Annotated in this window: 48 protein-coding genes and 2 tRNA genes (2 of these 50 only partly in view); 26 read left to right on the top strand and 24 right to left on the bottom strand. The window is 66.5% G+C overall.

Annotated features, from left to right (window positions below; translation table 11 throughout):
* On the bottom strand, window positions 1–740 hold the 5' portion of the coding sequence (gene ypfJ, locus NX773_RS12575) for a KPN_02809 family neutral zinc metallopeptidase (protein WP_258856647.1). 130 nt of this gene lie to the left of the window's left edge; the window shows 740 of its 870 coding nt (coding positions 1–740); it begins with the start codon at window positions 738–740; its stop codon lies off the left edge, out of view.
* A gap of 18 nt (window positions 741–758) precedes the next feature.
* The gene (locus NX773_RS12570) at window positions 759–938 is read right to left on the bottom strand and encodes a hypothetical protein (protein WP_258856646.1); all 180 of its coding nucleotides are present in this window, start codon (window positions 936–938) and stop codon (window positions 759–761) included.
* Between the two features lie 151 nt (window positions 939–1,089).
* Between NX773_RS12570 and NX773_RS12565 the strand changes: the two genes are divergently transcribed.
* Window positions 1,090–2,031, top strand: a complete 942-nt coding sequence (locus tag NX773_RS12565; RefSeq protein ID WP_258856645.1) for a methyltransferase — start codon at window positions 1,090–1,092, stop codon at window positions 2,029–2,031.
* 70 nt (window positions 2,032–2,101) lie between these two features.
* Window positions 2,102–2,722 (top strand): pyridoxamine 5'-phosphate oxidase family protein, encoded by a 621-nt coding sequence (locus NX773_RS12560; RefSeq protein WP_258856644.1) that lies wholly within the window; start codon window positions 2,102–2,104, stop codon window positions 2,720–2,722.
* Between the two features lie 9 nt (window positions 2,723–2,731).
* Here NX773_RS12560 and NX773_RS12555 read toward each other — a convergent pair whose 3' ends face one another.
* From NX773_RS12555 to NX773_RS12540, 4 genes are all read right to left on the bottom strand, one after another.
* A complete protein-coding gene (locus tag NX773_RS12555) occupies window positions 2,732–5,023 on the bottom strand; it encodes a putative bifunctional diguanylate cyclase/phosphodiesterase (protein ID WP_258856643.1) in 2,292 nt (763 codons plus the stop codon).
* 2 nt (window positions 5,024–5,025) lie between these two features.
* Window positions 5,026–5,658: a methylamine utilization protein gene (locus tag NX773_RS12550; protein ID WP_258856642.1), complete on the bottom strand. Its 633-nt coding sequence runs from the start codon at window positions 5,656–5,658 to the stop codon at window positions 5,026–5,028.
* Window positions 5,655–6,083: a nuclear transport factor 2 family protein gene (locus NX773_RS12545; protein WP_258856641.1), complete on the bottom strand. Its 429-nt coding sequence runs from the start codon at window positions 6,081–6,083 to the stop codon at window positions 5,655–5,657. Before NX773_RS12545 ends, NX773_RS12550 begins: the two co-directional genes overlap by 4 nt.
* A gap of 128 nt (window positions 6,084–6,211) precedes the next feature.
* Window positions 6,212–8,347, bottom strand: coding sequence for a TonB-dependent receptor (locus tag NX773_RS12540; RefSeq protein WP_258856640.1), 2,136 nt, complete (start codon window positions 8,345–8,347; stop codon window positions 6,212–6,214).
* Window positions 8,348–8,457: 110 nt separating this feature from the next.
* On the opposite strand from NX773_RS12540, the gene NX773_RS12535 reads away from it, so the two are divergent.
* Window positions 8,458–9,603, top strand: a complete 1,146-nt coding sequence (locus tag NX773_RS12535; RefSeq protein ID WP_258856639.1) for a PepSY-associated TM helix domain-containing protein — start codon at window positions 8,458–8,460, stop codon at window positions 9,601–9,603.
* Window positions 9,604–9,636: 33 nt separating this feature from the next.
* Here NX773_RS12535 and NX773_RS12530 read toward each other — a convergent pair.
* A tRNA-Ser gene (locus NX773_RS12530) sits at window positions 9,637–9,726 on the bottom strand.
* Between the two features lie 120 nt (window positions 9,727–9,846).
* Between NX773_RS12530 and NX773_RS12525 the strand changes: the two genes are divergently transcribed.
* Window positions 9,847–10,524 (top strand): CatA-like O-acetyltransferase, encoded by a 678-nt coding sequence (locus tag NX773_RS12525; RefSeq protein WP_258856638.1) that lies wholly within the window; start codon window positions 9,847–9,849, stop codon window positions 10,522–10,524.
* A gap of 61 nt (window positions 10,525–10,585) precedes the next feature.
* Here the strand turns inward: NX773_RS12525 and NX773_RS12520 are convergent.
* The 5 genes from NX773_RS12520 to NX773_RS12500 all read right to left on the bottom strand — a co-directional run bounded on the left by NX773_RS12520 (window position 10,586) and on the right by NX773_RS12500 (window position 17,649).
* Window positions 10,586–10,675, bottom strand: a tRNA-Ser gene (locus tag NX773_RS12520).
* A gap of 89 nt (window positions 10,676–10,764) precedes the next feature.
* Window positions 10,765–12,060: a serine--tRNA ligase gene (serS, locus tag NX773_RS12515; RefSeq protein ID WP_258856637.1), complete on the bottom strand. Its 1,296-nt coding sequence runs from the start codon at window positions 12,058–12,060 to the stop codon at window positions 10,765–10,767.
* Window positions 12,061–12,167: 107 nt separating this feature from the next.
* Window positions 12,168–12,371, bottom strand: a complete 204-nt coding sequence (locus tag NX773_RS12510; RefSeq protein WP_258856636.1) for a hypothetical protein — start codon at window positions 12,369–12,371, stop codon at window positions 12,168–12,170.
* A 121-nt stretch (window positions 12,372–12,492) separates the two neighbouring features.
* Window positions 12,493–16,206, bottom strand: coding sequence for an ATP-binding protein (locus tag NX773_RS12505; RefSeq protein ID WP_258856635.1), 3,714 nt, complete (start codon window positions 16,204–16,206; stop codon window positions 12,493–12,495).
* A gap of 138 nt (window positions 16,207–16,344) precedes the next feature.
* Entirely contained in the window at window positions 16,345–17,649 is a 1,305-nt protein-coding gene (locus NX773_RS12500; RefSeq protein ID WP_258856634.1) for a replication-associated recombination protein A, read from the bottom strand.
* Window positions 17,650–17,763: 114 nt separating this feature from the next.
* On the opposite strand from NX773_RS12500, the gene NX773_RS12495 reads away from it, so the two are divergent.
* Window positions 17,764–18,120 carry a CCDC90 family protein gene (locus tag NX773_RS12495; protein ID WP_258856633.1) on the top strand — a complete coding sequence of 119 codons (357 nt, stop codon included), beginning with the start codon at window positions 17,764–17,766 and terminating at the stop codon, window positions 18,118–18,120.
* A gap of 6 nt (window positions 18,121–18,126) precedes the next feature.
* Here the strand turns inward: NX773_RS12495 and lolA are convergent, their stop codons facing one another.
* Together lolA and NX773_RS23540 are read right to left on the bottom strand one after the other, a co-directional pair.
* Window positions 18,127–18,765: an outer membrane lipoprotein chaperone LolA gene (lolA, locus tag NX773_RS12490; protein ID WP_258856632.1), complete on the bottom strand. Its 639-nt coding sequence runs from the start codon at window positions 18,763–18,765 to the stop codon at window positions 18,127–18,129.
* A 14-nt stretch (window positions 18,766–18,779) separates the two neighbouring features.
* Entirely contained in the window at window positions 18,780–21,203 is a 2,424-nt protein-coding gene (locus tag NX773_RS23540; protein WP_307728530.1) for a DNA translocase FtsK, read from the bottom strand.
* Between the two features lie 174 nt (window positions 21,204–21,377).
* Here NX773_RS23540 and trxB point away from each other — a divergent pair, with 174 nt between their 5' ends.
* Together trxB and NX773_RS12470 are read left to right on the top strand one after the other, a co-directional pair.
* Window positions 21,378–22,334, top strand: a complete 957-nt coding sequence (trxB, locus tag NX773_RS12475) for a thioredoxin-disulfide reductase (protein ID WP_258856631.1) — start codon at window positions 21,378–21,380, stop codon at window positions 22,332–22,334.
* Window positions 22,335–22,343: 9 nt separating this feature from the next.
* Window positions 22,344–23,018, top strand: coding sequence for a Smr/MutS family protein (locus tag NX773_RS12470; protein ID WP_258856630.1), 675 nt, complete (start codon window positions 22,344–22,346; stop codon window positions 23,016–23,018).
* Between the two features lie 169 nt (window positions 23,019–23,187).
* Here the strand turns inward: NX773_RS12470 and NX773_RS12465 are convergent, their stop codons facing one another.
* Window positions 23,188–24,735, bottom strand: a complete 1,548-nt coding sequence (locus tag NX773_RS12465; protein WP_258856629.1) for a class I adenylate-forming enzyme family protein — start codon at window positions 24,733–24,735, stop codon at window positions 23,188–23,190.
* 66 nt (window positions 24,736–24,801) lie between these two features.
* Here NX773_RS12465 and NX773_RS12460 point away from each other — a divergent pair, with 66 nt between their 5' ends.
* Together NX773_RS12460 and NX773_RS12455 are read left to right on the top strand one after the other, a co-directional pair.
* Window positions 24,802–25,539: a TetR/AcrR family transcriptional regulator gene (locus tag NX773_RS12460; protein ID WP_258856628.1), complete on the top strand. Its 738-nt coding sequence runs from the start codon at window positions 24,802–24,804 to the stop codon at window positions 25,537–25,539.
* Window positions 25,540–25,706: 167 nt separating this feature from the next.
* Window positions 25,707–26,312: a trimeric intracellular cation channel family protein gene (locus NX773_RS12455; RefSeq protein ID WP_258856627.1), complete on the top strand. Its 606-nt coding sequence runs from the start codon at window positions 25,707–25,709 to the stop codon at window positions 26,310–26,312.
* Between the two features lie 136 nt (window positions 26,313–26,448).
* Here NX773_RS12455 and NX773_RS12450 read toward each other — a convergent pair whose 3' ends face one another.
* Both NX773_RS12450 and NX773_RS12445 read right to left on the bottom strand, forming a co-directional pair.
* A complete protein-coding gene (locus tag NX773_RS12450; protein ID WP_258856626.1) occupies window positions 26,449–26,787 on the bottom strand; it encodes a P-II family nitrogen regulator in 339 nt (112 codons plus the stop codon).
* A 100-nt stretch (window positions 26,788–26,887) separates the two neighbouring features.
* Entirely contained in the window at window positions 26,888–28,939 is a 2,052-nt protein-coding gene (locus tag NX773_RS12445; protein ID WP_258856625.1) for an NAD(+) synthase, read from the bottom strand.
* A gap of 64 nt (window positions 28,940–29,003) precedes the next feature.
* Between NX773_RS12445 and NX773_RS12440 the strand changes: the two genes are divergently transcribed.
* On the top strand, window positions 29,004–30,143 hold the full coding sequence (locus NX773_RS12440) for a GNAT family N-acetyltransferase (RefSeq protein WP_258856624.1): 1,140 nt from the start codon (window positions 29,004–29,006) through the stop codon (window positions 30,141–30,143).
* Here the strand turns inward: NX773_RS12440 and NX773_RS12435 are convergent, their stop codons facing one another.
* On the bottom strand, window positions 30,144–31,067 hold the full coding sequence (locus NX773_RS12435; RefSeq protein ID WP_258856623.1) for a LysR family transcriptional regulator: 924 nt from the start codon (window positions 31,065–31,067) through the stop codon (window positions 30,144–30,146).
* Between the two features lie 271 nt (window positions 31,068–31,338).
* Here NX773_RS12435 and NX773_RS12430 point away from each other — a divergent pair, with 271 nt between their 5' ends.
* From NX773_RS12430 to NX773_RS12385, 10 genes are all read left to right on the top strand, one after another.
* The gene (locus tag NX773_RS12430; protein WP_258856622.1) at window positions 31,339–33,621 is read left to right on the top strand and encodes a TonB-dependent receptor; all 2,283 of its coding nucleotides are present in this window, start codon (window positions 31,339–31,341) and stop codon (window positions 33,619–33,621) included.
* A gap of 114 nt (window positions 33,622–33,735) precedes the next feature.
* Window positions 33,736–34,608 (top strand): alpha/beta fold hydrolase, encoded by an 873-nt coding sequence (locus NX773_RS12425; RefSeq protein ID WP_258856621.1) that lies wholly within the window; start codon window positions 33,736–33,738, stop codon window positions 34,606–34,608.
* A 23-nt stretch (window positions 34,609–34,631) separates the two neighbouring features.
* A complete protein-coding gene (locus NX773_RS12420) occupies window positions 34,632–35,837 on the top strand; it encodes a substrate-binding domain-containing protein (RefSeq protein ID WP_258856620.1) in 1,206 nt (401 codons plus the stop codon).
* 4 nt (window positions 35,838–35,841) lie between these two features.
* Window positions 35,842–36,618 (top strand): ABC transporter ATP-binding protein, encoded by a 777-nt coding sequence (locus tag NX773_RS12415; RefSeq protein WP_258856619.1) that lies wholly within the window; start codon window positions 35,842–35,844, stop codon window positions 36,616–36,618.
* Window positions 36,596–37,336 carry an ABC transporter ATP-binding protein gene (locus NX773_RS12410; RefSeq protein WP_307728528.1) on the top strand — a complete coding sequence of 247 codons (741 nt, stop codon included), beginning with the start codon at window positions 36,596–36,598 and terminating at the stop codon, window positions 37,334–37,336. Before NX773_RS12415 ends, NX773_RS12410 begins: the two co-directional genes overlap by 23 nt.
* Before the next feature lie 10 nt (window positions 37,337–37,346).
* Entirely contained in the window at window positions 37,347–38,363 is a 1,017-nt protein-coding gene (locus NX773_RS12405; protein WP_258856618.1) for a branched-chain amino acid ABC transporter permease, read from the top strand.
* 5 nt (window positions 38,364–38,368) lie between these two features.
* A complete protein-coding gene (locus tag NX773_RS12400) occupies window positions 38,369–39,436 on the top strand; it encodes a branched-chain amino acid ABC transporter permease (protein ID WP_258856617.1) in 1,068 nt (355 codons plus the stop codon).
* A 164-nt stretch (window positions 39,437–39,600) separates the two neighbouring features.
* Window positions 39,601–40,254, top strand: coding sequence for a choice-of-anchor J family PEP-CTERM protein (locus NX773_RS12395; protein ID WP_258856616.1), 654 nt, complete (start codon window positions 39,601–39,603; stop codon window positions 40,252–40,254).
* 17 nt (window positions 40,255–40,271) lie between these two features.
* Window positions 40,272–40,667 (top strand): post-PEP-CTERM-1 domain-containing protein, encoded by a 396-nt coding sequence (locus NX773_RS12390; protein ID WP_258856615.1) that lies wholly within the window; start codon window positions 40,272–40,274, stop codon window positions 40,665–40,667.
* Complete coding sequence (locus NX773_RS12385; RefSeq protein ID WP_258856614.1) at window positions 40,654–42,087, top strand: PA domain-containing protein; 1,434 nt, start codon at window positions 40,654–40,656, stop codon at window positions 42,085–42,087. Before NX773_RS12390 ends, NX773_RS12385 begins: the two co-directional genes overlap by 14 nt.
* Window positions 42,088–42,168: 81 nt before the next feature.
* Here NX773_RS12385 and ppa read toward each other — a convergent pair whose 3' ends face one another.
* The 5 genes from ppa to hemC all read right to left on the bottom strand — a co-directional run bounded on the left by ppa (window position 42,169) and on the right by hemC (window position 46,924).
* Window positions 42,169–42,705, bottom strand: coding sequence for an inorganic diphosphatase (ppa, locus tag NX773_RS12380; RefSeq protein WP_258856613.1), 537 nt, complete (start codon window positions 42,703–42,705; stop codon window positions 42,169–42,171).
* A gap of 169 nt (window positions 42,706–42,874) precedes the next feature.
* A complete protein-coding gene (locus tag NX773_RS12375) occupies window positions 42,875–44,071 on the bottom strand; it encodes a heme biosynthesis protein HemY (RefSeq protein WP_258856612.1) in 1,197 nt (398 codons plus the stop codon).
* A 3-nt stretch (window positions 44,072–44,074) separates the two neighbouring features.
* The gene (locus NX773_RS12370; protein ID WP_258856611.1) at window positions 44,075–45,199 is read right to left on the bottom strand and encodes a uroporphyrinogen-III C-methyltransferase; all 1,125 of its coding nucleotides are present in this window, start codon (window positions 45,197–45,199) and stop codon (window positions 44,075–44,077) included.
* Window positions 45,196–45,966, bottom strand: a complete 771-nt coding sequence (locus NX773_RS12365) for a uroporphyrinogen-III synthase (protein ID WP_258856610.1) — start codon at window positions 45,964–45,966, stop codon at window positions 45,196–45,198. The genes NX773_RS12370 and NX773_RS12365 overlap by 4 nt, the downstream gene beginning before the upstream one ends.
* Window positions 45,959–46,924 carry a hydroxymethylbilane synthase gene (hemC, locus tag NX773_RS12360; RefSeq protein ID WP_258856609.1) on the bottom strand — a complete coding sequence of 322 codons (966 nt, stop codon included), beginning with the start codon at window positions 46,922–46,924 and terminating at the stop codon, window positions 45,959–45,961. The genes NX773_RS12365 and hemC overlap by 8 nt, the downstream gene beginning before the upstream one ends.
* A 153-nt stretch (window positions 46,925–47,077) precedes the next feature.
* Between hemC and ppc the strand changes: the two genes are divergently transcribed.
* Together ppc and NX773_RS12350 are read left to right on the top strand one after the other, a co-directional pair.
* Window positions 47,078–49,885, top strand: coding sequence for a phosphoenolpyruvate carboxylase (gene ppc, locus NX773_RS12355; protein ID WP_258856608.1), 2,808 nt, complete (start codon window positions 47,078–47,080; stop codon window positions 49,883–49,885).
* Window positions 49,886–50,001: 116 nt separating this feature from the next.
* On the top strand, window positions 50,002–52,053 hold the full coding sequence (locus NX773_RS12350) for an NHL repeat-containing protein (RefSeq protein ID WP_258856607.1): 2,052 nt from the start codon (window positions 50,002–50,004) through the stop codon (window positions 52,051–52,053).
* A 150-nt stretch (window positions 52,054–52,203) separates the two neighbouring features.
* On the opposite strand, the gene rpoD is transcribed toward NX773_RS12350, so the two are convergent.
* Complete coding sequence (rpoD, locus tag NX773_RS12345; RefSeq protein ID WP_258856606.1) at window positions 52,204–54,759, bottom strand: RNA polymerase sigma factor RpoD; 2,556 nt, start codon at window positions 54,757–54,759, stop codon at window positions 52,204–52,206.
* A 586-nt stretch (window positions 54,760–55,345) separates the two neighbouring features.
* On the opposite strand from rpoD, the gene NX773_RS12340 reads away from it, so the two are divergent.
* The 4 genes from NX773_RS12340 to NX773_RS12325 all read left to right on the top strand — a co-directional run.
* Complete coding sequence (locus NX773_RS12340; RefSeq protein ID WP_258856605.1) at window positions 55,346–55,843, top strand: ProQ/FINO family protein; 498 nt, start codon at window positions 55,346–55,348, stop codon at window positions 55,841–55,843.
* Between the two features lie 7 nt (window positions 55,844–55,850).
* Window positions 55,851–56,438, top strand: coding sequence for a 3'-5' exonuclease (locus NX773_RS12335; protein WP_258856604.1), 588 nt, complete (start codon window positions 55,851–55,853; stop codon window positions 56,436–56,438).
* 198 nt (window positions 56,439–56,636) lie between these two features.
* Entirely contained in the window at window positions 56,637–57,350 is a 714-nt protein-coding gene (locus NX773_RS12330; protein ID WP_258856603.1) for a c-type cytochrome, read from the top strand.
* Window positions 57,351–57,354: 4 nt separating this feature from the next.
* On the top strand, window positions 57,355–57,671 hold the 5' end (the start) of the coding sequence (locus tag NX773_RS12325) for a c-type cytochrome (protein WP_258856602.1). The gene runs 961 nt beyond the window's last position; the window shows 317 of its 1,278 coding nt (coding positions 1–317); it begins with the start codon at window positions 57,355–57,357; its stop codon lies off the right edge, out of view.

Below are 57,671 nucleotides of genomic sequence, written 5' to 3'. Positions count from 1 at the left end.
TGGCGCTGCAGCGTGTCGTCGCCGATGGCGGTGGCCGCGTGCAGGGCCGAGTCCACGTCGCCCTGCTCCAGGATATTCTTCGCCTGGTTGGTGCGGTTGCCCCACACGCCGGCGAAGCAGTCGGCCTGCAGCTCGACCCGCACCGACAGCGCGTTGGCCTGCGCTTCATCCATGGCCTGGCGCTTGCGATCCACCTTGTCCATGATGCCCATGAGGTTCTGCACATGGTGGCCCACCTCGTGCGCGATCACGTAGGCCTGCGCGAACTCGCCCGATTCGTGGAAGCGCTGGCGCATCAGGTTGTAGAAGGCCAGGTCGATATACACGTGCTGGTCGGCCGGGCAGTAGAACGGCCCGGCGGCGGTGCGGCCAAGGCCGCAGCCGGTGCGGGTGGCGTTCTCGAAAATGGTCAGCGTGGGCGGCTTGTAGGTGCCGCCGTGTTCGCGGAAGATCTCGGTCCAGGTGTCCTCGGTATAGGCCAGCACCGTGCGCACGAAGCGGGTCTGCTCGTCCTCGGGGCCGGTGCGCTGCTGCGGGGCCTGCTGGACCGTGGGGGCGCCACCGCCGGTCAGCAGGTTCAGGATGGTGCCGGGCGAGACGCCGAAGAACCACGAACCGATCAGCGCAATGACGATCGTGCCGATGCCGACCGAGCGTCCGCCGAAGCCGAATCCGCCTCCCCCGCCCTGCCCGCGCAGGTCCTCGACGTTGCTGCTTTCGCGATCACCTTCCCAGCGCATCGATGCCTCCCGCCCGGCCTAGCGGCCGGTTGATCGCTTCAGGTGGCTGGCGTCCAGGTTCTCGCGCGCATCCTTGGTGCGCAGCTCCTCCTGCTCGGCAAGGCCGGTACGCTCCTCGTCGTGCCGCTGGCGCTCGTGGCGCTCGCGCTCGAGCTCGATGTCGATGCGGCCGCTGGGCGTATGCGCAATCGTGTTCATCTCCGATCCTCCCGGGTGAGTAAGCCTTTCAGGCAGTATGGCCAAGTCCATCGTCGCGGTATGTTCGAATGTTCACACAATCGCCGATTTGGGCGCGATTCGGTACGACGCCGTACAGATAGTCCACCGACTGGCGCGCATGCTGGCCGGCATGCCACTCGACATCCACGACCCCGACGCGCTGGTCCAGCTCGGCCGCGCACTGTGCGCCCACGGCTACCGCTTCACCACGGTGACGCCGGCCACGCACCGCCGCGTCAACGCCCGCGCCGGGAACGCGACGGCCAGCGACCTGCGCGGCGTATTTGGCTGGAGCCGGCCGTTCGCCGACACGCTGCTGCCGCCCGACGTACGCACGCTCATGCAGCGCGCCAACGTGCTGGTGCAGGCGACCGACGGCTGGCGCTCCGCGGTGCGCGCCGCCACCCTGGGCGAACAGCTGTACTTTCACTCGGCCTATCCCGCGGCCGAGCGCGATGCGGTGTTCTTCGGGCCCGACACGGTGCGCTTCGTCGCAGCGGTGTTGCGCGGCCTTGCCAGCTTAAAGACCGCGCCACGGCGCATCATCGACATCGGCTGCGGTGCCGCGCCGTGCGCGATCGGGCTGGCGCTGCGCTATCCGCATGCCGAAGTGATCGCCGCCGACGTGAACCCGTCCGCCCTGGCGCTTGCGGCCATCAACGCCCGGCTGGCCGGCGTGCCGCACGTGCAGCCCTGCCGCAGCAGCCTGCTGGACGACGTGAGCGGCGACTTCGACCTGGTGGTGGCAAACCCGCCCTACGTGCTCGACAGCCAGGGCCGCACCTACCGCGACGGCGGCGGCCTGCACGGCGCGCAGCTGTCGGTGGACCTGGTCCGCGCCGCGCTTGCGCGCCTGCGCGCGGGCGGCACGCTGATGGTCTACACCGGCGTGGCGATGACCAGCGCGGACGATCCGTTCCTGCAGGCGATCACGCCCGCGCTGGAGCGCCATGCGGCCAGCTGGACTTACGGCGAGCTCGACCCGGACGTGTTCGGCGAACTGCTCGCACAGCAGGGCTACGAGGACGTGGAGCGCATCGCGGCAGTGTGGCTGGTGGCGTCCAGGGCCTGAACTGGTCCTGTGACCGACGCGCCGACTTGCTGTACAGTTGCGCGTGAGACGACAACCACGGGAACCTCACGTGAGCAGCACCCACCAGATCACCACCCTGCAGGCGCTCGAAAGCCTCTACGGCACGCCGGCCGCGCCCTCGATCCGCAAAGAGGTCGATTACATCCACCCGCACTACCGCGCCTTCATCGAGGCCGCGCCGTTCGTGGCGCTGGCCACCAGCGGCGCCGATGGCCTTGACGTATCGCCACGCGGCGACCCGGCCGGCTTCGTGCACATGCAGGACGCGCACACGCTGCTGCTGCCCGACCGGCGCGGCAACAACCGCATCGACAGCCTGCGCAACATCGTGGCCGATCCGCGCGTGGCGCTGCTGTTCCTCATTCCCGGCATTGGCGAGACACTGCGCGTGAACGGGCGCGCCGAGATCCTCGCCGACCCGGCGCTGCTGGCGCGCTTTGCGTTCGAGGGAAAGGAACCGCGCACGGTGCTGCGCATCCACGTGGAGAAGGTGTTCTTTCAATGTTCGCGTGCGATCCTGCGTTCGCGCCTGTGGGACCCGGCCGCGCAACTGGCGCGCTCGGCCCTGCCCAGCACCGGCACCATCCTCAAGGACCTGAGCGGCGGCGAAGTGGGCGGCGAGCAGTACGACGCCGAGCTGCCGGCGCGCACGCGCGCCACCTTGTACTGAGCTGCAATATCAGGCGCCGGCCGGCGCGTTCGCGCTGAACGACGCGATCCACTCCGGCAGCCTCTCGGCCGGCATCGGCCGTGCGATGCCGTAGCCCTGGCCGACGTCGCAGCCATGGTCGAGCAGCCAGCGCATCTCGGCGTCGGTCTCGATGCCTTCCGCAACCACGGACAAGCCCAGCGCATGGCCAAGCATGATGGTGGACTGCACGATGGCCGAGTTCTTCGGCGACTGGTCGATGGCGGTAACGAAGCTGCGGTCGAGCTTGAGCTCATTGACCGGCAGGAGCTTGAGGTATGCAAGCGAGGCCTGGCCCACGCCGTAGTCGTCGATCGACAGCTTGATCCCGAGCGCCGCGAAGTCCGCCAGGTGCGCCATCGCCAGCGCCGGGTCGCCCATCAGCGCGCTCTCGGTGATTTCCAGGCACAGGCGCTCGGCCGGCACGCCGTAGCGCTGCAGCATCTGGCGCACGCGCACCGACAGGCCCGCGTCGAGCAGGTCGAGCGCGGACAGGTTGGCCGAGACCATGATGTCGATGCCCGTCTCCTGCCACAGCGCCAGCTGCCGGATCACCGCGTCCAGCACCCACGGCGTGATCTCGCGAATGAAGCCGGTCTGCTCGGCGAACGGAATGAAGCGCCCCGGCGGGATCATGCCGCGCTGCGGATCGAGCCAGCGCAGCAGCGCTTCGGCCGCGACAATGCGCCCGCTCTTCAGTTCAAGCTTGGGCTGGTAGAACACGGCGAACTCGCCGCTGGCCATCGCGCGGCGCATGTCGCCGATCAGGGACAGCTGCTCCGGTTCCGGCTCCACGCCGCTGTCCTTGGCAAACGCGATCGCGCGGTGGCCGCGCTTGGCCTCGGCCATCGCCAGCTCCGCCCGCCGCAGCAAGGTGCTCGCATCCACGCCATCTTCCGGGTGCAGCGCAATGCCGAAGCGGCCCGAGATATCCAGCCGCTGGCCGTCGAGGGTGATCGGGTCGGACAAGGTCGCCAGCACCGCGCCGGCGAACGCCCTGGCCGCCTCGCGGTCGGCGCCGCGCAGCAGGAATGCGAACTGGTCGCCCCACAGGCGCGCCACCATGCCCTCTTCCGGCACCAGCTGGACAAGGCGAGCGCCGATCGCGCGCAGCAGGCGGTCCCCGACCGGATGTCCAAGCGCGTTGTTAATGAGGGCAAAACGGTCGATGTTCAGCACCGCCACCGCCCCCCGGCTGCCGGCCGGGATCCGGGCGAAAGTCTCGAGGAACCGGGTCCGGTTGGGCAGGTCGGTCAGCACATCGACATACGCTAGCCGCTTGATGCGCTCTTCGCGGCTGGCGATCCCGTCGCGCATGTGCGCAAAGCTCGTTGCGAGCTGGCCGATCTCGTCACCGGGGAGCTCGGGCAGCTGCTGGCCGTAGTCGCCCTGTGCGATGCGGCGCGCGGCGTCGGACAGGTCGCCCAGCGGTTGTACGATGCGCCGCGCCAGCATTGTGCTGCCGGCCGCAAAGACCACGCAGCCGGCGCCCACCACGGTCAGGAGCTTGGCCAGCAGCACGCTGAACGGCGCCTGCACCTGCGCCACCGGCAGCTGCAGCACCGCCTCGATGTCGCCATCCAGCGGCATGTGCATCGTCTGGTACAGGCCACCGCCCGTGAACGATTTATCGAAGGCCGCCCGTTGCGCCGGCTCGGCCGAGCTGGCCAGCAGCTGCTGTGCGCCATCCTGCATCCGCACGATATGGACCTGGACGCCCGAGATCTCGGCCACGTCGCGTGCCCAGCGGTCGTCCACCCGAAAGCCCATCGCCACCCACGCGATGCGCGCCGGCGCCATGATCGGCACCAGCACCACCTGGTATAGCTGGCCGTTGCGCATCTGGCGAAAGCCCGCGCTCTTGCCGGAGGTCTCGGCAGCCGACAGCAGCAGCGGGAACGGGAAGCTGTCGCCGGGCGCCGTCTGGCGCTGGGTCGAGGCGATCATCCTGCCATCGGTGCCGGCCACCATCATCACCTGCGCGTCGATACGCCGCGCGTGGTTGCCGATTACCGAACGCACGGTCGGCTGGTCCTGGGTCGCGATCGCCTCGCGAAACGCGAAATCGCCGGACAGCACGGTGGCCGCCGTTTCGAGCTGGTGCTGGTTCTGGTCCAGCAGCCGCTTGAACACTTTGGCGCCCAGCGCCAGTTCGCGCCGCGCCTCGCTGGCGACGATGGCCTCGCTGCTGGTGTGAACCAGCGCCAGCACCAGCCCCATGACCAGCACCAGCAAGCCCACGAAGACAATGACGATGCGGCGCCGAAGCGAAGTCGATGCCATGGCTAGTAGCTATCCGCGTCCTCGGTGCGCGGCTTGCGCTCGCGCGCTTTCACGTCCATGACGAGCTTGAGCGGCGCGGGCGTGACGGCAATCTCGATGTCGCGCGCGGCCTGCTGCGCCTTTTGCAGCGGATGCCACAGCTGCAGGCGGTAGCGCCCGGCCGGCACGTTCGCGATCAGCGCCTTGCCATCGGCCGTGGTCCTGGCAAAGTATGGCGACTCTACCACCAGCACGTAGGCCTCCATCCAGTCATGGATATTGCAGCCGATGACGACCTCTCCCGGTTTGTCGAACACCACCGGCTGGCCGGGTCTGCCGGCATAGAGCTTGATCTCGAAGCGCTTGGGCGCGGAGAACGAATAGACGTGGTGCCTGATCGTGTCGTTGTTCGGGAACTCCACCGCCGTGCCGGTCTGGACGACCGTGACGTAAGGGATGAACTCCTTGCCGCGCTGCTCGATGGTCGCCCTGGCGCCCGGCCGCAGGCGCGACGGCGACAGCGGCTCGAGCACCACGGCCGCATCGGCAACCGGTTGGCCGCCGGGACTGCTCACGTGTGCCTCCACCGTGCCCGCGCGCGCCTGCCCCGCCAGCGCCAGCAGCAACGCCAGCGACAGCGCCCGGGCGCGCATCATGGCTCGATCTGCAGCGCGGGGGCGATCTGCCACACCTCGGTGGTCAGTTCGCCTTCGCGATAAGTCAGCACATGCAGGACCTTGAGCGGCAGCTTGCCGCCGTACTCGGCCTTCGATTCAACCGAGCTGCCCTTGGGGTTGGCGTAGGCGGCGGCCTTGCCGAATCTGGCGGGACGCGGCTTGCCGTCGTTGGCGGCGATGAACTTCTGCCAGACGGCGCGGATCGCCTCCTTGCCGTGGTAGCGGCCGTCGAGCGGGCCGCCGACCCACTCCATGTAGGCGTCGTCGGGATAGTCGCGCATCAGCCCATCGAGGTCGCCAGCCGCCACGGCATCGAGGTGGGCGCGCGCCTTGGCTTCGTCCAGCGGTCCGGCCACCGCGGCGGCGCCGGCGCACAGCGACAGCATCGCCATGGCCAGGTTCAAGCAACACTTCTTGGGATTCCAGGTCATCGCACAGTCTCCTTTGTGTTGTTAGTGCATCCGATAATACACGGAAACAAAAAGGAGGTCTGGTGCGATCGAACCCGACCCGCCGACGGTTCAAGCCGGGATCAGAATACGCGGCTGAAGCTCACCGACAAGGTGCGCCCGCGCCCCGCGTAGGTGTTTCCTGCATCGGTGGCCGCGGCGGACTGCGAGTAGTAGCCGACATACTGTCTGTCGAACAAGTTCTCGACCGCCACGCCGATCTTGCCGTATGCCGTCTCCCAGTTCGACGCCAGATCGACCAGGGTGTAGCCCTTGAAGTGCTCTTCCAGGTTGCTGGTTCCTACCTTGCGGCCAATGTTGATGTCGCGGTCGAACAGGTGGCTTGCCTGCACGCGCAACTGCGCTTTCGGTTGCCATGCCCAGTTGGCGCCGAGCACGGCCTTGTCCGGCCCCTGGGAACGGGCGCCCAGGTCCAGGTCAAGCGGTGCGCCCTGGGTGGCGGCGGTCTTGCCGTCGGTCAGGGCGTAGCTGCCGAACAGCGACACGCCGCCCTGCGGGCGCCACTCGCCGCTCAGTTCCCAGCCCTTGACGACGGTCGGCACCCGCTCGACCAGTCCCACGCCGGCCGAATTGATGCGTATGACGCTACCAAGTTCGGAGCGCGAGTCGTAGCGTGAGAGGCCAACCTGGCCGGAACGAGCGCGCCAGTTCACGCCGATCTCGTGGTTGCGTGTCACGATGGGCTGCAGGCTGATGAGATTCGAGACCGACTGGCCCGGGGTATTCACACCGCGCAGCACCAGGCCCGCATCCGGCAAGCCGAAGCCCTCCGAGCGCGATACGAAGGCCGACCATGACGGCGCCAGGCGCCACACCGCGCCGATGTTCTTCACCGATTTGGAGAACTCGGCCGAGCCGCCCTGCACCGGCTGGTCGCCGTACGCGGCCAGCGTCCGGTAGCTGTCCACGTGTAGCGCAGCGTTCTCGTGGCGCACCCCGCCGCGCAGCGTCACCGCGCCGAGCTCGTATTCGAGCTGGGCGAACGGCGCATGCGAGTCGAACTTCAGCTCGGGCACCCAGGTCCGGTCGGTCATCGCCAGCCGCTGCAGCGTGTGGTCGCGCAGGTAGTCCACGCCGACGGTCAACTCCAGCCCCTGCACCAGCGTGTCGGGCCGCACGTAGGTCACGCGCGATCCCCATTTGTTGGCCACGATGTGCGACTGGTCCCACAGCGTGCCTTTCGGCGCGATGCGCACGTCCTGGAACGTGGCGACGTTGGTCGCCCCGTAGAGCGACTCGAAGTGGTGGCGGAACAGCTGCACGGTGAGCGCGCCGCCCGCCAACTCGGCGTGGCGATAATCGACACTGGCGCTGCGCACCTTGTTGCGCGGGGTCGCACCCGGCGGCGTCCCGCGTACCGAGCTGGTCGGGACTCCCTCGGCCAACACCCCCGGCTCGTTCTTGTAGTCGCCGTCGCCGGCCATGTCGAAGCGGTTCAGCTCCACCTGCAGGCGCTGGGCGCCGAAGCTCTTGCCGACCTTGAGGAACAGGTCGTTGGCATGACTGTCGAGCGAATCGCCCTGCACGTTGTCGATGCCAAGGCGGCGGCCGTCGCCATCGTAGCCCATGCCGCGCTGCTGCACGCTCGCGTAGCCCAACAGGTCGAGCAAGTCGGACTTGTGGCTGACCGAGTAGCCGGTCTTCCAGTCCAGGTTATCGGAACGCAGCTGGCTTGCCATGCGCACGTTCACGCCGGAGCTGGTGCCGTTTGCGCGCGGCGTTTTGGTGATGTAGTTGATGATGCCGCCGGTCGCGCCCATGCCCTGCATGGCCGAAGCGCCGTTGATGACCTCGATGCGCTCGATGATCGCGCTGTCGGCAAAGTAGCCTTCACGCATTCCGGCACGCAAAGGGTTGGACTGCGGGATCCCATCGAGCAGGATCAGCGGCTGGCGGCCGCGCAGCGACTCGCCGGTGGACGTCATCTTCTGGCGGCTCGGCGCGTAGCCCGGGATATAGGTGGCCAGCGCCTGCGACGGGTCGTCCGCGATCTGGTACTGGGCCGCCAGCTCCTGCTGGCTTATCACCGATACCGCGCCCGGGATCTTGTCGACAGCCTTGGCGGCACGCGTTGCGGTGACGACCACCGACGCAACGGGTTCCTGGGCGGCATCGGCCTGCGCCTGGCTCCACGCCGGCCCGACAAGCATGTTGCATGCGGCAGCGACAGCGATACAGATGGGTTTCTTGTTTTTCATGGGGATAGTAGTTTTCCGAAAGCAAGCTATAATGCGAATGATAACGATTCCCAATTACCAAAGCAACATAATTGAGAAACATTCTCATTTACACAACGAACCTCCCTTCGATGAAAAGCTATGCCCGCCTCGTTCACCTCTGGACCGGCCTGATCTTTGGCACCATCCTCGCGCTGCAAGGGCTCACCGGCACCGTGCTGAGCTGGCGCCACGAGCTTGATCGCGTGCTCAATCCCGGCCTGCTGCATGTGGCGCCCCCCGCCGGGATGCAGGATGGCGAATCGCTGCGGGTGTCACCGGCAACGGCCCAGGCCGCACTCGATCGGCTGGCCGCTGACGCGCGTTACGGACGGCCAAACATGCTGATGTTCCCCGAAACTGCCGGCGACGTCTTCATCGCCTGGTACCGCCCTGCCCCGGCGCCCACCTGGACGCAGGGCGTGACCCGGCAAGTCATGGTCGATCCCGCGACGCTCGCGGTCACCGGCGAACGCAACTGGGGCGAGCCCGGCCTGACGCGGGCGTTGCTGATGCCGACCTTATTCCACCTGCACCGCTACCTGATGGCGGGCGAAGGGGGCAAGGTGGTGGTGGCGATCGAAGGAGTGGCCCTGATGCTGGCCGCGCTGAGCGGGGTGATCGTCTGGTGGCCCAGGATGGCGGCGGCCGCGATCCGCCACGCGTTCACCGTGCGTTATGGCGGGTCCTGGCCGCGCCTGAGTTTCCAGCTTCATCGGGCCGCCGGCTTCTTCATCGCGCCGCTGTTCGTGCTGTCCGGCTTTTCAGGCGTGCAGTTCAACAAGCCGGACTGGGTGGCGCCGGCGATCCGGCTGGCAGGACCGGCCGCGCCAGCCGGCAAAGTGCTCAACCGCAGCGCGCCCGCACAGCCCGGCGTTACCCCCGCCGCCGCGTTGGAACGCGCACAGGCGCAATTTCCGCTGGCCCGGATCTCGCGCCTGACGCTGCCCGCAAGCGCAAAACAGCCCTACGAAATTCGGGTGCGGCAGGACGGCGAGCTGCGGCAGGGCGACGGCGCGACCCGCATCAGCGTGGACGCCGGCGACGGCACCGTACTGCGGGTATCGGATCCCTTGCGCGCCACGGGCGCGGAGAGTCTCGTCAGCACGCTCTTCCCGCTGCACACGGGCGAAGCATTTGGCCTGGCGGGACGGGCGTTCATCAGCTTCTATGGACTGATGCCCTTGGCGTTCTTCATCACCGGATTGGTGGTGTGGATAAAGTTCCGGCGCAAATGAAAAAAGCTCCCGGTGGGAGCTTTTTTCGAATATTGGCGGAGAGGGTGGGATTCGAACCCACGGTACGGTCACCCGTACGCCTGATTTCGAGTCAGGTACATTCGACCACTCTGCCACCTCTCCTGCTTGGTCGTTTCTCGACGGGGTAACGTCGAGAGCCACGCATTATAGCAGCCCCCGCCGAAATTACCAGTATCTTTTGAGAAAATGTTAGGGCGAAGACAGGCTGGACACTGGGGCGGTGTGAGACAATCTTCCGCTTTGTCACCAGAAGAAAAACAGATGCACAAGTTTGAACAGCGCCGCGACCGTTTCGAATTATTCGACCGTATGGACAGCCCGGCCCTGAACATCACATTCACGCTGGAGCTGCCGGATTTCCGGCCGTGGTGCAAGGCGCCGGGACTGCCGCCATTTCACGTGATGCTGCGCTCGGTGCTGCGCTCGGCGCTCGCGATCGAGAACTTCCGCTACCGCATTTTCGAAGGCGAAGTGATTTGCATCGACCGCCTGATCCCGTCGTTCACCGTCACGAACCAGAACCATGACCTGAATTTCGCCCTGTTCGATTGGGCAGATGACTTGTGCGAATTCGTGGCGCGCAGCCAAGCGGCACGCGACGAAGCCGCAACCATGCTGGGCATGAACCAGAAATACCGCCAGATGACGCCGCGCGAGGCCAAGAACCAGGTGTTCGTCACCTGCATTCCGTGGCTCGATTTCACGTCGATCCAGCACCCAACCGCCTCGCTCGCTTCACCCGATATTCCATCGCTGGCGTGGGGACGCTTCAGGGATGCGCCGAACGGCATGCTGCATCTGCCGTTCTCCGTGCAGGCGCATCATGGCTTCGTGGATGGGTATCACATTCACCTGCTGGGGCAGCAGATTGCGACGGAGTTGGCGCAGGTAATCGGCTGACATAAGCCATCCCTGCGGTCGAAATGAAAAAAGCTCCCGGTGGGAGCTTTTTCCTTAAAACTGGCGGAGAGGGTGGGATTCGAACCCACGGTACGGTCACCCGTACGCCTGATTTCGAGTCAGGTACATTCGACCACTCTGCCACCTCTCCAGGTATTCAATTCGGTCGTTTTCACGAGGAAGCGAGATTATAGCAGGCTCTCGCAAAAACGGAAGAGCCTGCGCGCCCTCAGCTGATCATCAAGCCGCCGGAACGAGCCGTTCCAGCCCGCCCATGTACGGGCGCAGCACTTCCGGGATCACCACGCTGCCGTCGGCCTGCTGGTAGTTCTCCAGCACCGCCACCAGCGTGCGGCCCACGGCCAGGCCCGAGCCGTTGAGCGTGTGCACCAGCTCCGGCTTGCCGGCCGCGTTGCGGAAGCGTGCTTGCATGCGGCGTGCCTGGAATGCTTCGGTGTTCGACAACGACGAGATTTCGCGGTAGGTGTTCTGCGCCGGCAGCCACACTTCCAGGTCATAGGTCTTGGCGGCCGAAAAGCCCATGTCGCCGGTGCACAGCGCCACCACGCGGTACGGCAGGCCCAGGTTCTTCAGGATCGTCTCGGCCTGGCCCACCATCTCTTCCAGCGTCTCGTACGATTTTTCCGGATGCGCGACCTGCACCAGTTCGACCTTGTCGAACTGGTGCTGGCGTATCATGCCGCGCGTGTCGCGACCGTAGCTGCCGGCCTCGGACCGGAAGCACGGCGTATGCGCGGTGATCTTGATCGGCAGCGCGTCGAGCGCCACGATCTCTTCGCGCACCATGTTGGTCAGCGACACCTCGGAAGTCGGGATCAGGTAGAAGTTCTCGCCCTCGCCTTCAACGCCGCCCTTTTTCACCGAGAACAGGTCGGCCTCGAACTTTGGCAGCTGGCTGGTGCCATACAGCGACTCGGCATTGACCATGTAAGGCGTATAGCATTCGGTGTAGCCGTGCTGTCCGGTATGGGTGTCGAGCATGTACTGGGCCAGCGCGCGGTGCAGGCGGGCGATGCCGCCTTTCATGACGGAGAAGCGCGAGCCGGTCATCTTGGCCGCGGTGTCGAAGTCCAGGCCCAGCTTTTCGCCGATATCGACGTGGTCCTTGATCTCGAAATCGAAGCTGCGCGGCGTGCCGACCTTGCGCACCTCGACGTTCTGCGTTTCATCGACGCCAACCGGCACCGACTCGTGCGGCAGGTTCGGGATCGTCGACATGAACCTGGCCATGTCGTCCTGGACCTTGGCCAGCTTGACTTCGTTGGCCTTGAGCTCGTCGCCCAGGCCGGCTACTTCCGCCATCACGGCCGAGGTGTCCTCGCCTTTGCCCTTGAGCATGCCGATCTGCTTCGACAGCGCGTTGCGCTTGCTCTGCAGCTCCTCGGTGCGCGTCTGGATGGCCTTGCGTTCGCTTTCCAGCGCGTTGAAACCTGCGACGTCCAGCTGGAACTTGCGGGTGGCAAGACGGGCCGCGACGTTATCGATGTCCTTGCGGAGAAGTTGAATGTCTATCATTGTCGGTTGGACTGGGCGTATGTCGAAAGCGCAATTGTACCAAGCCGACAGAAAATCCTAGCGAGATTCGACAAGGGGCCCCTTGCCACACGCTGGATACGCCTGCATCAGTTCAGCTGGGCCTTCTCGGCTGCGGACAGGCGGTGGCCCTTAACCACGACCACGTTCATCTTGGCGTCGGCGGCGACCGGTGCGGCCTGCGCGGTCCTGGCGGCGTGCAGCTCCTGCACGCGGTCGGCTGCAAAGCTGGCCGGCACGGTGACGATGGCGGCGACGAGGAAGACGGCTTCGAGGTTTTTACGGATTTTCATGATGTGCTCCTTGCTTCAGAAGTGGTTCGGTATGGTTGCACTGTACCGATCCGCTCCCCGTGCCGCCATCGGCTTGCGACGAAGCGCGCAAAACACGGGGCAGAATGCAAAAAGCCCGCCGTCAGCTGGGCGCAAGACTGGTCGTGAGCCGGACCAGTTCGCGCATGTCCACCGGCTTGGTCAGGTGGTGGTCGAAGCCCGCCTGCCGGGCGCTCTCGCGGTCGCTCTCCTGTCCATAACCGGTCAGGGCCACCAGGCACACCTGGCGCGCCCCCGCCATCTGGCGGACGCGTGCCGCCAGCTCGTAGCCGTCCATGCCGGGCAGCCCGATGTCGAGGATGGCCAGCTGGGGCCAGTGCCGCTCCAGCCGCGCCAGCGCGGACGGCCCGTCGGACGCCAGCTCGACCGTGTAGCCGAAGGTGCGCAGCAGCTCGCCCAGCGTTTCGGCGGCGTCGCGGTTGTCGTCCACTACCAGGATGCGCAGCGGATGCCTGCCCGCTTCTTCCACAATCGCGGCCGCGGGCCCGTGCGGCAGCGCGGCGCCGCTCGGAGCGGCCGGCACGCGCACGGTGAAGATGGAGCCCTTGCCCGGCCCCTCGCTGAACGCGCTCACGGAGCCGCCGTGCAGTTCGGTCAGGCTGCGCACGATGGTCAGTCCCAGGCCCAGGCCGCCGCGGGAGCGCGCCAGGTTCTGCGCGTCCTGGTAGAACATGTCGAATACGCGCGGCAGCAGCTCGGGCGCGATGCCCTGCCCGCTGTCCGCCACCTCCAGCACGATGTCCTGCCCGTCGCGCCAGCCGGCGATGCGGATGGTGCTGCCGCGATCGCTGTACTTGGCGGCATTGGTGAGCAGGTTCGCGAACACCTGGCTCATGCGCTGGCGATCCACCAGGAAGGGCAAGCCGGTGCGCGGCACGTCGATCCGGACGACGTCGTGGCGTTCCTCCAGCAGCGGCGCGGCGGTCTCCAGCGCTTGCGCCAGCACTTCCGCCAGTTCGGCCGGCTCGCGCTGCAGCTCGACCTTGCCTTCGGAGACGCGCGCCACGTCCAGCAGGTCGTCCACCAGCCCGACCAGGTGCTGCGCCTGGCGCTCGATGATGCCGTGCTCCTTGCGCACGTTGTCGATGCCGCGCAGCTTCATCACTTCGAGCGCGCTGACGATCGGCGCCAGCGGGTTGCGCAGCTCGTGCCCGAGCATGGCCATGAATTCGTCCTTGGCGCGGCTGGCCATCTCGGCCGCGCGGCGGGCGCGGATCGTCTCGCTGACCTCGAACGCGACCACCGCGATGCCGTCGACCTCTCCCTCGGCATCGCGCAGCGGCTGGTAGACGAAGTCGAAGTAGCTCTCCTGCAGCGCGGGCCCGTCGCCGCGCACCAGGTCCACGTGCAGGCCGTGGCCCACGTAGGGCTCGCCGGACCGGTACACCTCGTCGAGCAGTTCGAACACGCCCTGCCCGGCCAGCTCCGGCAAGGCCTTGCGGATCGGCTTGCCCAGCAAGTCGCGCCCGAAGACCAGGCGACGGTACAGCGGGTTGGCCAGTTCGTACACGTGCTCGGAACCGCGCAGCAGGGCAATCGCGGCCGGCACCTGCTCGAACACTGCCCGCATGCGCTGAATCTGCTCGGACTCGATCCGGTGCAACTGCCAGCGCAGCAGCAGCGCGTCGATCTTGGCCAGCAACTCGCGTCGCGAAAATGGTTTTTCAAGGTAGGCGTCGGCGCCGGCGCGCTCGGCGCAGATGCGCTCGTCCTCGCCGGCGCGCGCGGACAGCAGCATGACCGGGATCGACGCGAGCGTCTTGTCGCGCTTGAGCGCCGCCAGCAGCTGGTAGCCGTCCATCACCGGCATCATCACGTCCGACACGATCAGGTCGGGCCGGTGGGCGCGCACGGCGTCCAGCAGCTGCTGGCCTTCGGCAAAGGTGCAGACATCGTGCGTCGGCGAGAGCATGTCGGCGACGTAGTCGCGCATGTCCGGATTGTCGTCCACCACGAACACCAGGCTGCGTTGCCCGACCGGCGCCGTGACGCCGGAGCGCGTGGGCGCGAGCCACAGCTCGGCCTCTTCCAGATAGGCTTCGGTGCAGGTTTCGCGCGCCGACTGTCCTTCGTCCCTTGCGATATGCTCGTCGGGCAGGTGCGCCTTGCCGAGCGGGAGCGAAACGGTGACCGTCGTGCCGTGCCCCGGCACGCTGTCGATGCGCGCGTCGCCGCCGTGCATGGCCACCAGGTCGCGCACCAGCGCCAGTCCGATGCCGCTGCCCTCGTGCGAACGCGAGCGCGTGCCTTCGACGCGCTGGAAACGCTCGAACATCTTGGGCAGGTGTACCGCGTCGATGCCCACCCCGGTGTCGGACACGCGCAGCTCCGCGCGGTCGCCCGCGCGCCGCAGCCGCACGGCGATCCGTCCCTCGAAGGTGAACTTGAAGGCATTGGACAGCAGGTTGAGCACGATCTTTTCCCACATCGTGCGGTCGATATACACAGGTTCCGGCAGCGGCGGGCAATCGACGTCCAGCGCCAGCCCGGCGCGCTCGACCGCGGAGCGGAACACCCCCGCCAGGTCGGCGGTGCAGGCCGCCAGGTCAACCGGCGCAAACGATGCCACCATGCGCCCGGCCTCGATGCGCGAGAAGTCGAGCAGCGCATTGACCAGCTTGAGGAGCCTGATCCCGTTGCGCCGCATGAGTTCAAGATGACGGCGCACGGGCGCACCCAGCGATTGATCGGCCAGCACCTCCTGCAGCGGCCCGAGCATGAGCGTGAGCGGGGTGCGGAATTCGTGGCTGACATTGCTGAAGAAGGTGGTTTTGGCGCGGTCGATTTCGGCCAGCGCTTCCGCGCGCCTGCGCTCGGCCTCGTTGGCCAGCGCTTCGCCGATCGATCCCTGCAACTGGTCCGCCAGCAGCTGGTAGAACGACAGGTAGGTCGCGTCAAGGGCGCGGTGCGGGCTCACACCCGCCACCAGCACCGCGACCGGGTGCTCCTGTCCCGGCATCCTGACCGGCGCGACGATCGCCTGCCCGCACGCGTCGTCCCAGGCGCCGCGCGGCAGGCGCACACTCTCGGCGCACGGCGCGACCGTCAGTTCGTTGGCGTGCAGCGCGGCCAGCACCGGCCACACCGCGTCGCCAACCCCGGGCGCGATCTCGTGCGGCGCGGCCTCGGGGTGGCCGTCAAGGCCGAACGAGCAGGCCAGCGTGGCGCGCCCGGCCGCCGCGTCGACCGCGTAGATGAGTCCAAACGGGACGTCGGCGCGCGCATCGGCGAGCACCGCCGCGTATTGCGCGCACGCTTCGGCAAGCGTGCCGGCGCGCGGTGTGCTGGCCAGCTGGCGCAGCTTTTCGATGCGGCGCGCACCAATGACTTTTTCGGTGGTCTCGATGACCGGGGTGAAGATGCCGCCACAGCCGCCGGTTTCGTCCGGGATCGGCGAATAGCTGAAGGAGAAGTAGGCTTCCTCGTTGTAGCCGTAGCGGTTCATCAGGAGCAGCAGGTCCTCCGCCTTGACCGCGCGGCCGGTGCTGCTGACCGTGTCGAGCATCGGGCCGACGATCGGCCACACGTCGCTCCAAACCTCGCGTCCGGCGCCGCCCATCGCCACCGGATGCTTCTTGCCGAGGATCGGCCTGTATTCGTCGTTGTAGAGCATGATCCGCTCCGGTCCCCACCACAGCAGGATCGGAAAGCGGCAGGCCAGGCAAATACTCAGCGAGGTGCGCAGGCTTTGCGGCCATTCGTCCATCGGCCCGAGCGGCGTGCCGGCCCAGTCCCGCGCGCGAATGAGGCTTGCTGTCTCACTGTCTCCCTCGACTTCGTATGGCCGACGTTCCATGCCCCTCCCCGGTAAGCGGACGGGCCACATTCGCTGGTGCCGGGACTGGCCCGGTTGCCCGAGCCGTCGATGTTACAGCACATTTGCCTGAATGTTAAATGTAAACCGCACCAACCCGCACGGCATAACACGTGCCGGTTAACCGTTGCGCGCCTGCTCGTCGAGCTCGCGCAGCCACTTGAGCTTTTCGCCTATCTTGCCCTCCAGGCCGCGATCGGTGGGCCGGTACCAGCCCGGTTCCGCCACGCCGTCCGGCAGGTAGGTCTCGCCGGCGGCGTAGGCATAGGGTTCGTCATGCGCGTAGCGGTATTCGTGGCCGTAGCCCAGTTCCTTCATGAGCTTGGTGGGCGCATTGCGCAGGTGGACGGGCACCTCGCGCGAACGGTCGCGCTTTACGAAGGCGCGTGCCTCGTTGTAGGCGTTGTAGCCGGCGTTGCTCTTGGGCGCCATCGCGAGGTAGATGACGGCCTGTGCCAGCGCCAGCTCGCCCTCGGGCGAACCGAGCCGCTCGAACGTGGTGGCCGCGTCGTTCGCCATCTGCATGGCGCGCGGGTCGGCGATGCCGATGTCTTCCCACGCCATGCGCACGATGCGGCGCGACAGGTACTTGGGATCGGCGCCGCCGTCGAGCATGCGGCACAGCCAGTACAGCGCGGCGTCGGGATTGGAGCCGCGCACCGACTTGTGCAGCGCCGAGATCTGGTCGTAGAAATTGTCGCCGCCCTTGTCGAAGCGGCGCGCGTTGAGCGTGAGCGCGTTCTCGACGAACTCGCGCGTGATGTGCGTGGTGCCGGCGGCATCGGCCGAGGTCTTGGTCTGCTCCAGCAGGTTCAGGAAGCGGCGCGCGTCGCCGTCAGCGTAGCCAACCAGGGTGGACACGGCCACCTCGTCGAACTGCAGGTGGCCCAGCACCCTTTGCTGCGCGCGCTGCAGGAGCTGACGCATCTCGTCTTCGCTGAGCGCCTTGAGCACGTACACCTGCGAGCGCGACAGCAGCGCCGAATTGACCTCGAACGACGGGTTTTCGGTGGTGGCGCCGATCAGCGTAACCAGGCCGGATTCGACGTGCGGCAACAGTGCATCCTGCTGCGCCTTGTTGAAGCGGTGGATCTCGTCGATGAACAGGATCGTCTGCCGGCCCATCGACACGAAATGCTGCGCCTGCTCGATCGCGGCGCGGATCTCCTTGACGCCAGAGAGCACGGCCGACAGCGGAATGAACTCGCAATCGAACGCGTTCGCGGTCAGGCGCGCCAGCGTGGTCTTGCCCACGCCAGGCGGGCCCCACAGGATCATCGAGTGCGGCCGGCCCGACTTGAACACCAGGTTCAGCGGCTTGCCCGGTCCCAGCAGGTGGCTCTGGCCGATCACCTCATCGATGGTGCGTGGTCGCAGCGCCTCGGCCAGCGGCGGCGAGGGCTCGGTCTTGAAAAGGTCGTCCATGGCGGGCATGCCGTTCAGTCGTAGGTATTGTTGTGCAGTGCGCTAGTGTAGCCGATTGACCAACCGGGTATCGGAGCGCGCTCAATCGCGCCATCATTTCGCGATCCGACTATCATGGAGGCGCGCGAGATCACCGAAATGCTCTTGGACACGCAAAAAATGGTAGAGCGGCTTGAGACAGCGGGTGTGCCCCCTGCCCATGCCCGAGCCTACGTCGCGGTGTTGCTCGACGCCATTAATTCAGCGGATGCTCATTACGCCTTACGTCTCGCAACGAAGGACGAGCTTGCCCAAGGGCTTGCCGACGTCAGGGCCGAAATCAGGCAACTTGAAACCCGCATGGAAACCGGATTCGCCCAGATCAGGGCAGAGATGGCGAACCTGAGGACCGAACTGATCAAATGGGTGGTAACCGTAGGAATCCTGCAGACGACCCTGATCACAGCCCTGGTTCTGAAACTCGTGCCCTAGGCCAAACTACTGGTTAAAGACGTCCGCGCCCTTCGGCATCTCGAACTTGAACTGATTCGGGCTCAAGGCCGGGTTGCGCTGGAAGTTCCTGAACTGCAGCACGGTGGTCTGCCCGAACGTGTCCTTCAGCTCCATCGCCTGCGGAATGCCGTCACGCAGGCCAATGCCGATCTGCTCAAAAGTGGTGTCCTTCGACTTCGGCACCGCCCGCAGCCATTCCATGCCCTCGCGGGTGCCCGCTTCGGACAGCGTGAAATTCTTCTCCAGGTCGTTACTGCCGAACAGGATCGCGGCCGGCGACGAACCCAGCGCATTGCCCAGCTTTTTCACCGTCACCTGATTCAGGTCCTTGTCGTACACATAGAGCTGGTCGCCGTCAGCCTGCAGCAACTGCTCGTACGGTTTCTGGTACTGCCAGATGAACTTGCCGGGGCGCGAGAACAGGAAGGTGCCCGACGACGGCGGCGTGACCTTGCTGCTGGGCGAGGTGCGCACCTGCTTTTGCGTGAACTCGCCGCGCGCGCTCTTGGTGCTTGATACGAAAGTCTTGAACTGGTCGAGCGCGCTGGCGTTGGCCAGGCTGCTGACGGCCAGCAGGCCGGCTGCCAACAGTGTGGCCAGCGCGGATGTGGATTTCAATTGCATGTGTGGTCCTTGTCTTATTCGGCGTTCGCGGTCGGCACGAGGATATCGCGGTTGCCGTTGCTCTGCATGGCCGACACCACGCCGCTCTGCTCCATCTGCTCGAGCAGGCGCGCGGCGCGGTTGTAGCCAATGCGCAGGTGGCGCTGCACCAGCGAGATCGAGGCGCGCCGATGCTTGAGCACGACCGCCACCGCCTGGTCGTACATGGCGTCGGACTCGCCGCCACCCTCCGCGGCCGGCATGCCTTCCGCGTTGCCCTCTTCCAGCGTGCCGCCTTCGAGGATGCCTTCAATGTAATTCGGTTCGCCGGTCGTCTGCAGATGTTTTACAACTCGATGCACTTCGTCGTCCGACACGAACGCGCCGTGCACGCGCACCGGCAGCCCGGTCCCCGGCGGCATGTAAAGCATGTCGCCCATGCCCAGCAGCGTCTCCGCGCCCATCTGGTCAAGGATGGTGCGCGAGTCGATCTTGGACGAGACCTGGAACGCGATGCGGGTCGGGATGTTCGCCTTGATCAGGCCCGTGATCACGTCCACCGACGGGCGCTGGGTAGCGAGGATCAGGTGGATGCCGGCCGCGCGCGCCTTTTGCGCGATGCGGGCGATCAGCTCCTCGACCTTCTTCCCGACCACCATCATCAGGTCGGCCAGCTCGTCGATGATGATGACGATGGTGGGCAGCTTGTCCAGCGGTTCCGGCGCATCCGGCGTGAGCGAGAACGGGTTCGGGATGTGCTCCTCGCGCTTGGCCGCTTCCAGGATCTTGGCGTTGTAGCCGGCCAGGTTGCGCACCCCCAGCTTGGACATGAGCTTGTAGCGGCGCTCCATCTCGTTCACCGCCCAGTTGAGCGCGTGCCCGGCCTGGCGCATGTCGGTCACCACCGGCGCCAGCAGGTGCGGAATGCCTTCGTACACCGACATCTCCAGCATCTTGGGGTCGATCAGGATCAGGCGCACGTCGTCCGGGTCGGCCTTGTACAGCAGCGACAGGATGGTCGCGTTGATACCCACCGATTTACCCGAGCCGGTGGTACCTGCCACCAGCAGGTGCGGCATCTTGGCCAGGTCGGCGATCACCGGTTTGCCGGCGATGTCCTTGCCCAGCGCGACCGTCAGGCTCGAGGCGCTGTCGTTGTACACCTTCGAGCCTAGGATCTCGGTCAGGCGCACGATCTGGCGTTTCGGGTTGGGCAGCTCCAGCGCCATGTAGTTCTTGCCGGGGATGGTCTCGACCACGCGGATCGAGGTCAGCGACAGCGAGCGCGCCAGGTCGCGCGCCAGGTTCACGATCTGGCTGCCCTTCACGCCGGTGGCCGGCTCGATCTCGTAGCGCGTGACCACCGGGCCCGGATAGGCCGCCATCACCTTGGCCTCCACGCCAAAGTCCGACAGCTTCTTCTCGATCAGGCGGCTGGTGAATTCGAGCGTTTCCACCGCCACGGTTTCTTGCGCGGCAGGGGCGTCATCCAGCAGCGACAGCGCCGGCAGCTTGGAGTCGCCGGGCAGGCCCTGGAACAGCGGCACCTGCTTTTCCTTTTCCACCCGCTCGGACTTGGGCACGGCGACCATCGCCGGCTCGATCTTGAACGGCGGCGGCACCGGCACCGCGGCGGCAGGCGCCGAGTCGGCCGGCGACTCGCCCAGCTTCGGCTCGGCCTTGGGCGGGGCGGGGGGCGCATGCTTTTCGACGTACTTGGCGCGCTCATGGTCCACCACCTCGTCGCGCTTGACGGCCGCCACCTCGCCCTGTTTGCGGTCGATGCGGTCCTCGTAGCGCAGGCGGAACCAGTCCGCCGTCAGCTCGATCGCCTCGCCGATACGTTCGGCCACGGCCAGCCACGACACCTGGAAGAACAAGGAAAAGCCCAACCCGAACAGCGCCAGCAGCAGCAAGGTCGAGCCGGTGAAGCCAAACGCGACGTTGGCCGAGTGTCCGATCAACTGGCCCAGCACCCCGCCCGGCGCGCGCGGCAATTCCACCTTGAGCGACCACATGCGCAGGTATTCCAGCCCCAGACTGCCCGCGAACATGAGCACGAAGCCGATCCAGCGGATCAGCGCTTCGTGGTCGTGCTCCGGCTCCGGCTCGGTCTCGTGGATGAACTTGTCGGCCAGGCGGCGGTAGCCGCGCCACACCAGGCGCAGGAAGCACACGCACCACCACCAGGCCGAAAAGCCGAAGATAAACAGCAGCAGGTCGGCCAGCCAGGCGCCGGCACGGCCGCCCAGGTTGCTCACTTTCGGCACCACGCTCGCATGCGACCAGCCGGGATCGGCCTTGTTGTACGAGAGCAGGATCAGCACGAAGTACACGAACGCGACCGCGAGCGCGATCCAGCGCGCCTCGGACAACAGGCGCACCAGGCGGTTGGGCAGCGGCGGACGAACGTCAGCGTTGCGGGTGTTGTTCAAAGAAGAAGATGTTTTCTTGCCCATGCGTGGAAATGTTGCCTTCCAAGAGTTAATGCATTTTAAGGCATATATTGCCGCGCATGGCCGATCATTCATGCTTGTCCGCACGGTCGGCTATAATCGCATGTGGCATTTCGGCCTTGACCTGGCCTGGAACGGCCCCAAGTTCCTTCATCAATAAACATTGAAGCGCTCCTTATGACCACTAAGAAACACGCCAAAGTCCTGATTCTCGGTTCCGGCCCGGCCGGCTACAGCGCCGCCGTCTACGCCGCGCGCGCCAACCTCAAGCCGATGCTCGTCACCGGCGTCGAGCAAGGTGGCCAACTGATGACCACGACCGACGTCGAGAACTGGCCGGGCGACCCGATGGGCGTGCAAGGTCCGGAACTGATGCAGCGCCTGCTGCAGCATGCCGAGCGTTTCAATACCGAGATCGTGTTCGACCACATCCACACCACGTACCTGAACGAGCGCCCGATCCGCCTGGTGGGTGACTCGCACGAGTTCACCTGCGACGCGCTGATCGTCTGCACCGGCGCCTCGGCTCAGTACCTGGGTCTGGAATCGGAGCAGGCGTTCATGGGCAAGGGCGTGTCGGCCTGCGCCACCTGCGACGGCTTCTTCTACCGCAACCAGGAAGTGGCGGTGATCGGCGGCGGCAATACCGCGGTCGAGGAAGCGTTGTACCTGTCGAACATCGCCTCCAAGGTTACCCTGATCCACCGCCGCGACAAGTTCCGCGCCGAGCCGATCCTGATCGACCGCCTGATGGGCAAGGTTGAAGAAGGCAAGATCGTGCTGGAGCTGAACCAGACGCTGGACGAGGTGGTGGGCGACGAGTCGGGCGTGACCGGCGTGAAGATCAAGTCCACCGAGAACGGCGAGGTCAAGCACATCAGCGTGCACGGCCTGTTCGTGGCGATCGGCCACAAGCCGAACACTGGCATCTTCGAGGGCCAGCTCGACATGCACAACGGGTACATCAAGACCCGCGGCGGGCTGGAAGGCATGGCCACCGCCACCAACGTCCCGGGCGTATTCGCGGCCGGCGACGTGCAGGACCACGTGTATCGCCAGGCGATCACCAGCGCCGGGACCGGCTGCATGGCCGCGCTCGACGCCCAGCGCTACCTGGAGGCGCTGGAAGGCTAAGGCAAGGTAATGGCGGGACTGAAAAGCTTCGATGACCTGAAGGGCTTGCGCGACAAGCTCAAGGAAGACGAACGCGTTCGCGCCATGGAAAAAGCCGAGCGCGAAAAGCAGGAGCGGCTCGCGCGCGAGCGTGCGGTCGAGTTCAAGGGCGCGATGAAGGACGTGCACAAGCTGCCCGAATCGGACCGCTACGTGTACCGCCCGCCCCCGCCGCCGGCCAAGCCGCTGACGGAAAAGCGCAAGTTCGCCACCCAGGAAGAGGACGACGCGGCGGTGCTGCGCGAGTCGATGCTGTCGGACCAGTTCGACGTGGACGGGCTGCTCGACGAAGACCCGTCACTCGCCTACGCCCAGCCGGGCGTGGGGCCGGACGTGCTCAAGAAGCTGCGCAAGCGCCACTGGCCGGTGCAGGACGAGATCGACCTGCACGGCTACACGCGCGACCAGGCGCGCGAGATCCTCAACGACTTCCTGCACCGCATGAACCGGCGCGGCGTGCGCTGCCTGCGCGTGATCCACGGCGTGGGCTACGGCTCCGCCGGCGGCGAACCGGTACTGCGCGGGATGGTGCACAGCTGGCTGGTGCAAAAGCCGGAGGTGGTGGCGTTCTGTGTGGCCGGCAAGAAGGATGGTGGGCACGGCGCGCTGATCGTGCTGCTGCGGCACGCGCTGCTGGACCACTGACGCCGGCTGGTTTAAAACGCTGGCGGCCCGACCGACAGCGTGTTTCAAACAGCTTGCCTGAAACCGTCGTTCCCGCGGAGGCGGGAACCCATGCTGAAGCCGCATTTCGGCGAACTCAGCATGGGTCCCCGCCTCCGCGGGGACGACGGTTTCGTGGTTGGAGGCAGGCTCAGATTTTGGTATCCCTCCCCTCCCAATACGGCTCCCGCAACGCCCGCTTGAGCACCTTGCCCGCTGCATTGCGCGGAAACGCCTCCAGCACCACCACCTCCTGCACCCGCTGGAAGCGCGCGCCGACACGGCCGTTGAGCCACTCCTTCAGCGCGGCGCCGTCCACCGATCCCGGCTCCCTGAGCACCACCGCCGCCAGCGGCGTCTCGCCCCACTTCTCATGCGGCACGCCGAACACCGCCACCTCCAGCACGGCGGGATGCTCCACCAGCAGTTCCTCGATGTCGCGCGGGTACACCTTTACGCCGCCGCTGTCGATCATGTCCTTCTTGCGGTCCACCAGGTACAGGAAGCCTTCCTCATCCACGTAGCCCACGTCCCCGGTGTGCAGCCAGCCGTCCACCAGCGCCGCCGCCGTCAGGTCCGCTCGCTTGAAGTACCCGTCCATCAGCATCGGACCGCGTCCGACGATCTCGCCGATCTCGCCGGCCGCCGCGTCGCTGCCGTCCTCGCGCACGATGCGCATGTCCATGAACGGCGGCGCACACCCGACCGAGCCGGCCTTGCGCGTGGCGTCGGTCTTGTCGAGGATCGTCAAAAAGCCCTCGGTCAGCCCGTACAGTTCGTGGAAGCGCCCCGGCAGCAGCCGTTGCAGCTCGTCCTTGTGGTGGCTGTGCAGCGGCGCGCCCAGCGACAGGATCATCTGGAGCGACCCCAGGTGCTCGGGCGCAAAGCGCGGTGAGGCCAGCACCGCGATAATCTGCGACGGCACCAGCATGATGTGCGTGACGCGCTCGCGTCGGACGGTGTCGATCAGGGCCTCGGCATCGAACTGGCCATGCACGACGTAGGTGGCGCCAGCGAAGAACGCGCCCATCATCGTGACAAAGGCGCCGTTGAACACCAGCGAGCCGGTGGCCAGCACGACCGACTCCGGCCCGATGCGAAACACGCTGGAACACAGCAGCGCATACATGGCGCGCACCTGCTGGCTCAGCATGATGCCCTTCGGCTGCCCGGTGGTGCCGCTGGTGTACATGATGTTGTACAGGTCAGATGGAGCCACCGGCGACGGCAGGACCGGCTCGGCATCGCCATGCGTGAGCAGCGCGGCATAGCTGGCGGCCGGGTCCGCGTCCTCACCGACGAGCACCAACCGGCAGCCCGACAGTCGCGGCGCCAGCGCGGCTGCCTGCCTTGCCAGGTCAAGCAGGGAGCCGGTCGTAAACAGCATGACCGCCCCCGAATCGTCGAGCAGGCTCGCCAGCCCTGGCGCCAGCAGCATGGGCGACAGCGGCACCGCCACCGCGCCGATCTTGGCCGCGGCCCAGTAGATGTCGAGCAGCTCCAGGCAATTGGGCAGCAAGGTGGCAATGCGCTCGCCACGCCGCACGCCGGCGGCCAGCATGCCGTTGGCCAGCCGGTTCACGCGCAGGTTGAAATCGTGGTGAGTCAGGCGCTGGCCGCTGGCGACCACGGCCAGGTGCTCCGGACGATGGCGCGCGCTACGCGTCACCAGGCCGGCGATGGTCAGTGCGTTGTTCATGGGTGCTCCCGCGCGCACTCGCTTGTGTAAAATGCGTCGATCAACTTCATCCATCTCTCCTTGAATGTGAAGCCTGCCTCCCCGACTGACACCCCCACGGCAGCCGCCAGCACGGGGCGCAAAAGCGCAACGGTAGGACGGCCGCGCAAGACCGACGGCAATCCCGAAGCGTCGGCGCGCATCCTCGACGCGGCCGAAGACCTGTTCTCCAAACACGGCTTCTACGGTGTGACCATGCGCGCCGTGGCCGCGCACGCGCAGGTGGACACAGCCCTCGCCCACTACTACTTCGGCACCAAGCAGGGCTTGTTCGACGCGGTCTGCATGCGCCGCGCCGACATCGTCAACGCCGAACGCGTCGCGGCCATGGAGGCCTATGCCGCCGCGGCCGGCGCCAGCATGACGGCGGAAGGTGTGATCGCGGCCTTCCTCGCACCGCTGCTCGCCCCCGCGCGCCACGCCGACCCGGGCTGGAAAAACTACTTCACCCTGATCGCACAGCTGAACAACACCAGCGAACTCGGTGGCGCAACCATGACGCGCTACTTCGACCCGGTGGTCACCCGCCTGATCGACCTGCTGCAGCAGGTGATGCCCCAGGCCCGACGCGAAGACCTGTACTGGAGCTACCACATGCTCACCGGCTCGCTCACGCTCACCCTGTCCGACACCGGGCGCCTGGACCGGCTGTCGAACGGCATGTGCAAGTCGTCCGACATCGCGGCCATTGCGCCGCGCATGATCGAATATTGCGCAGCCGGGTTCAAGGCGGTGTGCCTGAAGCCGGGTACCAAGCGACAATAATTCAACAACTGATGAATTATTGCCGATCAATATAGCAACGTCTGCCGGCACAGGCAAGCAAGCACGCGGCGAAAAAGCAACGGAATCGGCGCGGGAAGCGTGCTTACGTGACACACGGGTGTCATGTTAGGCTAGCAACATCGCCACAATAACAACACTGCAGTTGCATGCATCTCATTAAGTTCGTAGAAATCATGGCGATTCTGGTCGGCGCGTTCTCGGGATTCATCGAGGCGCGCCGCAAGCGCATGGATTTGGTCGGCGTCTTCACGGTCGCCTTCATCACCGCATTCGGCGGCGGTACGCTGCGCGACATCCTGCTCGACAAGCGTCCCCTGTTCTGGGTCATCCACCAGGAATACGCGATCCTCATCTTCGTGCTCGCGCTGGTGGCCATGCCGCTGATGCGCACCCTCAGGCACATCCTGTCCGAACGGCTGATCGTGATCGCAGACGCGATCGGGCTGGGATTGTTTTCGGTGGCCGGCGTGTCGTCGGCGCTGGACGTGCATATGCCGCTGTTCATCGCATCGATGATGGGCGTGATCACCGGGATTTTCGGCGGAGTGCTGCGCGATATCGTGTGCAACGAGGTGCCGATGGTGTTCAGGGACGGCAAACCTTACGCGATCTGCGCGTTCCTGGGGAACTGGCTGTTCATGCTGATGCGGGCGGTGGACCTGCCGTATGACCTGGCGCTGTGGGTCAGCGCACTGTTCATCACCGGCTTGCGGCTGGTGACGTGGCGGTTTGACATGCGGCTGGGGCGATAACCGCGCCCCATGATACGTCGTTCCGGCGGAAGCCGGGACCCATGCTGAGCGTGCAACAGCGAAGGTGTGCGCCGCATCCGCTCACACTCAGCATGGGTTCCGGCGTTCGCCGGAACGACGGTTTATCGCGAGCGCGTCAAACCGCGTCCGGCCCGGTCTCGCCGGTACGGATGCGGATCACCTGCTCGATGTTCTGCACGAAGATCTTGCCATCGCCGATCTTGCCCGTGCGCGCGGCCTTGATGATCGCGTCCACCACCTGGTCGGCGACGTCTTCGTCCACCACCACCTCGATCTTCACCTTCGGCAGGAAATCCACCACGTACTCCGCGCCGCGATACAGCTCGGTGTGGCCCTTCTGGCGGCCGAAGCCCTTCACTTCGGTCACGGTCAGGCCGGTCACGTTGACCTCGGCCAGCGCCTCGCGCACCTCGTCCAGTTTGAACGGCTTGATAACGGCAGTGATCTGTTTCATCTGTGCTCCTTGAGTTGTTTCATTTATTGATCCGGTCATTCACGCGCTGCTTGAACGCGTGGGTAGGTGAGGCTGTGCAGTGCACAGCCGAACGCCCACCCTACCCCGGGATATTGTCCAGGTCCGCCAGCCACACCGTGGCTTCCGAGTCGCTGGGCGCGCGCCAGTCGCCGCGCGGCGACAGCGAGCCGCCGTTGCCGACCTTCGGCCCGTTGGGCACGGTCGAGCGCTTGAACTGGCTGGTCTTGAAGAAGCGCCACAGGAAGATCTTCATGTACCGCTTGATCTGGGCAAGGTCGTACTCGTTGCGCGACGCCTTGATGTCGTCGGGCCAGGCGCCCTCATCGCGGTTCTTCCATGCGCTGTATTCCAGGAAGGCGACCTTCGATGGGCGAAAGCCGTAGCGCAGCGTGTAGTACAGCGTGAAGTCCTGCAGCTCGTACGGGCCGATCACGTTCTCGGTGATCTGCGCCGGGCGCCCGTCGTCGGTGTTGCCGGGCACGAGCTCCGGACTGATCTCGGTTTCCAGCACGTTAATCAGCACTTCGGAGCCGCCCTCGCCCAGCTGGTGCGTCTCGGCCACCCAGCGCACCAGGTGCGAAATCAGCGTCTTGGGCACGCTCGCGTTCACGTTGTAGTGCGCCATCTGGTCGCCCACGCCGAACGTGCACCAGCCCAGCGCCAGCTCGGAAAGGTCGCCGGTGCCGATCACGATCGCGTTGTGGTGGTTCGCGAGGCGGAACAGGTGGCTGGTGCGCTCGCCCGCCTGCACGTTCTCGAACGTGACGTCGTACTCCTGCTTGCCTTCGGCGTAAGGATGGCCGAGGTCCTTAAGCATCTGGATGCAGCTCGGGCGGATGTCGATTTCGTGCGCCGAGCAGCCAACCACGCGCATCAGCTCGCGCGCCTGGCGCAGCGTGCGCTCGCTGGTGGCAAAGCCCGGCATGGTGTATGCCAGGATGTCCGCGCGCGGCAGGCCAAGCCGGTCGAACGCCTTGGCGCACACCAGCAGCGCGTGGGTCGAGTCGAGCCCGCCCGAAATGCCGATCACGACCTTGTTCACGCCGATCGCCGACAGCCGCTGCACCAGCGCCTGCACCTGGATGTTGTACACCTCGGTGCAGCGCTCGTCGCGGCGCGAACGGTCGGCCGGCACGTACGGGAAGCGTTCCACCGCGCGCGCCAGCGGCAGCGTGCGGTCCACCGGCAGCGCCAGCGCAAAGCGCAACACCCGGAATTTGGCAAGCTCCTGCGCATGGCGCCGCGCGTTCATCGCGTAGGTCGTGGCATGCATGCGCTCCTGCGACAGTCGTTCCAGGTCCACGTCGGCAAAAATGATGTGCGAGTCGTCGCGAAAGCGCTCGGACTCGGCCAGCAGCGTGCCGTTTTCGTAGATCAGTGCCTGGCCGTCCCATGCCATGTCGGTGGACGACTCACCGCGCCCGGCCGAGGTGTACAGGTAGGCCGCCATGCAGCGCGCCGACTGCTGGCTCACCAGCTGGTGGCGGTAGCCGCTCTTGCCCACCACGACGTTGGATGCCGACAGGTTGACCAGCACCGTGGCCCCGGCCATGGCCCCGAACGAGGACGGCGGCACCGGCACCCAGACGTCCTCGCAGATCTCCACATGAAAGCGGAAAAACGGCAGGTTCTCGACTTCAAACAGCAGGTTGGGACCGAACGGCACGTCGGCGCCGAAGAGTTCGATCCGGTCCACCGCCGCGCAATCGGCGGGCGCAAACTGCCGGGATTCGTAGAATTCGCCATAATTGGGCAGGTAGCTCTTGGGGACCACGCCCAGCACCTGTCCGTTGGCGACGACGGCCGCACAATTGAACAGCATGTGATTGACCCTCAGCGGCAGCCCCACTACCATCGCCACGGGCAGTGCGCGCGAGGCCTCCACCACGCTGGCCAGCGCCCGCTCGCAACCGTCCAGCAGCGCGCGCTGGTGGAACAGGTCGTCGCAGCTGTAGGCCGACAGTCCCAGCTCCGGGAACGCCACCAGCACCGAGCCCTGCTGGGCCGCCTGCTTGGCCAGCTCGATGGTTTGCAGCGCATTGAAGGCCGGGTCCGCCACCTTGCAGACCGGGCTGGCCACCGCCACCCGCGCGAAGTGGTGGGAGTAGAGGTTGAAAAATCGGTTGTTCATGACGAGATTCTCGCTTGGGCACATGCCTGCATCATGAGGCGCCATCTTTGGTACGGAAGTAATTTTGAATTATCGCACGCATATCGTTTCTTCTCTTGCCGAGATTGGCCAGGCGGCCTGGGATGGGCTGGTTCGGGCGCAGGAAGCAGCCAACCCTTTCCTGTCGTACGCATTCTTGCATGCCCTGCACGAGTCGGGCAGCGCGAGCGCCGCGACCGGCTGGCAGCCGCAGTTCATCACGCTATGGGACGGCCAGGCGCTGGCCGCCGCCCTGCCCTTGTACGTCAAGGACCACTCGTACGGCGAGTATGTGTTCGACTGGGCCTGGGCCGATGCCTACCAGCGCCACGGCTTCGAGTACTACCCCAAGCTGCTGTCGGCGATCCCGTTCACGCCGGTGGCCGGAGCGCGCCTGCTCGCGCGTGACCCACAGGCGCGCGCGGCGCTCATCGAGGTGCTCACGGCGACCCAGCAAGCGTCCGGCGTGTCATCGACCCATGTGCTGTTCCCGCCGGAGGAACAGGCGCGCCAGCTTGAACAGGCCGGCTTCATGCTGCGCCAGGGTGTGCAGTTCCACTGGCTGAACCAGGGCTACGCCAGCTTCGACGAGTTCCTGGCCACGCTCGAACAGAAAAAGCGCAAGAACATTCGCGCCGAGCGGCGCAAGGTGGCGCAAGCGGGCGTGACGCTCCGGCGCGTGCGCGGGGTGGACGCGGACGACACCGCCTGGCGCTTCTTCAACCGCTGCTACCGCCACACCTACGCGGCGCACCATTCGACGCCTTACCTGAACCTGGACTTCTGGCTGCGCATCGGCCAATCCATGCCCGAGAATATCCTGCTGGTGCTGGCCGAGCGCGACAACAAGCCGGTTGCCGCCTCGCTCGTGATCCATGACGAGCACACCCTGTTCGGCCGCTACTGGGGCGAGATCGAACACGTGCCCTGCCTGCATTTCGAGGCCGCGTACTACCAGCCGCTCGAATTCTGCATCGAACAGGGCATCCAGACCTTCGAAGGGGGCGCGCAGGGCGAACACAAGATGGCGCGCGGCTTCCTGCCCACCCGCACCTGGTCCGCGCACTGGCTGGCGCACCCGGCGTTCGCGGACGCGATCGAACGCTTCCTCGAACGCGAAGCCGGCGGCATCGACGACTACATCGACGAACTGAACGAGCGCAATCCGTTCCGCATGCGCGGCTGATTACAGCTGCATGCTCGGCTCTGGCGCCTCGTGCATGAACAGCTCCGGATGGGAGTCGGCATGCTCGCGCAGCAAGTTCCACACGGCGCGTACGCGCTGCAACCGGTACAGGTCGGTGGGCGCGGCCAGCCAGTACGAGCGCTCGGCGTAAAAGCCCGGCAGGACCATCTTCAGGCGGCCGTCGTCGGGAATGGCGTAGGGCGGCGCCAGCATCAGGCCCAGGCCGGCCTTGGCCGCTTCCACCTGCGCCGTCATGCCGGTGCAGCACAGCCGGCGGCGCGGGGTGAAGCCCAGTTCGTTCAGGTACGACAGCTCCTGGCTGGCCAGCCGGTCCTGCACGTAGTCGACGAAATCGTGGTGCACAAGGTCGGCATGCGAGTGGATCGGCTTGTGGCGCGCCAGGTACTCGGGCGAGGCGTACAGGTACATGCGAAAGGTCGCCATGCGCGTGACCACGTAGCGGCCGGTGGTGGGCGGGTCGAGCATCACGCCCATGTCGGCCTCGCGGTTGGCCAGGTTGGCAAAGCGCGGCAGCACCAGGAGGTCGATCGACAAATCCGGATGGTCGCGCAGCAGGCTGGCCAGCAAGGACGCGACCACGCGCACGCCGAACAGCTCAGGCACCCCCAGCCGCACCACGCCGTGCGCGGTCACCTCCGCGCCCACCAGCTGCTCGGCGGCGGCCAGCGCCGCGCCCTCCATCGCCTCGGCGTGCGGCAGCAGGGTCTGGCCCATCTCGGTCAGCTCGTAGCCCTCGCGCGAGCGGTCGAACAAGGTGGTGCCCAGCTGCGCCTCGAGCCGGTCGATGCGGCGCGCCACCGTGGTGTGCTCCACCTCCAGCCGGCGCGAGGCGCCCGACAGCGTGCCGGCACGCGCCAGTTCCAGGAAAAAGCGCAGGTCGGTCCACTCGGGCAGGATGTTCATAGGCAAGAAAATGATGTCAGTTTGGAATATTGTGCACTAGCGCACATTGCACCGGCAATCGCTTTGGCACAACAGTTTGTGTATGCACAGAAATTGTGCAAACAGTACGGTCCGGCCCCTTCCCGCTCTTGCACCGAGCTGGTGCGCAGGGGGTGTGCATTTCTGCACAAAGGGTGGGCGAGCTTGCCATCTTTTCATCCAAACTCAACAAGGGCACACTTCGACCGTGCGACTGAACGCATGCCGCAAATCCAAAAATTAGGAGACAACAATGCGTCTTACCAAGAAGAATCCGCTGCTGCTTACCCGTACCGCCGCCGCCGTGCTCGCCCTTTACGGCACCGTTGGCGTGTCCTACGCCCAGGAAGCGAACAGCCAGGCACCGGCAGCGACCTCGGAAAACAACATCGAAAAAGTGGTCGTCACCGCACGCCGCCGCGAAGAGACGCTGCAGGATGTCCCGGTCTCGGTCACTGCCTTCAGCGCCGACCAGCTGTCCAAACAGGCCATCCCCGACCTGACCGGCCTGACCAACAGCATCCCGAACACCACCCTGAAAGCGTCGCGCGCAACCAACACCACGCTGACCGCCTTCATCCGCGGCGTCGGCCAGGCCGACCCGGTTGCCGGCTTCGAATCCGGCGTTGGCATCTACATGGACGACGTGTTCCTGGCTCGCCCGCAAGCGGCCGTGGCCGATATCTACGACGTCGAGCGCATCGAAGTGCTGCGCGGCCCGCAGGGCACCCTGTACGGCCGCAACACCATCGGCGGCGCCATCAAGTACGTGACCCGCAAACTGGCCCCGCAAACCGACGTGCGCGTGCGCGCCACCGTGGGCGACTACGGCCAGAAGGAAGGCGTGCTGACCGCCAGCACCCCGCTGTCGGACACCGCGCGCATCGGCGGCACCATCGCCAAGTTCAAGCGTGACGGCTACGGCACCAACCTCGTCACCGGCAAAGGCAACTACGACAAGGACCTGACCGCAGCCCGCCTGTCGGCCGAGTTCACCCCGACCCAGGACCTGTTCATCCGCATCGCCGGCGACATCACCCAGGACGATTCGAATCCGAAGAACGGCCACCGCCTGATGGTTGGCCGCAAGAGCGGCTTCCCGATCCTGTCGAACGTGTACGACACCCAGGGTGAGATGATCACCACCAACGGCCACGAGCAGGAAATCCGCGCCCACGGCGTGTCCGCGCTGGTCGAATACAACGTGACGCCGGAAGTGACCCTGAAGTCGATCACCGCCAGCCGCCGCGACCACTCGTGGGCGCCGATCGACTTCGACGCGCTGCCGGTGGTGGACCTGGAGGTGCCCGCCGAGTACTCGAACAAGCAGTTCAGCCAGGAGTTCAACGCCACCTACAGCGGCAAGGACCTGCAGGGCACCGCAGGCGTGTACTACATGGACGCGACGGCGTTCAACCAGTTCGACACCATCGTCGGCTTCCCGGCCTTCATCGCCAGCACCTACACCAGCGCCAACGTGGGCACCAAGGCCTGGGCCGCCTACATCGACGGCAGCTACAACCTGACCCCGGACCTGCAGCTGTCCCTCGGCGGCCGCTACACCGTGGACAAGCGCGACGCCGCGCTGTACCGCCAGAGCTACCTGGGCAAGGGCTCGCCGTACCTGGGCAACCCGGCCGCGACCAAGCTGACCGCGATCCCGGACACCGACCTGCCCGACCTGAGCCGCCGCGACACCAAGTTCACCCCGCGCATCGCGCTGAACTACAAGGTCAACGCCGACCACAACGTGTACGCGTCGTACTCCGAAGGCTTCAAGGGCGGCGGCTTCGACCCGCGCATGAACATGGTCGGCACCAAGCTGACCGTGGCCAAGGCACGCCAGGGTTACAGCCCCGAGACCATCAAGACCACCGAACTGGGCCTGAAGTCCTCGTTCAACGGCGGCCGCATCACCACCAACGCCGCGGTGTTCCACAGCGACTACAAAGACGTGCAGATCCCGGGCTCGGTGGCGATCGACACCAACGGCGACGGCAAAGACGACACCTTCGCAGGCGTGACCACGAACGCGGGCAAGGCCAAGATCAAGGGCGTCGAACTCGAGGCGATCGCGCACATCACCAAGGAGTTCACCCTGGCCGGCATGTACAGCTACATCGACGCCAAGTACAAGGAGTACATCGTGGCCGGCGTGAACGTGGCGGACAAGCGCTACTTCCAGAATACGCCGCGCAACTCGAGCAACATCCGCGCGACGTACGACATCCCGACCCCGCTGATGGGCTACAACGGCACCACCTCGCTGATGGCCAGCTACGCCTTCAAGAGCAAGACCTACCAGTTCGAGACCCCGTCCGACCTGGACCAGCAGTCCTACCACCTGGTCGATGCGAGCGTGGTCTGGACCCGCGCCGACGGCCGCCTGCGTGTTGGCCTGCATGGCAAGAACCTGACCGACGAGCATTACAAGACCGGTGGCTACCTGTTCCAGACCCTCGGCAACGAGGGTACGCTGAGCGCGTTCTACGGCGCCCCGCGCACCGTGTCGGGCACGGTCGAGTACCGCTTCTGATCTAGCGATCCCACAGTAGTCAGCATCACCTGGCTGGCGCCCCACAAAGGCGCCGGCCAGGCCGGTTGCACCCTTTCGACCCCGAATCCGCCTGACCCGAGAGGATCCGCCAGCGTGTCCAACTTCACACCGATCACCTTTACCAGCACCGACGGCCTTGCGCTGTACGCCCGCGACTATGCCGCCAGCGCGGGGCCAGCGCACCTGCCCGTCATCTGCATCCACGGCCTGACCCGCAATTCTTCCGATTTCGACGAGATCGCGCCCGAAATCGCGCGCCTTGGCCGGCGTGTCATCGCCGTGGACGTGCGCGGCCGCGGCCACTCGCAGCGCGACCCCAACCCCGACAACTACAGCCCGCTGGTGTATGCCGGCGACGTCGAGAAGCTGATGCACGACCTGGGCATCGCCCGCGCCGTGTTCGTCGGCACCTCGATGGGTGGCCTGATCACGATGACGCTCGCGGCCAAGAACCTTGACCTGATCGCCGGTGCCATCCTCAACGACATCGGGCCCGTCATCTCGCCCAAGGGCCTGGCGCGCATCGCCGGCTACACCGGCAAGTCCGCCTCGCTCACCTCGTGGGAGGAAGCAGCGGGCTACATCAAGGACATCAACCAGTGTGCCTTCCCCGACAACTCGGATGACGAATGGCTCAAATGGGCGCGCCGCGCATTCGAGCAGGATGCCGAAGGGCGCCTGGCGGCGCGCTATGACCCGAATATTGCGATTGCGTTGCAAACGGGTAAACTGAGGCCGACCTCGCTTGCCGCACGGCTGGCGTTCAAGCGCCTGGCAAAGAAGCGCCCCACCCTGCTCATTCGCGGCACGCTGTCCGACCTCGTCGAGGAACAGCAGGCTGCATGGATGCGCAAGGCGGCGCCCGACCTGCGCTACGCCGAGGTGCCGAACGTCGGCCATGCGCCGATGCTCACCGAGCCCGAGGCCCTCGCCGCGATCCGCAGCTTCATGGCGCAGGTCGCGTAAGCAGAAATCACTAGGAGACTCACATGAACAGCACCACACCCCTCGCCAAGCCCTTGAGCCTCGCACTGGCCGGCGCGTTCGCCGCCCTGTTCTCGACTTGCGCGCTGGCTGCGCCCGACCTGAAGATCGCGCTCATCGCCGGCAAGACCGGCGTGCTCGAGTCCTACGCCAAGGAGACCGAGACCGGCTTCATGATGGGCCTGGAATACCTCACCGGCGGCAAGATGGAAATCAACGGCCGCAAAATCAAGGTGATCGTCAAGGACGACCAGGGCAAGCCGGACCTGGGCCGCACCCTGCTGGCCGAAGCCTATGGCGACGACAAGGCCGACATCGCGGTGGGCACCACCTCGAGCGGCTCGGCGCTGGCCATGCTGCCGGTGGCCAAGGAATACAAGAAGGTGCTGGTGGTGGAGCCGGCGGTGGCCGACGAGATCACGGGCGCCAAGTGGAACAAGTACATCTTCCGTACCGCGCGCAACTCGATGCAGGACGCGCTGGCCGCGGCCAGCACGCTCAAGAGCGGCTCGATCGGGTTCCTGGCACAGGACTACGCCTTCGGCCGCGACGCCATCAAGGCCGGCAAGCAGGCACTGGCGGCCACCGGCTCCAAGGCCACCGTCGTGCACGAGGAATATGCGCCCGCCACCGCGACCGACTTCACCGCGCCGTCGCAGCGCCTGTTCGACGCGCTCAAGGACAAGCCGCAGCCGCGCGTGCTGGCCATCGTGTGGGCCGGTCCCAACCCGATGAACAAGATCGCCGACATGAAGCCGGAACGCTATGGCATCGCGCTGGCGCCGGGCGGCAACCTGCTGCCGATCATGAAGACCTGGAAGGCCTACGCAGGCACCGAAGGCACGATCTATTACTACTACGGCTTCCCGAAGAACAAGATGAACGACTGGCTGGTGTCCGAGCACACCAAGCGCTACAAGGCACCGCCCGACATGTTCACCGCCGGCGGCATGGCCGCGGCCAGCGCCGTGTTCACCGCGTTGTCCAAGGTCCCGAGCGCCAACAGCGAGCAGCTGGTCACGGCGATGGAAGGCATGTCGTTCGAGACCCCGAAAGGCACCATGACCTTCCGCAAGGAAGACCACCAGGCGCTGCAGCCGATGTACCACTTCCGCATCAAGAAGGACCAGAAGAACGAATGGGACCTGCTGGAACTGGTGCGCGAGATCCCGGCCAAGGAACTGCCGCTGCCGGTGACGAACAAGCGCTGATCGCATGACCGCATACTCGCAACAGCAGCCGTCGCTGTCCACCCGCGACCTGACCATCCGTTTTGGTGGCCACGTCGCGGTGAACGCGGTGACGGCGGACTTTTACCCGGGCACGCTGACGGTCATCGTCGGCCCCAACGGCGCCGGCAAGACCACCTATTTCAACCTGGTGTCCGGGCAGCTGCCCGCGACCTCGGGCAGCGTCTTCATCAACGGCCATGAGGTCACGCGCCACGGGCCGGCGCGCCGCACGCGCCTTGGCATCGGCCGCGCGTTCCAGCTCACCAACCTGTTCCCGCACCTGTCCGTGATCGAAAACGTGCGGCTCGCGGTGCAGGCGCGCGCGGGGGCCGGCATGAACATGTTCTCGATCTGGTCCAGCCACAAGGAACTGATCGCCCGCGCCGAGCACTACCTGGAACGCGTGCACCTGATGGGGCGGCGCGACACCATGGTCGGCACACTGTCGCACGGCGACCAGCGCAAGCTGGAAGTGGCCATTTTGCTCGCGCTGGAACCTTCGATCATGATGTTCGACGAGCCGACCGCCGGCATGAGCGTGGACGAGGTGCCGGTGGTGCTGGACCTGATCCACCAGGTCAAGCGTGACGCCAACAAGACCGTGCTGCTGGTAGAGCACAAGATGGACGTGGTGCGCGCGCTGGCCGACCGCATCATCGTGCTCCACAACGGCACGCTGGTCGCGGACGGCAAGCCGCAGGAAGTGATGCAATCGCAGATCGTACAGGAAGCCTATCTTGGAACGCCAGAACCAGCTTGATCCATTACTCACGCTGTCCGGCGTGCACACCCACATCGGCCAGTACCACATCCTGCAGGGCGTGGACCTGGTGGTGCCGCGCGGCGGCCTGTCGGTGCTCCTGGGCCGCAACGGCGCGGGCAAGACGACCACGCTGCGCACCATCATGGGCCTGTGGCAGGCCAGCGCCGGCAGCATCACTTTCGACGGCCAGGACATCACCAGGATGTCCACGCCCGACATCGCGCGTGCCGGCATTGCCTACGTCCCCGAAAGCATGGCCGTGTTCTCCGAACTGACCGTGCGCGAGAACCTGTACCTGGCGGCCCGCAGCGGCGCGCTCGACAATGCGCGCGTGGACTGGATCTGCGGCTTCTTCCCGGCGCTGAAGAAGTTCTGGAACTACCCGGCCGGGAACCTCTCGGGCGGGCAGAAGCAGATGGTGGCGATCGCCCGTGCGATCGTCGAGCCGCGCAAGCTCCTGCTGGTGGACGAGCCGACCAAGGGCCTGGCGCCGGCGATCGTGCAAAGCCTGATGGCGGCCTTCCGCGAACTCAAGGACACCGACACCACCATTTTGCTGGTCGAGCAGAACTTCAACTTCGTGCGCACGCTGGGCGACAGCGTGAGCGTCATGGATGACGGTCGCGTGGTGCACGCGGGTTCCATGCGCGAGCTGGCCGACGACGACGAACTGCAGACGCGCCTGCTTGGCCTGTCGCTCGATTCGCACCAATAGGACTTCATCGATGAGTGCTTCCCTTCCCCTTGCCCAGCAAGAGAGCCTGCCCGCAGCCAAGCGCGACATCGCGCCGCTCTTGCTGGTGCCGGCCCTGATGCTGGCCATGCTGCCGCTGGTCGGCAGTTTTCCCACCTGGGTCACCCTGAGCGTCGCCGGCCTTGCGATGGGCATGATGATCTTCATTATGGCCAGCGGGCTGACGCTCGTGTTCGGCCTGATGAGCGTGCTGAACTTTGGCCACGGCGCCTTCGTGTCGGTGGGCGCGTTCGCCGCCACCATGGTCCTGCTGCCGATGCACGGCTGGCTCGAGGCCGAGTCGCTGGCGGCTAACCTTGGCGCGCTAGGCCTCGCCCTCATCGTTGCGATGCTCGTCACCGGCGTGCTTGGCTGGGCGTTCGAGCGCGTGATCATCATGCCGGTGTACGGCCAGCACCTCAAGCAGATCCTGGTGACGATGGGCGGCATGATCGTCTCCGAGCAGCTGATCAACGTGATCTGGGGCCCGGAGCAGATCGCGCTGCCGCTGCCGGCCACGCTGCGCGGATCGCTGATCCTGGGCGACGCCGCCATCGAAAAATACCGGCTGGTCGCGGTCGTCGTTGGCCTGGCCGTGTTCCTGACGATCTTCCTGGTCCTGAACCGCACCAAGCTGGGCCTGTTGATCCGCGCCGGCGTGGAGAACGGCGAAATGGTCGAGGCGCTCGGCTACCGTATCCGCCGCCTGTTCGTGGCCGTGTTCGCGGCCGGCTCTGCGCTCGCGGGCCTGGGCGGCGTGATGTGGGGGCTGTACAAGGAAAACCTGACCGCCTCGATGGGCGCGGACACGATGGTCATGATCTTCATCGTCGTCATCATCGGCGGACTCGGCTCGATCGGCGGCTGCTTCATCGGCGCGCTGCTCATGGCGCTGGTGGCCAACTACGCGGGCTTTCTCGCGCCCAAAGTGGCGCTGGTGTCGAACATCATCCTGATGATCGCCATCCTGCTGTGGCGCCCGGCCGGGCTTTATTCGAAATCGCGGTGAACCCCATGCTCAATTCGCTTCTTTCCGCCGACCTGCCCCGTAGCCGCGCGCTGTCGCTGGTGCTGGTGCTGATCCTCGCCGCGCTCGCCTGCGCGCCCTTCCTGGTAACGGGCGCACGCCCGCTCAACACGGCCGCCACGATCTGCGTGTACATCGTGCTGGTGGCATCCTACGACCTGCTGCTCGGGTACACCGGCATCGTCTCGTTCGCCCACACGATGTTCTACGGGATCGGCGCCTATGGCGTGGGCATCGCGCTGTCCAGCGTGGACGAGCCGACCTGGTCGCACGTGTTCGCCGGCCTTGCGATCGCGCTGGTGCTCACGCTGGCGCTTGCGCTGGTGGTCGGCCTGTTCGCGCTGCGCGTGCGCGCCATCTTCTACGCCATGATCACGCTCGCGGTGGCCGCGTCGTTCAGTGTGCTGGCCTCGCAACTGTCCGACTTCACCGGCGGCGAGGACGGCAAGACCTTCAGCGTGCCGGAACTGCTCTCGCCCGGCTTCACGCTGGCGGAGAACGAAGTGTTCGGCCGCTCGATCGACGGCAAGCTGATCACCTACTACGTCGTGTTCTTTGGCTGCCTGCTGCTGTTCCTGTTCCTGCTGCGCGTGGTGAACTCGCCGTTCGGACGCGTGCTGCAGGCGATCCGCGAGAACGAGTTCCGCGCCGAGGCGCTGGGCTACCGCACCATGTTCTACCGCATCTGGGCGAACGTGATCGCGGCCCTGGTCGCGGCGCTGGCCGGCGCGCTGATGGCGCTGTGGCTGCGCTATGTGGGCCCCAAAACCTCGCTCGGCTTCGAGATCATGACCGACATCCTGCTGATCGTCGTGATCGGCGGCATGGGCACGATGTACGGCGCGGTGGTCGGCGCCACCCTCTTCATCCTGGCCCAGAACTACCTGAAGGAGCTGATGGCCCACGCCTCCGGCGCGCTGGAAGGCGTGCCGCTGCTGGCCGCGGCGCTGCATCCGGACCGCTGGATGCTGTGGCTTGGCGTGTTGTTCGTCCTGTCCGTGTACTTCTTCCCGGTCGGGATCGTGGGCAAGCTGCGGCTGCGCAAGCGCGGCTGACATCGCCGCCGTCGGGCGGCATCAGTTCTGGCTGGACGCGTGGGCAAGGGACTTGCCCACCCTACCGTCTCGGCTGGGCATTGAACATTGAACGAAAATCAATGTTCGTTATCTCCCCGAACATATTATGAAGGCAACTATGCTTTCGCCGGGAGCTAACGCGCATGAGAATGCTGAAGAACATGGCGGCGGCCACGCTGTCGCTGGCCGTACTCGCCCCGCTGGCCGCCCGCGCCGGGGTCGAGGTGCTGAACGAAGGCTTCTCCGACCTCGCGGCGCTGCCCGGCTGGGCGCAGGTCAACAACAGCACGCCCGCCGGCGGCGGCTGGTTCCAGGGCAACGCGAGCATTTTCCCTGCCAGGATGGGCGCGGCCAGCGCGTACGCCGCCGCCAATTACCTCAGCGCGCAGGACGGCAGCGGCAGCGTGGACAGCTGGCTCATCACGCCGGTGCTGAACCTGTCCGGCACCACCGTCTTTTCCTTCTTCACCCGCGCGGCCAGCGACCCGGGCTTCGCCGACAAGCTCGAAGTGCGCTTTTCGCCTGGCGGCAGCAGCGACACCTCCGGCTTTGCCACGCTGCTGGCGACGGTCGGCATGGCCAATTACCCGCGCGCGTGGACGCAGGTCAGTTCCAGCTTCCAGTTCGACGGCGCGGGGCGCTTTGCCTTCCGCTACTTCGGCGACGCCGCGGCACTGAATTACATCGGCATCGACAGCGTGCGCGTGATCACCGCGGTGCCGGAGCCGTCGCTGTCGCTCATGCTCAGCCTTGGACTCGGCGCACTGGCCCTGCTGCGCCGCAAGAACGCCAATTGACCCAGGAGGAACCTGCCATGCCTAACGAAAAACTCCTCGCGGCCTTGCCGCTGGCAGCACTGTTCGCCGCGGTGCTGATGCACATGCCGGCGCGCGCGCAGGACGGGATGGTCGTCGTGCGCGACCCGCAGACCGGCCAGATGCGCGCCCCCACCGCCGCTGAAATGAAGGCGCTGGCGCCACCGCCGATGGTGGGCCTGCGCGCCCAGGTGCCGCTGTCCTCGCTGGTCAAGACCAACCCGAACGGCAGCCGCACGCTGCGCCTGGGCGAACGCGGCCTGGTGTATTCGGTCGTGTCGCGCGCGCCGGACGGCACGCTGGCCCAGCACTGCGTGCAGGGCGAAGAGGCCGCCGCCAAGGCGCTGGCCGAACCGGCCACCCACCAACAGGAGGTCCGCCATGAAGACCGCTGATTCGCTGCTGCGGCGCGCCGCTTGCGCGTTGGCCCTGTCCTGCTGCGCGATCGGCGCGGCGCAAGCCGGCGCCACCATCACCATCATCAACACCAACGAGCCGGGCGTGGGCTTCAACGACCCGACGCCGGCGGCGCCGGTGGGCGGCAACACCGGCACCACGCTCGGCCAGCAGCGCCTGATTGCGTTCCAGCGCGCCGCCGACATCTGGGGCGCGACCCTGAACAGCAATGTGCCGATCCGGGTCGATGCCTCGTTCGTGCCGCTGTCGTGCACCGCCAACAGCGCAGTACTCGGCTCGGCCGGCGCCAACGAAATCTGGTCCGACTTCGACAATGCACCCAAGGCCAAGACCTGGTACCCGAGCGCGCTCGCCAGCAAGCTGCAGGGCAGCGACGTCACCACGCCGGACCAGCCGCACATCGTGGCCCGCTTCAATTCGCGCCTGGGCCTGTTCGACGACTGCATGCCCGGCTCGGGCTTCTACCTGGGGTTGGACAACCAGTTCGGCAACCAGATCGACCTGGTCACGGTGCTGCTGCACGAGCTGGGCCACGGCCTGGGCTTCCAGACTTTCACCGACGACGCCACCGGCGAGGAAATCCTGGGCCTGCCTTCGATCTGGGACTACTTCCTGGTCGATAACCGCAGCAACAAGGCCTGGGTCCAGATGACCGATGCCGAGCGCGCCGCCTCGGCCATCAGCGGCAACGGGCTGTCGTGGAACGGGCCGATCGTCACCGCCGCCGTGCCGCAGGCGCTGTCGCCGCGCTCGAACCTGGCTGTCAGCGGCCCCGCTGCCGGCGACGCTGCCGGCAATTACAGCGTGGGCGACGCCTCGTTCGGCCCGGCGCTCTCGGCCAAAGCCGTGACCGGACAGCTGATGCCGGTGGTGGACCAGGGCGATGGCACCGGCACCGCCTGCACGCCGCTATCGACCGCCAACAAGATCGCCGTGCGCCGCAATATCGCCCTGGTGGACCGCGGCACCTGCTCGTTCGTGGTCAAGGCCAGGATGGTGCAGGACGCCGGCGCCATCGGCATGATCGTGGCGGACAACCAGCCCGGCGACCTGGCCGGCATGAGCGGCTCGGACCCGGCGATCAAGATCCCCTCGGTGCGCGTCACGCAGGCCGACGGCGCCACGCTCAAGGCCGTGCTACAGCACCGCTCGCGCACGCGCTCGGGCGTGGTGGCGAGCCTGGGCATCAACCCCGACGAACTGGCCGGCGCCGACGCCCAGCACCGCATGCTGATGTACACCCCGACCACGCTCACGCCCGGGTCCTCGGTGTCGCACTACACCACCGACGCCAAGGCCAACCAGCTGATGGAGCCGGCCATCAACGGCGACCTGTCGCACGAGGTCACGCCGCCGCGCGACCTGACCTATCCGCTGCTGCGCGATATCGGCTGGTGATGAGCGGCTCGTGATGCGCGGCACATGAAAAAAGGGCCGGAACCCTTGCGGGAACCGGCCCTTCTCGATGAATACGGGCAATTACTTCTGCTTGGCCTTGAACGCCGCCACGCCGGCGACGATTTCCGCCTTGGCGTCTTCCGGGCCGCCCCAGCCTTCGATCTTGACCCACTTGCCCTTTTCCAGGTCTTTGTAGTGCTCGAAGAAGTGCTGGATTTGCTGCAGGCGCAGGTCCTGCAGGTCTTCCGGCTTCTGCCAGTGGCTGTAGATCGGCAGGATCTTGTCGACCGGGACCGCCAGGATCTTGGCGTCGCCGCCGGCTTCGTCGGTCATCTTCAGCACGCCGATGGCGCGGCAACGCACCACCACGCCCGGGATCAGCGGGAACGGGGTGATCACCAGCACGTCGCACGGGTCGCCGTCGTCGGCGATGGTCTGCGGCACGTAACCGTAGTTGCACGGGTAGTGCATCGCGGTGCCCATGAAGCGGTCGACGAAGATGGCGCCGGATTCCTTGTCCACTTCATATTTGATCGGGTCGGCATTCATCGGGATTTCGATGATGACGTTGAAGTCGTTCGGCACGTCGCGGCCGGCCGGAACTTTGTTCAAACTCATGAGGTTTCCTTGGGTTGCTGAAGATTCAATGTAGGTGGAACATTATAGCGAATCGGACAGGGTTTGTGCGCCGCAGCAAGGGGGTGTCGTGCGGAAATGCCCACACCTGCGCCCCAAAAACCGTCGTCCCGGCGCAAGCCAGGGTGACGGGGTTGTTAGCGGTTCGCGGTCAGAGGATGGTCGCCAGCGCGCACTGGCGGTAATGCGCCGCCGCCTCCGCGTCCTGCCCCAGCGCCTCGTGCATCTGGGCCAGCTTCAGGTGCGCTTCCTGCACCATGTCCGGGTCGGTCACGTCCGACAGCGCCTGCTCCAGGTAACGCTGGGCCTTGCCCCACAGCTTCTGGCGCAGGCACAGCGAACCGAGGGTCAGCGCCAGCTCGGGATCGTTCGGGCGCTCGCGGATCCACGCTTCGCAGTTCTCGATTTGCGCCAGCAGCGTGGTCGAACCGGTCGGCCCGGCCGACTCGCGGTAGGCGCGCACCAGCCGGTCGTCCCAGCCGGCCTTGAGCGCCTCTTCGGCGATCGCGCGCGCCTCGTCGTGCATGCCGCGCGCATTGAAGGCGCTGGCTGCCTGCTGGGCAACGTAGGGCTTGGTACGGTCTTCGGGCGGAACGCTGGCCCAGGCGCGCTGGATCGATTCGGCGTCGTGCGTGTTCTCCGACAGCAGCGCCTCGTACGCCATCTCGCGCAGGCGGCTCGACAGCGCCGGATGCAGCGCCTTGCGCTTGTCCAGGATGCGCACCAGGCGCAGCACCTCGGGCCAGTTGCGCGCCTGCTGGTTGGCCTTGAGCGACCACTGCAGCGCATGGATGTGGCGCTGCCCGCTGGCGTTCAGCTCGGACACCGCCTCCAGCGCCGCTTCCGGCTGGTGCTCGTCCACGCGCAGTTCGGTCACCGTCATCAGGCGCGCGGTCTTGAGGCTGTTGTCGTGCACGATCCCGGCCAACCAGGCGTCGCGCCGCGCCGGCTCGCGCATGCGGTGCGCGGCGCGGGCGCCGATCAGCGCGGCCAGGCCTGCGTTCTCGGGCAGCTCGGCGGCGCGCATCGCGGCCTTCTCGGCATGGCCGAAGCGGCCCTCGAACAGCGCCTTGAGCGCGTCGCGCAGGCCCTTGTTGCCCTCGCGCTCGCGCTTGCGCTGGCGATAAGCGGCCACCCGCTCCGGCATCGCCAGCGTGGCACGGATCGCGCGCACCAGCCAGTACAGCAGCAGGAACAGCAGTACGGTGAGCACCACGAACAGGTTGAGCGACATGTCGATCCGGTGCGGCGGGTAGAAGAACACCACGTTGCCGGGGTTGAAGCGGGCGGTCACGGCCACGCCGATCGCCGCGGCCATCAGGACGACTAACCAGAGAAGAAGACGCATGGCTTATTTGGCTTTGTAGTTGCGCACCGCGTTCAGGCTGTCGGCCAGCGTCGGCATTTCGATCGTGAGGTTGTTGGCCTGGACCTGGCGCAGCGCCGACTGCGCGGCCTGGGTGCTGCGCGCGCGCGTGTCGAAGTACTTGAGCAGCATGGTCTGCGCCGTGTTCAGGTCGTCGCGGAACGCCGTCTCGTTACGCGACAGCAGCGCCAGCCGCGCGTTCAGCAGGCGCAGCTTGAGGTTCTCGCGCACGAAGTACGACTCGCTCGGCGAGAGCATCAGCGCTTCCGGCGTCTCGACGCTGCGCACCCGCACCAGCTGGCGGATGTCGTCCCACATCTCCGTGCTCCACGCGCGCCAGGTGTCGGTCATGCGCTGGCCCAGCGTGAGCGGCTGCGCCGGCGCCGGGGCAGCGGCCGCCTTGCGCGCCTTCGCGCGCGGGGCGGGCGGAGCCGGCAGCAGCGGCTTTTCGTCCGACAGCAACGGCAACGCGTCCACCTCGGCGATCACGTTATCCAGCCGCAGCGCCACGCCCGCCAGGTCCACCGCCGGCAGCGCCTTGAGCTTTTCCATATCGTGCGCGATGGCGCGGCGGATCGTGATGAACTGCGGCTTGTCCGAGCGCGACAGCGAGCGGTCGGCATTGCCCAGCGCGATCAGCGCGCCCTGCACGTTGCCGGCCAGTTGCAGCTGTTGGCTCGCGGTCGAGAGCACCTGCTCGATCTCCGACAGCGCCCATTCGTCGCGGTTCTTCGACAGATCCTGGTACAGCTGCTCGAGCGCGGCCTGCTGGCTCTGCGCTTCCTGCTGGCGGCTCTCCAGCACGCCCACCTTCACCTGCAGCTGCTTGGACTGCTCGGACACCTCGCGCGCCAGCGCCGAGGTCTCGGCCGCCACCTGCTCGTCCTTTTGCAGCATGCGCGCGACATCGGCCCGCATGCTGTTGATCCGGCTGTGGGTGGACCACATGTGCGCCACCAGCAGCACCGCGAGCACGCTCACGGCGGCCGGCAGCGGCTGGCGCAGCGTCTCGAACAGCCCGCTGCGCGGGGCTGCTGGCGGCACCTGGGGAGCGCTTTGGCCGGGGGCCGGCTGCGCGCCTTGTTCTGGAAGATTCGGCAGTTCGTTCATTCTTGTGATTGTAACGCGGCAAGCACGCCTGCGTCGCCGGAAGCGGCCTGCGTCAGGCGTGTCAGCCCCAGCGCGCATGCAGTCTCGGCGATGCGTGCGTGCGGCACGATCAGATGTTGTTGTTGCAACTTTACAACGCCGTCAACCGGGTCCAGCGCGTGCGCCAGCGCGGCAAGACCGCGCAGCGCCTCGGAACTGGTGATGACCCAATCGTTGGGAGTGGCAAGCAGCGCGCGCAGGCGCTCGGCCAATTCGGGGCTCAGGGTCGGCGTGGCGCGGCGGTAGGCGGCCACGGTGGTGACCAGCGCGCCGGCGGCGGCAAACGCTTCGGGCATCAGCTCGCGCCCGCTTTCGCCGCGCACGATCAGCACCCGGCGGCCGGCCAAGCGCGCCAGGTCGATCGCCTGCAGCAGGTGCTCGGAATCGCTGGGCTGGCCGGGCGGCGGGCTGTAGATCGTGGCGGTGTCGTCGGTCAGTCCGTGGCGCGCCAGCGCGGCGCGGCTGCCCTCGCCCACCACCGCCACCGGCACGCCCGCGGGCCAGGCCGCGATGTGCGCAAAAGCGGCATCGATCGCGTTGGGCGACACGAACGCCACCAGGTCGTATTCCGGCAGCAGCGCCAGCGCCTGCCGGAGCGGCGCCGGGTCGGGCAGCGGCTGGATCTCCAGCAGCGGCAGCACCACCGGCTCGCGACCGAGCGCGGCGACCGCGCGTGCCAGCGGTTCGGCCTGCGCGCGCGGGCGGGTGATGACAACCTTCTCAAGCATCGGGCGCGGCGCCCTCCCGGCAGGCCGCCAGGATCGCGTCGGCGTCCTGCAGCTGCAGCAGTTCGGACACGCGCTGGCCCAGCACCTCCGGCTTGTCGGCCGGGCCGGACAATTCGGCGCTGGCGCTGCGCTTGCCGTCCGGGGTGGCGACCATTGCGCGCAGGTGCAGCGCGTTGCCCTGCACGGTGGCGTGCGCCGCCAGCGGAATCTGGCAGCTGCCGCCGAACACCTTGGACACCTTGCGCTCGGCCGCGACGGCGCGCGCCGTATCCTCGTGGTTCAGCGGCGCCAGCAGCGCGACCAGGTCGACGCCGTCGGCCCGCGGGCCGGCGACGATCTCGATCGCCATGGCGCCCTGCCCGGCGGCCGGCAGGCTCATCTCGGGCGGCAGCAGCGCGCGGATGCGCTGGGGCAGACCCAGGCGCTTCAGGCCCGCGGCGGCCAGGATGATGGCCGCGTAGTCGCCGCGGTCCAGCTTGGCCAGGCGCGTGTCGAGGTTGCCGCGCAGCGGCTTGATGACCAGGTGCGGGTAGCGCGCCGCGATCAGCGCCTGGCGGCGCAGGCTGCTGGTGCCGACCACGGCGCCTTCGGGCAGCTCGTCCAGGCTGGCGTAGTCGTTCGACACGAAGGCGTCGCGCGGATCCTCGCGCTCGAGCACGGCGGCCAGCGCAAAGCCTTCGGGCAGCTCCATCGGCACATCCTTGAGCGAGTGCACCGCCAGATCGGCGCGGCCTTCCTGCATCGCCACTTCCAGTTCCTTGACGAACAGGCCCTTGCCGCCGACCTTGGACAGCGCGCGGTCCAGGATCTGGTCGCCGCGGGTTGTCATTCCAAGAATTTCGACGCTGGTCTGCGGATATAATGCGGCTAGGCGGTCGCGCACGTGCTCGGCCTGCCACATGGCGAGCCGGCTCTCGCGCGATGCGATAATGAGCTTCGAGGGCATGGGCTTCGTCATATCAGGTGCTTTCAAAACGGATTCTTTCACTGTCGTTGAGCCTTACCGGGCTGGTGACACCCCAAGGCTCGTGCATAAGATCACAAATTTTAGCACGCGCCACCTTCGCAAAACCGGCCAAAAGCCATCCGCCAACCTTAACCTTTGGTCGATATGGACAAACCAGCCGTACCCGTTTCCCCCGCCGGCGCCGACAAGGACGCGCCGCTGAAAGAAGACATCCGCCTGCTCGGCCGCCTGCTTGGCGACGTGCTGCGCGACCAGGAAGGCGAGACCGTGTTCGACGTGGTCGAGACGATTCGCCAGACCGCCGTGCGCTTTCGCCGCGACGACGATCCCCGCGCCGGTGAAGAGCTGACCGCGCTCCTGCACAAGCTCACCCGCAACCAGACCATCTCGGTGGTGCGCGCCTTCTCGTACTTCTCCCACCTGGCCAACATTGCGGAAGACCAGCACCACATCCGGCGCCGCCGCGCCCACCTGATCGCCGGCTCGGCCCCGCAGGAAGGCAGCGTCGGCTTTGCGCTGGCGCGCCTGAAGGACGCCGGCGTCTCGCAGCAGACGGTCGAAGCCTTCCTGCGCGAAGCGCTGATCTCGCCGGTGCTGACCGCGCACCCGACCGAAGTGCAAAGGAAGAGCATCCTCGACGCCGAGCACGACATCGCGCACCTGCTGGCCGAGCGCGACCTGCCGCTCACGCCCAAGGAACGCGCGCGCAACCTGCAGCTCTTGCATGCGCGCGTCTCGACCCTGTGGCAAACGCGCATGCTGCGCTACAACAAGCTGACGGTGGCGGACGAAATCGAGAACGCGCTGTCCTACTACCAGACCACCTTCCTGGCGCAACTGCCGGCGCTGTACGACGACGTCGAAGCCGAGATCGGCGCCCACTACGGCAAGGCCGCAGAAGGGCTCGACAACACGGCCTACATGCAGATGGGCAGCTGGATCGGCGGCGACCGCGACGGCAACCCGAACGTGGGTGCCGACACCATGCGCCGCGCGCTGGTGCGCCAGTCCACCACCATCCTCGACTATTACCTGGAGCAGGTGCACCTGCTGGGCGCGGAGCTGTCCGCCTCGACCCTGCTGGTGGAAGCGAGCCCGGAACTGCAGGCGCTGGCCGACGCCTCGCCCGACCACTCGCCGCACCGCAGCGACGAGCCGTATCGCCGCGCGCTGATCGGCATCTACGCGCGGCTCGCCTCGACCGCCCGCGAACTGGGCGCGACCAACATCCTGCGCAAGGAAGTCGGCCACGCCGACCCGTACCGCGAGCCGCGCGAGTTTCGCGCCGAGCTCAAGGTCATCGAAAACTCGCTGGTCGCCAACCATGGCGCGGTGCTGGTGCAGCCGCGCCTGGCCAGCCTGCTGCGCGCGGCGCGCATCTTCGGCTTTCACCTGGCCTCGCTCGACATGCGCCAGAGCTCGGACGTGCACGAGCGCGTGCTGGCCGAGCTGTTCGAGCGCGCCGGGGTCGAAGCCGACTACGCCGCGCTCGACGAGGGCGAGAAGGTCAAGCTGCTGCTGGCCGAGCTGGCGCAGCCGCGACTGCTGTATTCGCCGTACGAGCAGTACTCGGACGACGCGCGCCGCGAGCTCGACATCTTCCACGCCGCGCGCGAAATCCGCGAGCGCTACGGCTACCGCGCGATCCGCAACTACATCATCTCGCACACCGAGACCGTGTCCGACCTGCTGGAAGTGATGCTGCTGCAGAAGGAGACTGGCCTGTTCAAGCCCGGCGCGGGCAGGTCCGAGGTGATGGTGATCCCGCTGTTCGAGACCATTCCCGACCTGCGCCGCGCAGCCGACATCATGGGCGAGTGGATGGCCCTGCCGCTGGTCGCGCGCACGGTCGAGCACCAGGGCCGGCTGCAGGAAGTCATGCTGGGCTATTCGGACTCGAACAAGGACGGCGGCTTCCTGACCTCGAACTGGGAGCTGTACCAGGCCGAGATCAAGCTGGTCAAGCTGTTCAAGGACCGTGGCGTGAAGCTGCGCCTGTTCCACGGCCGCGGCGGCACGGTCGGACGCGGCGGCGGCCCGAGCTACCAGGCGATCCTGGCGCAACCGCCGGGCACCGTGAGCGGCCAGATTCGCCTGACCGAACAGGGCGAGATCATCGCGTCCAAATTTTCCAATGCCGAGATCGGGCACCGCAACCTCGAACTGCTGCTGGCGGCCACGCTGGAAGCGGGGCTGATGCCGCATCCGCCGGAAAGCGACCACGCCGAACGGCTCGCCATGTTCGAGTCGGTCATGGCGCAGCTGTCCGAGCGCGCCTACCAGGCCTACCGCGACCTGGTGTACGAGACGCCCGGCTTCGCCGACTACTTCTTTGCCGCCACGCCGATCGCCGAGATCGCAGAGCTGAACATCGGCTCCCGCCCGGCCTCGCGCAAGCCCTCGCGCCGCATCGAGGACCTGCGCGCGATTCCCTGGGGCTTCTCGTGGGGCCAGTGCCGGTTGCTGCTGCCGGGCTGGTACGGCTTTGGCGCGGCCATCGCTGGCTGGCTGGGCGAAGGTGACCGCGACGCCAAGCTGGAAACGCTGCGCGCGATGTACCGCGAGTGGCCGTTCTTTGCCACGCTGCTGTCGAACATGGACATGGTGCTGGCCAAGACCGACCTGCCGATCGCGCGCCGCTACTCCGAGCTGGTGCCGGACGTGCAGCTGCGCGAGCGCATCTTCAAGCGCATCGCCGGCGAGCACGGCACCACGCTGCGCTGCCTGGCCGAGATCACCGGCAGCGGCGAGCGGCTGGCCTCCAACCCGCTGCTGGCGCGCTCGATCCAGAACCGGTTCGCGTACCTGGACCCGCTCAACCACTTGCAGGTCGAGCTGATCCATCGCCACCGTTCGCTCTCGCGCGAGCCCGACAAGATCGACCCGCGCGTGCATCGCGGCATCCACCTGACCATCAACGGAGTGGCGGCCGGGCTGCGTAATACGGGGTGATCACGGCTGCAGGGTAGCCACGAGGTATTCGCAACAACGACAATTTGTTACATGCCGCCGGGCAACGGAAAGCTACAATCGCACGATCTGTAACTTTCCGTTCGCTTTCCGGCCTTATGAACAAGTACCTGCGTGCGGGCGCCTTCGGCGGCGCCATCGCCCTTCTGTTGACTGCATGCGGCGGTGGCGGCAGCGCTTCGCCGGCCGCCCCCGACGTCCCGCCCCCGGTGGTGGTGACCCCGCCGCCGCCGGTGGCGCTGCATGCCGAGCTCATTGCCGGGCAGGCGGACCAGCCGCTGCGCTTCGCGGACGGCACCCTGGCGTCCGCGCGCTTTGCCGGGCCGACCCAGGTAGCGTTCGACAAGGAGGGCAACCTGTATGTCGCGGATGGCAACCTCGTCATCCGCAAGATCACAGCCGCCGGCCAGGTGAGTACGCTGGCGGGCTCTGTCGGCAACCCGAACTCGGTGGATGGCACCGGATCCGGCGCAAGCTTCCAGCCGATCACCGGCATGGCGGTGGATACCGGCGGCAACGTCTATCTGTCCAGCAGCACCACGGTGCGCAAGGTGACGCCGGCGGGCGTGGTCACCACACTGGCCGGCAAGCCGTTCAGCATGGGCCTGCAAGACGGCCCCGGCGCGGACGCGACCTTCAGTTCGATCAAGGGCCTGGCGGTCGATGGCGCGGGCAACGTGTATGTGGGCGACTACCAGCTGCGCAGGATCACGCCCGCCGGCAACGTCCAGACCGTGAACCTGGACACACAGAACCGCTACCTCACCGCCATCGCCGTCGACAGCAACGGCGGCATGACCGTCAGCGCGAATTACGGCACGGTACTGCAGCGCTTCGACGCCGCGGGCAAGCTGGTGCAGACGATCGGCGCGAGCGACGGGGCCGGCGCCATCGACGGGAGCGCGGCCCAGGCGCGCTTTAACCAGGTCTCCAGCATTGCATACGGGCCCAACGGTGCACTATACGTGACGGACAATGCGCTCATGGGCACCGCCCTGCGCACCGTGGACGCGGCCGGGAACGTGAAGACCCTCAACCCGGACGGGACCGCGCCGGGCCTGGTCAATGGGCCGGTCACGAGCGCGCGGTTCGGCGACGTGCGCGGCCTTGCTTTCGACAAGGCGGGCAGCCTGTTCCTGGCCGATGCCGGCAACAACGTGATACGCAAGCTCGCGCCCGACCTGCAGGTATCCACCTACGCCGGCGACCCGGCGTGGACGCAGCCGCCCTCTTTCGCAGACGGCAAGGGCGCCGCGGCGGCATTCCGAAACATCGCCGGCTTCGCTTACGACAAGGCGGGCAACTACTACGTGGCCGATGCCGCTAACTGCGCAATCCGCAAGATCGATACGGCACGCAACGTCACCACCCTGGCCGGCGCGGGCGGGCAATGTGGCTATGCCGACGGCGCCGGTTCGGCCGCGCGCTTCGACGATATCCGCGCCATCACCCAGGATGCCGACGGCAACCTGTATGTGGCCGAAAAGACCACGGTGCGCAAGGTTACGCTCGCTGGCGTGGTCTCGACCGTGGCGGGCGTTCCCGGAACCTACCAGAAGAAGGACGGTGTCGGCGGCACTTTCCAGAACCTGCTCGGGATCGCGATGGGGCCGGCCGGCTACCTGCTGGTCAGCGATGGCCGCCAGGCATCTGGCTTCCTGCTGTGCAATTTCGACTACGACAATGCGCCCAACTCGCTGCGCACCGTCACCTTGCAGGGGGAGATCACCACCCCGCCGGGCAGCGAGTGGTCCTGTGCCGACCGCGACAAGGCGCCGGCGCTGTGGGGCGCCAACGACCTGCGCTTCGACAGCACGGGCAACCTGTACCTGGTGAGCGGGAATAGCGTGGCGATGCGCAGCACGACCGGGGTGGTGTCGTATTTGCGAGACGGCCAGGGCAACAAGATCGCAGGCTACCGCCTGGCGCCGGACGATGCGGGCAACCTGTTCTTCATTTCCGGGAACGCGATCTTCAAGTACGGCGCGGACAAAGTGCTCAAGAAGGTGCTCGGGCCGGCGGTGCCGGGCAACCCAATCGAGATCACGACGGACCTGCCGTTCCAATCCATCAGCGCGCTCGCCTACATCGGCAATCGCAAGTTCCTGGCCAGTTTCGACAGCCAGGTGGTGATCGTGACACTGAACTGAATACGGTAACTCGTAGGGTGGGCAGATTCTGCCCACGCGTCCACCCAGGGCATGCTTGGCCTGAACGCTTGGGCAGGAGACCTGCCCACCCTACGAAAAAAGCGCGCCGCCGGTTCGGGCTGGCGCGCTTTTCGCGTTTGCAGCGCAGGCTTACTGGCTCTGCAGGAAGGTCTTGAGCTTGTCCGAGCGCGACGGCTGGCGCAGCTTGCTCATCGCCTTCGCTTCGATCTGGCGAATACGCTCGCGCGTCACGTCGAACTGCTTGCCCACTTCTTCCAGCGTGTGGTCGTTCGACATCTCCACGCCGTAGCGCATGCGCAACACCTTCGCTTCGCGCGGGGTCAGCGAATCGAGCACCTCGGCGATCACGGTGCGCATCGACGCGTGCATCGCGGCTTCCAGCGGCGCCAGGGTCGCCGTGTCCTCGATGAAGTCGCCCAGCTGCGAATCGCCGTCCTCGCCCATCGGCGTTTCCATCGAAATCGGCTCCTTGGCGATCTTCATGATCTCGCGCACCTTCGATTCCGGCATCTCCATCTTCTGCGCCAGCGTCGCCATGTCCGGCTCGGTGCCGGTTTCCTGCATGATCTGGCGCGAGATGCGGTTCATCTTGTTGATCGTCTCGATCATGTGCACCGGCACGCGGATGGTGCGCGCCATGTCCGCGATCGAGCGCGTGATCGCCTGGCGGATCCACCAGGTCGCGTAGGTCGAGAACTTGTAGCCACGGCGGTATTCGAACTTGTCCACCGCCTTGAGCAGGCCGATGTTCCCTTCCTGGATCAGGTCCAGGAACTGCAGGCCGCGGTTGATGTACTTCTTCGCAATCGAGATCACCAGGCGCAGGTTGGCCACCGTCATTTCGCGCTTGGCCTGGCGCGCGCGCTTCTCGCCCGCGGCCATCTGCTTGTTAATCTTGCGCAGGTCGGCCAGCGGCAGCGCCACGCGCGCCTGCAGGTCGATCATGCGCTGCTGCAGCTCCTTGATGGCCGGCAGGTTGCGCGACAGGACCGCGCTGTACGGGTAGGCGCAGTCCACTTCGCGGTCGCCCCATTCCAGGTCGGTCTCGTTGCCCGGGAAGACCTTGATGAAGTGCGCGCGCGGCATGCCGCAGCGGTTCACGCAGATGTCCAGCACTGCGCGCTCGACGCTGCGCACCTCGTCCATCTGACCGCGCAGCGTGTCGCACAGCTTTTCGACGATCTTGGCGGTGAAGCGAATGCCCAGCAGTTCGTTGGAGATGATCTCCTGGGCCTTCATGTAGGCCGCCGAGCCGTAGCCGTCGTTCTTGAACGCGTGGCCCATCTTGTCGAACTGCTTTTCGATCAGCGCGAACTTCTCCAGCGCGCCCTTCTTGAGCTGGGCCAGCTGCTCGGCCGAATAGCCGGCCGCGCCGCCGCCGACGTCGCCGTCTTCCTCTTCCTCGACGTCTTCGATGTCTTCCTCGTCCTCATCGTCGGATGCCGCAACCGGCGAGGCAGCCGCCTCATAGGGATCGACGAAACCGTCCACCACCTCGTCGATCTTCAGCTCGTCCGCCGCGATCTTGTGCGACAGCGCGATGATCTCGGAGATCGTGGTTGGGCAGGCGGAGATGGCCTGCACCATGTCCTTCAGGCCGTCCTCGATGCGTTTGGCGATCTCGATCTCGCCCTCGCGGGTGAGCAGCGCTACCGCGCCCATTTCGCGCATGTACATGCGCACCGGGTCGGTGGTGCGGCCGAATTCCGAATCGACGGTGGACAGCGCGGTCGCGGCGGCGGCCTCGACTTCGTCGTCGCTGGCGGCGGTCGGCACGGCGTCCGACAGCAGCATCATTTCCGCTTCCGGCGCGCGCTCGTAGATCGCGATGCCCATGTCGTTGAAGGTCGCGATGATGCCTTCGATCGCTTCCGGATCGATGATGTTCTCGGGCAGGTGGTCGTTGATCTCGGCGTGGGTCAGGTAGCCGCGCTCCTTGCCCAGGTTGATCAGCGCCTTGATCTGCTGGCGGCGCTTTTCCAGTTCCGCTTCGCTCGCGCCGTCGGCCCCGTCCAGCATGCTGGACAGGCCGCCGCCCTTGAGCTTGCGCTCACGCAGGCGCGACGCGACCTTCATCTCGGCGCGCTCGACCGCGTTCAGCGCGGCGATCTCGTCGTTCTCGGGCACGAACTCGCTGGGCTTGCGGCCGCGGCGGCCCGGCACCTTCACGCCCGGCAGCACATAGCCGGAGGTGTCGATCGCCGACAGCGCGCTGGCGTCGGTGGTGGTGCTGACCGTACCCTGCCCCGCCGTCGCCGCCGGCACGACAGGCTTGACCACGGTGCGGGTGCGGGCCGCCTTCGGCGCGGCCGGCGCTTCCGGCTCGCCCGGCGCCGCTTCGGCCGCCTTCAGCGCGGCCAGGCGCGATACGCGCTTTTTCACGATGACCGGCGCCGCCGCCGCCTCGGCGGGCGCAGGCTGGACTGCGGGCTCCTGCTCGGCCACGGCCGGCTGCGCCACCGCCGGCTGCTCGACGGCGGCCGGCTGGGCCGCTACGTCGGCCTGCTGCGCCTGCGCCGCCTTGGCTGCCGCCAGGCGCGAACGCGTCTTCACCACCGTGACCTTGGCCGCAGCTTCCGTCTCGAGGAAATACGACGTCGCGGTTTTCGGCACCGCCAGCGGCGCCGCGGCCTTGGCCGCCGGCTTCTTCGCCGTCAGTGTCAATGTCTTGGCAGGGTTTTTCATCTTCACTCTCCAATCGCGGCGGATGCGCGCCAGCGAGGTCAATAATCCACCTGAGCCGCGCGCTGCAGCTCGGTTGCAATCGTTTGTTTCGGGGAAGCGCCCTAACTAGGGGCAGACAGGCCGCATATCAAGCACTCCTGCGTCGCAACGAGAAGTCGCCAGACCCGGCTGGCGCAGGCCCGGCGCCTACGGTGGGATGTTTGCTGTGATCGAGTGCGGTGTGCATGTCGGAACGAAAAAAAGCCCGTCAATAGAAACGGGCTTGAGTCTATTTCTCAAGGAGATAGAGGAGACAGACGCCATTATGCCGCAAGGAAAACTTTAGCGATAATTGAAATATTCCATATCGGATATAACCGTATCGCATAGCTGGCACAGGACCCATCTCCCGGTTCTCTCTGCGCTGGCGCAAGCCAGACGCAAAGCAAGGGGCGGATCATACAGGATTTCGCGGCGGCACGCAGGCCGAGCCCGTCCCGCCACCGCCAGTTACCCCAACGACCCAACCCGATGTCAACGCAACGGTCGCGCCACTTGTGGCGGCCGCCATGCTATCCTTCGGGTTCTTGTTCTTACCATGAAGTCAATGAATACCAACAGCACCGCCGCAGAGTCCCAAGAAGCAACCGCAGAACAGGCCCAGGCAAGCCCCGCCCCGGCCCCGGCCGCAGCGGCGGCGCCCTCCGAAGCGCCATCCGCGCGCGCTCTGCTCAAACAGCTGCAACAGCAGTTCCCGGCGTTCCAGAAATGCCTGCCGCTGGAAATCGGCATCGACAAGCAACTGCTGGCGCGCATGCCCGGACTGAACCGCAAGGCGATGCGGGCGGCGCTGGGCATCCACACCGGCTCGCTGCGCTACCTGAAGGCGATGGAAAAAGCCACCGTGCGCTACGACCTGGACGGCAAGCCGGGGGCGGAAGTGACCGACACCCACCGCGCACACGCCAGAGAGCAGCTGCAGCAGCGCTTCAAGAAAGAGGCCGAGCGCAAGCGCGCCGAGCGCGAGGCCGCGGCGGCCGAGGAAGCGGCGCGCCTGCGCCAGCAAAAGCTGCAAGCCCTCGCCTCCAAATTCTCGCGCAACTGATTCGCGCATGAGCGAGTCGCCGGAAGAATTGCTGCCGCCTTACGACGGCATCAAGCTGGCCGACGTGCGCCTGGTGCAGACTGCGCAGCACGCCGTTGCCGCCTTCGACGCCCTGCTGGCCATGGACGCGATCGGCTTCGACACCGAGTCCAAGCCCACCTTCCAGAAGGGCGAGGAATCGACCGGGCCGCACCTGGTGCAGCTGGCGACCGACGAGGTGGCCTACCTGTTCCAGATCGGGCGCACGGCGCCGGTGTTCACCGACGGCCTGCGCGCCGTGCTCGAATCGGAGTCGGTGCTCAAGGTCGGGTTCGGGCTGTCGGACGACTTGCGGCGCCTGCGCTCCAAGCTTGGCATCGAATCGTCCAATGTGCTCGACCTGGCCATCGCGCTGCGCGCCAACAAGCGCCAGACCATTGGCGCCAAGACGGCGGTGGCACGCTTCTTTGGACAGACCATGCAGAAATCGAAGCGCATCACCACGACCAACTGGGCGCTGCCGGTGCTGTCCGAAAAGCAGATCCTGTATGCCGCCGATGACGCGCATGTGGCGCTGCGCGTGTACCGCCGGTGGCGCGAGCTGAAAGCCGGGTAAGGCGGTCCGGCTAACTCAGCATGGGTCCCGGCGTTCGCCGGGACGACGTTGCTTGAGTGAGCCGCTACATTGTGCACCGTCGTCCCGGCGCAGGCCGGGACCCATGCTGAGCGTGAATGCTGGCGGCCGCGCCATGCTCGTGCACGTGGTCAATCAGACAAGGTATGATGTCGTTCGGTACCGTTCCCGAAGCGACGTATGACCTTTTGCGCAAAGCTAGCCAGATTCACCCTGCTGCCAGCCCTGCTCGCGGCCAGCGCCGCCGGCGCCGCACCGCAGGTTCCCGACACCCTCGCCCAGCGCCTTGTCGCCTGCACCTCGTGCCACGCGCGCAAGGACGCGCAAGGCACGCCCGGCACCGAGCACTACTTCCCGCGCATTTCGGGCAAACCCGCCGGCTACCTGTACAACCAGCTCGTCAACTTTCGCGACGGCCGCCGCCAGTATCCCTTGATGACGTGGATGGTGGACCACATGCCCGACGCCTACCTGCGCGAGATCGCCGACTACTTCGCCAACGACCACCTGCCCTACCCCACGCCCACGCCCGCCGACGTGCCGGCCGCGGTGCTGGAACGCGGGCGCCAGCTCGCCACCCGCGGCGACGCCACGCTCAAGGTCCCGGCCTGCATGGCTTGCCACGGGCAGCAGCTGACCGGCGTGGCGCCCGCGATCCCGGGACTGGCGGGCCTGCCGCGCGACTACATCAACGCGCAGTTCGGCGCCTGGCGCAACAAGGTGCGCCGCGCACACGCGCCCGACTGCATGGCGACGATTGCGGCGCGCCTGTCGGTCGCCGACGTGGCGGCCGTGTCGAGCTGGCTGTCGTCCCAGCCGGTGCCGGCCGACGCCAGCCCTGCCCAATCGGTGACGCGCCCACTGCCGCTGGCCTGCGGCAGCTCCCCGGATTGAAGCGATGAAGAAGACCTTCCTCTACCCGATCATCCTTGCAGCGGGCCTGCTGGCCGCCACCGCCATTGCCGCCTGGCCGCGCGCGCAACACGTTCCCGCCAGCTCGCCGGCTGCTTATGCGCCGACGCCGGAGAACATCGCCCGCGGCGAATACCTGGCGCGCGCCGGCGACTGCATGGCCTGCCACACCGCGCGCGCCGGCGCCCCGTTCGCCGGCGGGCGCTTCCTCGACACGCCATTCGGCCGCGTGGCCGCGCCCAACATCACGCCGGACACCGCCACCGGCATCGGCAACTGGAGCGCGGACGATTTCTGGGGCGC

This window comes from Massilia solisilvae (assembly GCF_024753215.1).
GTDB lineage: Bacteria > Pseudomonadota > Gammaproteobacteria > Burkholderiales > Burkholderiaceae_D > Telluria > Telluria solisilvae.
The sequence above is the reverse complement of the archived record's forward strand: the minus strand, read 5'-3'. Positions and strand labels throughout refer to the sequence as shown.

Coding starts and splice junctions, on each gene's coding strand:
- NX773_RS12365 (WP_258856610.1), bottom strand. CDS start 45,966: ATGCTTGAGAAGGTTGTCATCACCCGCCCGCGCGCGCAGGCCGAACCG.
- NX773_RS12565 (WP_258856645.1), top strand. CDS start 1,090: ATGCCACTCGACATCCACGACCCCGACGCGCTGGTCCAGCTCGGCCGC.
- NX773_RS12350 (WP_258856607.1), top strand. CDS start 50,002: ATGAACAAGTACCTGCGTGCGGGCGCCTTCGGCGGCGCCATCGCCCTT.
- NX773_RS12470 (WP_258856630.1), top strand. CDS start 22,344: ATGGCGGGACTGAAAAGCTTCGATGACCTGAAGGGCTTGCGCGACAAG.
- rpoD (WP_258856606.1), bottom strand. CDS start 54,759: ATGAAAAACCCTGCCAAGACATTGACACTGACGGCGAAGAAGCCGGCG.
- NX773_RS23540 (WP_307728530.1), bottom strand. CDS start 21,203: ATGGGCAAGAAAACATCTTCTTCTTTGAACAACACCCGCAACGCTGAC.
- NX773_RS12330 (WP_258856603.1), top strand. CDS start 56,637: ATGACCTTTTGCGCAAAGCTAGCCAGATTCACCCTGCTGCCAGCCCTG.
- NX773_RS12570 (WP_258856646.1), bottom strand. CDS start 938: ATGAACACGATTGCGCATACGCCCAGCGGCCGCATCGACATCGAGCTC.
- NX773_RS12435 (WP_258856623.1), bottom strand. CDS start 31,067: ATGAACATCCTGCCCGAGTGGACCGACCTGCGCTTTTTCCTGGAACTG.
- NX773_RS12495 (WP_258856633.1), top strand. CDS start 17,764: ATGGAGGCGCGCGAGATCACCGAAATGCTCTTGGACACGCAAAAAATG.
- NX773_RS12335 (WP_258856604.1), top strand. CDS start 55,851: ATGAGCGAGTCGCCGGAAGAATTGCTGCCGCCTTACGACGGCATCAAG.
- NX773_RS12415 (WP_258856619.1), top strand. CDS start 35,842: ATGACCGCATACTCGCAACAGCAGCCGTCGCTGTCCACCCGCGACCTG.
- NX773_RS12535 (WP_258856639.1), top strand. CDS start 8,458: ATGAAAAGCTATGCCCGCCTCGTTCACCTCTGGACCGGCCTGATCTTT.
- ppc (WP_258856608.1), top strand. CDS start 47,078: ATGGACAAACCAGCCGTACCCGTTTCCCCCGCCGGCGCCGACAAGGAC.
- NX773_RS12445 (WP_258856625.1), bottom strand. CDS start 28,939: ATGAACAACCGATTTTTCAACCTCTACTCCCACCACTTCGCGCGGGTG.
- NX773_RS12400 (WP_258856617.1), top strand. CDS start 38,369: ATGCTCAATTCGCTTCTTTCCGCCGACCTGCCCCGTAGCCGCGCGCTG.
- ppa (WP_258856613.1), bottom strand. CDS start 42,705: ATGAGTTTGAACAAAGTTCCGGCCGGCCGCGACGTGCCGAACGACTTC.
- NX773_RS12420 (WP_258856620.1), top strand. CDS start 34,632: ATGAACAGCACCACACCCCTCGCCAAGCCCTTGAGCCTCGCACTGGCC.
- NX773_RS12375 (WP_258856612.1), bottom strand. CDS start 44,071: ATGCGTCTTCTTCTCTGGTTAGTCGTCCTGATGGCCGCGGCGATCGGC.
- hemC (WP_258856609.1), bottom strand. CDS start 46,924: ATGACGAAGCCCATGCCCTCGAAGCTCATTATCGCATCGCGCGAGAGC.
- NX773_RS12390 (WP_258856615.1), top strand. CDS start 40,272: ATGCCTAACGAAAAACTCCTCGCGGCCTTGCCGCTGGCAGCACTGTTC.
- NX773_RS12540 (WP_258856640.1), bottom strand. CDS start 8,347: ATGAAAAACAAGAAACCCATCTGTATCGCTGTCGCTGCCGCATGCAAC.
- NX773_RS12340 (WP_258856605.1), top strand. CDS start 55,346: ATGAATACCAACAGCACCGCCGCAGAGTCCCAAGAAGCAACCGCAGAA.
- NX773_RS12405 (WP_258856618.1), top strand. CDS start 37,347: ATGAGTGCTTCCCTTCCCCTTGCCCAGCAAGAGAGCCTGCCCGCAGCC.
- NX773_RS12500 (WP_258856634.1), bottom strand. CDS start 17,649: ATGGACGACCTTTTCAAGACCGAGCCCTCGCCGCCGCTGGCCGAGGCG.
- NX773_RS12395 (WP_258856616.1), top strand. CDS start 39,601: ATGAGAATGCTGAAGAACATGGCGGCGGCCACGCTGTCGCTGGCCGTA.
- lolA (WP_258856632.1), bottom strand. CDS start 18,765: ATGCAATTGAAATCCACATCCGCGCTGGCCACACTGTTGGCAGCCGGC.
- NX773_RS12450 (WP_258856626.1), bottom strand. CDS start 26,787: ATGAAACAGATCACTGCCGTTATCAAGCCGTTCAAACTGGACGAGGTG.
- serS (WP_258856637.1), bottom strand. CDS start 12,060: ATGATAGACATTCAACTTCTCCGCAAGGACATCGATAACGTCGCGGCC.
- NX773_RS12455 (WP_258856627.1), top strand. CDS start 25,707: ATGCATCTCATTAAGTTCGTAGAAATCATGGCGATTCTGGTCGGCGCG.
- NX773_RS12385 (WP_258856614.1), top strand. CDS start 40,654: ATGAAGACCGCTGATTCGCTGCTGCGGCGCGCCGCTTGCGCGTTGGCC.
- NX773_RS12370 (WP_258856611.1), bottom strand. CDS start 45,199: ATGAACGAACTGCCGAATCTTCCAGAACAAGGCGCGCAGCCGGCCCCC.
- trxB (WP_258856631.1), top strand. CDS start 21,378: ATGACCACTAAGAAACACGCCAAAGTCCTGATTCTCGGTTCCGGCCCG.
- NX773_RS12510 (WP_258856636.1), bottom strand. CDS start 12,371: ATGAAAATCCGTAAAAACCTCGAAGCCGTCTTCCTCGTCGCCGCCATC.
- NX773_RS12465 (WP_258856629.1), bottom strand. CDS start 24,735: ATGAACAACGCACTGACCATCGCCGGCCTGGTGACGCGTAGCGCGCGC.
- NX773_RS12430 (WP_258856622.1), top strand. CDS start 31,339: ATGCGTCTTACCAAGAAGAATCCGCTGCTGCTTACCCGTACCGCCGCC.
- NX773_RS12555 (WP_258856643.1), bottom strand. CDS start 5,023: ATGGCATCGACTTCGCTTCGGCGCCGCATCGTCATTGTCTTCGTGGGC.
- NX773_RS12550 (WP_258856642.1), bottom strand. CDS start 5,658: ATGATGCGCGCCCGGGCGCTGTCGCTGGCGTTGCTGCTGGCGCTGGCG.
- NX773_RS12505 (WP_258856635.1), bottom strand. CDS start 16,206: ATGGAACGTCGGCCATACGAAGTCGAGGGAGACAGTGAGACAGCAAGC.